Consider the following 57,671-nt stretch of genomic DNA (forward strand, 5'->3'; position numbering starts at 1 on the left):
TAAGTTGAATAATTATTTATGACCAAAAGTTAATCAACAAATTATCACAATTATTAATAATAATCCAAACCAAAAATTTTTAATTGAAGCAATTGGTTTAAGCACATTAGCGCTTTCTTTTATAGCAAAAATATTTATTACTGCTAGTAAAAAGAACATTATTACGCGAATTAATGCTCGTGATCAACAATCATCAGAACAAACAGAACAGTTATTAAAAATTCAAGCAACTTTTTTTAAACAGATAAAATCTGATTATAAAATAACCACTAACAAATCACTGCCAGAACTGTACCAAGAATTAGATAAGATAATGGAAGACATATTAGGAGATGAACAATAATGCACCGTTTTGTTGCCAATCAATTAGAAAATAATTACTTTATTTTAGCTGAAGATGATGTTAAACAAATTAAACAAGTTTTGCGTTTAAGAGACCAAACACAAATTATTTGCATTTATAATGGTGAACATTATTTAACGATATTAGAAGTACAAGCACCACAAAAGTACTTATTTAAATTAATTAAAAAATTACAGCAAAATCATGAAAGTCCAATTAAAGTACGATTAATTGCAGGTCTAATTCGGAATGCAAAATGAGATTATTTATTACAAAAAGCAACAGAATTAGGAGTTAATGAAATCATTCCCTTTCAGTTTAGTCGTTGTGTGGTACAATTAAAAGGTGAAAATAATTTTAAAAAGATTGAACGTTGAACAAAAATTTGTAAGGAAGCAGCAGAACAATCTTACCGTAATCAAGTACCGTTCGTACATGATGTTGAAAGTGATTTAAAGGTGTTACAACAATATCAAAGTGATGTTAATCTTGTTTGCTATGAAAACGTTGCAGAAACATTATCAATAAAACAGTTTTTACAACATGATTTTAAAACAATTACAGTTGTAATTGGCCCTGAAGGTGGATTTACTCAACATGAAATTGCGGTTTTATCTTCATATCAATATTACCCCATTTCATTAGGGCAACGAATTTTACGAGCTGAAACAGCACCAGTTGCACTTTTAGCAATGATTATGTATGAAAAAGAATTATAGGAGAAGGCAAAGATGATAAAAGTAGTATCGATTAAAACACTAGTTAGTGTTGCAAATATAATATTATATACAACTTTAGTACTAATTTTTCTAATTTTAGGATTACAAAAATGAGATATTGCAGCAGTAACTGGCTACAAAATTGGCTATGTTTTAATTGGTTTTGCTATTATTATTTTTATTATTTATCATTTAGTTCGTATTCATGAGTTAAAAAAGACACCATTTCAATTATTACGTAAACATATTATTTTTATGCAAATTTTTTATATTGGTCAATATTTGATTTTTGTGATTAGTTTATTTTTTTTAATTTTAGCTAATACAAAAGTTTTAAATCCAGCCCAAATTTGTATTTTTTGATATGTATGATTTCCAACAGTCTTTGTTGGTACAATTGCTTGTTCAATTTTGGAATCAATTGTTCGTGTTGAAGAACGAATTTTTATTGTTAAAAAAAATTGACAAGATTCTGAAAAATGAGCAAAAGAACAGGAAAAAAATAATACTATTTTAACAAATGATCAGCAAGCAAAAAAGAGCGAAAATCCTTTGTTTGATGATGATAAAAATAATAATTAGTTTATAATTAAAAAAAGAGAAATTAATAACGGAGGATGAAAAAATGAAAAAAATATTAAGTTTATTAGGAGCAATAATGATTGGGACTACTATTGGATCAAATGTTGTTGCATGTGTGCCTTCAAGAAATGGTGGCAACAATAATAATATTGTTGGGGACAAGTTAGACTTAAATTCATTTTCTTATGATAAAATTATTGCCAAAAAATTTAGTTTAAAAAAAGATAATGCAATCGTTAATGATAAAATTAATTTAACTTCAGCAATTACAAAAGGAATTCAAAATTTATCTCCAGTATATTTGCCTTGAGATGAAGTTAATATTACGGTTAACTTTTTAAATTATAAATTTACTTTTAATCAAGTTTATGTCAAAATGGAAGCAAAATCAGATGCAAAATCAGTAAAAGGTTCAGTAATGTGAGGAAATTTAGAAACAAAATCTTATGTTGATCTTCGTCCAGATTTAAAAAATTGATTATCATTAGCATCACCAAAATTAGAAGTTAAAGATCCAAGTGAATTAGATGATGTTGCTACTAAGACATTAGGTGGCCCAGCCTTTAACCAAAGTAATTTGGATGGTCTTGACTTACAAGGAACATATCATGAAGACCAAAAACGTTATATAGTTTCAGTTAAAAGCGGTCAAAGTAACTTTTTCCTAACAAGTGAAATTATTTTTAATGTTAATATGAAATAACTAATTTACCAACACTTAACAAAAATGAAAGGTACATAGTGAGGTGCTTTTATGTTAAAGATTGGAACCATTGGTACAGGCAATATTGTGAGTGAATTTATTGATGCTTGTCGTGATGTATAAGGAGTTAAAATTACTTCCCTTTATTCACGTAGTTTAGAAAAAGCTAAATTTTTTGCAACAACAAAAGCATGTTTTAGTTTAAAAATCGGCAACTTTTTTTGCACATGAATTAATTGAATTAAAACAAATAGCAGAAATTAATAATGTTTTTTTGATGGAAGCTTTTAAACCCTTACATTTGCCAGCTTATCAAATTTTACAAACAAATGTTAATAAAATTAAACCTTTTTTAGATTGTTTTCATTGCAACCAGTATTCAAGTCGAATGAAAGAAGTTTTATTAGACCAATATAATTCTGTTTTTGATGAGACTTTAGGAAAAGGTTCTTTATATGATATGTTAATTTATCCTGTTGAATTAGCAGTTGCTTTATTTGGACCAGTCAAAGATGTTAAAGCAATGAGTCATAAGTTAAAGAATGGTGTTGATATTAATAATACTGTTCTTTTACAACATAGTAATAATATTTTAACTAGTATTGTTTGTTCAAAAGCATCGACAGGCATTAGTCCTAGTGAAATTTTAAGTTATGATACTACAATTAATGTTACTAATCTAACAAAATTAGAAACAATTACAAAATATAATCGCCTTACAAATCAAACAACAGTTTTACCATTAGGATCAGAACATAATAATAAAATGTACTATGAATTACAGTATTTTATTAATATAATAAATAGTGAGAACTATTCGGAAATGAAGCGGTTATTAGATTACTCAATTTCGGCGATTCGTGTTTTAGAAGCAGTTCAAATTAATGAAGAACAACAGGGAGAATTATTAAATGAAATTAAATAAATATATTGATCATACTTTATTGAAACCAGATGCAACTATAGTAGAAATTAAAAAATTATGTGCTGAAGCAAAAGAATATGATTTTGCATCCGTTTGTATTAATCCAACTTATGTTCAATTAGCGCATAATTTATTACAAGATACTACAGTTAATGTTTGCGTTGTGGTTGGTTTTCCATTGGGGGCGAATGCTACCATAACAAAAGTGACAGAAATTTCAACGGCATTAGCCGATGGAGCAACAGAAATTGATATGGTAATGAATATTAGTCAGTTTAAATCAAATAATTATGATTTAGTTCGTGCCGATATGGCAGCATGTAAAAAAGCAGCTGGGCAACATATTGTAAAAGTAATATTAGAAACATGCTTATTATCTGATACAGAAATTATTAAAGCGTGTCAGTTAGCAGAAGAAGCAGGTCTTGATTTTGTTAAAACTTCAACAGGTTTTAGTAAAGCAGGTGCAACGATTGCCAATGTTAAACTAATGAAAAAAACAGTTGGAGAACGTATGCAAGTTAAGGCAGCTAGTGGAGTTCGTACTAAAGCTGGTGCTTTAGCAATGATTACAGCAGGAGCAACGCGAATTGGAACAAGTGGAGGTGTTAATATTATGGAAAATAAACCACATCGAACAGGTTATTAGTTGACATAAAGCAGCAAAGGAAAATAAAAAATAATGTATTTTTTAAAAAACAAAAATTTAGAAGCAACTCTTAGTTCTGATCCGTTTGAATTAATTTCATTAAAAAAAGCTGGAAAGGAATATATTTATCAACAAGATAGTACATGAAAAAAATCGTGACCAATTTGTTTTCCAATCACAGGAAAGTTAATTAATAATGAATATCAATTAGCAGATAAAATTTATACGATAATGGGGCACGGTTTTTTTCGTGTAATTACTGCTTGAAAAGTTCTTACTTATACAGCAGATACATTAGTGGTTGAATATAGAGCAACAAAAGAATTTTATCATCAGTATCCATTTTTGTTTAAATTGGAAGTAACATATCAATTAGAAGCAAATAAATTAATTAATAAAGTTAAGATTACTAATCTTGACTTAAAACCATTGCCATATAATTTTGGTTGACATCCAGCATTTATTTGTGATGAGCATACTGGTAAAATTATTTTTGATAATCCATAAATAATTACCCATATTCCTGATGTGACTTTTTTAGGTTCAGAAATGAAGAAAGAAACAAATTCTTAGTTTTTAATAAATCAATATGATTTTACAACTGGCTAATATTATGCGTTACTAAAACAAACAACAAACAAAGTTTTAATTGTTGATTCAACTCGAAAAATTAGTTTAACAACAAAAGATTATCCAAATGTATTAATTTGAAAATGTCAAAATAATGCAAAATATATTTGTGTTGAACCATGAGATGGCCATCAAGATGACATTAATTATCAAACAATTCCGCTTGACCAAAAACCATGAATTAATAAGTTACCATTACAACAAACAAAAATATATTGTTTAGAAGTAGAATTTAAAAAATAAAACCTCTTAACAAGTAAGAGGTTTTCATCAAAAATGAATATATTATGTAAAAAATTACAATAAGTTAGCAGAGGGATTTGCTTGGTGTCTAAAAAGGATATTAAGCTGTTCAATATAATCTTAGATTCTTATTGTAAGAGGTTTTTCATTCTTATGTATTAGTTTATAATTTCAGCAGTATTAATTTTGATAACTAAAGTACTAACCATTTTTTATTCATTTTTTAGCATCATAAAAATGAATAGGTGCCACATTATTATTTAACAAATATTTTATAGTTTTGAATAATTTAAGGTTTATATTCTGGTAACATATGGTAAACAAAAACACATTAGATTTTTGTTTTTCATAAAAAGTTATTTCATAAGTAGTTTAAATAATAATGTTGTCAACACCATTAGTATTATCCCGCAAAAACTTGACAAATGATTTTCTTTTTTATTTATTTATGTTTTATTTTGTTGTTAATATTATTAGACTAATTTTATAAAAAACTGTAGTATACCACACACATTTTGAAGATTGCAAGAAAAAATAATAAAATATATAATTTAAAATATAAAAACATCATTAAAAATGATACATATATAAATAAAAATTCTAAAATTGACACACTAAAAAATAGTTTAAATAAAACTTTATAAATTTAAAATTATTTAGTTAAATTAGTTAAAAATTCAAATGGTGTCTGAAAATTGAAAGATTTATGCACTCTTTCAAAATTATAAAAGTAATAATAATCATTTAGTTTATTTTGTAAACCAACTGCATCCAATATTTTTTCATCAAATACAAATAATTTAGTATAATTTTGATGAAATCTTTCAATTTTACCGTTTGACTGCGGAGAACGAACGTGTGTTGTTTGATGTAAAATATTTTTATCTGTTAAAAATTGAGTAAAAGTAGTTTCTTTAACGCTACTTTTTTGATTATTCCGATGACTATTAATAAATTTAGAACCGTTATCAGTTCTAATTCGTGTTATTTTAATACCAAATATTTTTTTAAAAATCACTGATTGCTCTTTTAACAGCATCAATAGCATTCTCAGTGCATAATTTATCATAAATATAACCGAATACTCCTCTCATTCTTTCATCAATAAAATCATAAACATAATACTTTTTATCAACTGGAAATTTACTTGGCATAAAATATTTAGCATCCATTTGTAATAATTCTAATTCTTTAACTTCATATCTTGGATGTTGTCTTTTAATTTCTTTAATTTTATTTTTTATTTTTAATCATCGTTTATCTTTTTTAATTCAACGAAAAAATGTTTTTAAATTTTTTGGTGCTTTATTTTTTAATTCTTCGCCATGAATTCCTTTTTTTAAATTATAAAACAATGATAAAACACCACCAGCACGTTTATCAAAATATTTAAAATATAAATCACAGATATTTTCACGAACATCATTACTATATTAATAATTAATATTATTAGGAACTGTTGATTTTAATAATAAATCTTCAAAATTATTATTTGTATATGCAAGTAAAATTTTCTTTGCTCAATAATAAAAAGTTGAAAATTTATTTTTAAAATATTTTTTAATTAAATCTTTTAATAACAACTTAGTTTCAAGAAAAAACTCCTTACATAAATTAATATATGCAAATATTTTTGTTTTTATTCTTTTATAATATTTATTTTTATAATTTTTACTTAAAAAATCTTGTGATTTTGCTTGTAAATTGCTTAAATTAGAGTTATTAATAATATATTTCATTAATTTACACCCACCTTAAGAATATATAGTATAATTATAACATTGAAGATAATTTAAAAAGAAAGGATAAAAATATGAAAAAAATAATTAGTATTTTAGGAGCAATCGGATTAACAACAACAAGTACAACATCATTAATTAGTTGTGAAAAACCAAATAACAATGAAAACGGGGGTAATAAACCAGAACCATCATATAATCCACAACAACCACCAAAAGATAGTAATTGAAAATTAAGTGCTCGTTCTAGTTTGCCAGATAATAAATGATATATTGCAATTGTTAAAAAGTAACAAACTGATGATTTTTCTATTATAAAATTTAATTTTTCAGATAAATCAGTTTGAAATGTTGGGGCACCTTATCATACAATTAATGGAGTATGATATATTGTTAATTCGTTTTATCAATGACAAGAAAATAATGAACCAGAATTACCAACCATTAACAAAAACACTGGTGAAATTACTGATTGAAAAGAACAAAAAGGAACTAAATAACAGTTCCTTTTTATATTAATCTTACAAATTTCATAAATATAATTAATAGAAATATATTTGTTATTGTATTATATAATGCTGGACTAAATTTTCATACCTCAAATGTTTGATTAAAAAAACTATATATTGTTTGAAAAATCTTACCAACGCCACTGGCTAATTCGTTTACTTGTTTTATACCGGGGATATTATTAACTATTCAAATTGCAGCATTTCTGATATGACACGCTAAATTATATCAACTACAACTTTCATACTGTGCTTGTCATCATTGCCCGTCAGGGAACAATCCACCATTATTAATTTCTTGTCAATTATAAATCCCAAAATTAAAGTCATAATATCGATACATATCATTTTCTTTTTGGGCTTGTAATTCAAAAACATTATAACCGATTTTTTGTTCTTCCATTTTCTTATATTTTAAACCATATTTGTTTTTTAAAGTTCCTTCAAAAACATAACCCTCATTTTGATTAATATTATAATTATTTGCAACTGAAAAATCATAGTTAAATACATCTCCATAATTTGTGTTATAAAACCGATTTTTATAAGCAGAATACATCTTAAAATCTAACTGATTATATTTATCAGAAAAATAAAAATATCGTGGGTAAATTTTAAAACCATTATTGGCTAATAAACCATATTTTTTGTTATATCCTTGTGTATAAGTATTATTATTTAAATCAAAAATTGTTCGTAAATAATATTTATAAAAATTTTGAGAAACCGCAAACATACTATTTAATAATTTTTCAAATTGAGTTTTATTAATATTGCTTTCCTCAATTAATACATCTGTAAAATTAACTAATTTTAAACCAAAAAAGTTAATTAAAACCGTATCATATTGTAAATTATCAATATATCCACTTTCAATAAAATTACTACGATTTTGAAATACTGGAACTAAAGCATTAGCAAAAAATGCTTTTAAAAATTTATTAATATCAATTTGACCTTTCATCTGTTCAAAAATCTCTTTACCAGTATTAGGAGTATTACCCTGATAATAATTATATGTTTCAGCACTAAAATTAAATGTATTTTTCTTATCTTTCATAAAAGAAAATAAAAAACCTAAATCATCAGTATACCGATAATTATTATAATCATATCCATTTCAATATTAGTTAAGATGTGTTAACTCTAAACTCCCAGCAATAATATTTTTTTGTTCATCAATCGTTAAAATAATTCGATAAATTGATTTTTTAGTTAAAATAGTACCAATACTAGACTTATTCAAATTATTAATAATTTCAAAATCAAAAATAATTCTTTGACTACCTAAATTTGGATCATCATAATCTAGATTACCGCCTTGTTGAACCCTAATATTTTCTTGAACAATAACATCTAAGTAATTATTTAAAAAATATTTAATTTTATTTTGACTATCAATATTTCAATCAGTAATTTCACTAGTGTTTTTGTTAATGGTTGGTAATTCTGGTTCATTATTTTCTTGTCATTGATAAAACGAATTAACAATATATCATACTCCATTAATTGTATGATAAGGTGCCCCAACATTTCAAACTGATTTATCTGAAAAATTAAATTTTATAATAGAAAAATCATCAGTTTGTTACTTTTTAACAATTGCAATATATCATTTATTATCTGGCAAACTAGAACGAGCACTTAATTTTCAATTATCTTCAATTAAATTAACCGATTGTAAATTATTTATATTTGTTTTTAATTTATTTAACATCTGTGTTAAATTATATTTAGTTTTAAAAGAATAAATAAAATTTGTTAATTCTCTTAAAAATTGCTTTTTATCAACATAATAAAATTTATTAATATTATATTGTTTAATATAAGTATCTCAATTTTTATATAAATCCATAAATTTATCACTTGGTTTATCATAAGAAACAACAGTTGAATAACTATTCTTTAAAAAATCTAAGTATCATTTATCATTATAAGTTAATGATTGTGATGTTTTTAATGTTGGGTTAATAAAATAATTTGTTTCTGACCAGTTTTCAAAAAAAGTACTGCGTAAAAACATTGTATTAATAAAATATGTTTCATTCATTCCTGTTGATTGTTGCTTAACAATATAATTTTGCTGATTTAATGGTTTAAACGCTGTTAAAGTAATAAAAGGAATTACTAAACTTAAAATGCCTAAAATAAATATTGAAAATAAAGATATTGTTTTTTTTCATATTTAACTACTCCTAACTATAGAATGTTTTTGAAACAATAAACCCAACTATATATAAACTTGATATCGTTAACATTAGTGGATGACTAAATAAAATTGCCATTTTGCCAAACAAAGAAAGTAAAAAAGTATCAGAATTATATAAATCCATAATAATATTTTTTGCTGATGTCAACTGATTAATAATAACTGTAATAAAACCAGTTCCAAATATAGCGATTGCCGCTACCAATAAAACTAACTTAATCATTGCTTATTTCACCTTTCTTTTTATTTTTGATGATATATTCTATTAAAAAATCAATAAAACTAATTAATAAAAGTGTTAAAACAAGTCAAATTAATAAATATCCTAAACACATTAAATTTCCAACAATACCAAAATTTATAAAAAACTCTCTAAATTTTTCAAAATCAGCAAAATATAATAAAGCGATACCTAAAAAATGACATAAAATAAAAATTAATGTTTTTCATCATCATTTTTTTAAAAATCTCAAAATTTTATTTTTCATATTTACAACTCCTTACTTATTTTTTTTATTCTTTTAGTGCTATGAATTCTTTTAAATCCTTGTTCTCTTGTTTTTACTTGTCTTGCTAAACTTGATAACTGTTGTTTATTGCGACTAACTTTAAATTGTTTTCGTTCTTTAATATGTTTTTGTAAACCTTGTTTAGTACTAGAAACACTCCGAATAGTAGCACCGTATAGTTTAGAACTATTAATAACACCGCTTTTAACCGTTGAACCTAAATCGTTATAATTAATTGATGTTCCGTGAATAGCATAAATTGATAACTTAATAACCATAAAAAAGATTAAAAAATAAGCAATTGTTATATTTGTCATTGGTAATTTAGTATTTCAAATCACATCAAAAACAAATAAAAAATTATCAAAAATAAAACTAAAAATCTTATTTCAATTATCGTTATTAACGCTTTCACTTAATAAATTACTCATTTTTTATTTTTCCTTTTCCTTTTTTTGCTTTTAAATTTTCTTTCAAAATATCAATATCAAACAATTCTAAGCGTTGTTTATTGTTTAATTTTGATATATCTTTTCAAAAGTATTCTTTTTTATTAATAACTTCATCATTTTTTAAATCACGGACAAAACTTAATCAATGACTATCATATTTATTAGCAAATTCAAGCGGAATAATTATCTTAAAAAACCGAATTCCTAATCAAACATCTGACTTATGTTTTGCTCTTTTACCTTCTGCTGTTCGTTCTACTGATTTTGTTTTTCAAATTTCATAATCAATAATATCTTGGAAAATACCAATTAGCATAATAAAAAAACGATTAAAAATATTACCTAATTTTGACTTAACGGGTTTTTTCAATGAAATAGGAATAATAATACCACTTGCTAAATGACGAATATTATTTCACATCATACCCTCACGCTGTACAGTAAAAATCGCTCTATTTTTAAAATGTCTTGCTAAAACAATCCACACACTTTTACCACCATGAACTTTTTTAACTTCGTGAGGACTAGTTCCATCAATATATAAAAAACTCTCATCAAATAAAATTAAACTATCATCAGGTGGGACTAATTTAGTTCTATCAGTAAAATCTAAGTTATTAAAAGTTAAAAGTTTTATTGCATCATCTTCAATTGGATAATTACTATAAATTTTCTTCGTTAAAAGTTTCATAACTTGTGATAAAAAAGTTAAAAGTAATGTTTTACCAGTTACTAATTTACCAATAATTACGGATAATGAATTATCCCAAATAAAGTAAACTAAACGAAAAACATTTAACTGATAAAAAACATTTTTTCAAACTCACCAAACAAAATATACAGACTATAAAGCAAATAATAATCAAAATACTAAACCAGTATAATTTAATGAAATTATTCAAAGCAATAAATCAATTAAACTAAACAAAACCATTGAACCATTAATATAACAAAAATTTATTAGAAAAAATACAAACTTTTTCATTATTTAAAATACCCAACTATTTTAAAAATCATTCACAATAAAAACCATGTTAAAAACAAAATTACAATTCAAACACCAACCATCAGAGTTAAATATTCATTTTGCGTTAAATTTCAAGTTGTAATATTTTCAATATTTGTTTTATCTATAAACAAAAAGACATGAATAAAAAACTTTTTTAATTTTTCTCAATTATTTTGCATATTTAAAAACTCCACATTTTTTGAATAAGTTTAAAAAACATACCAAAAAATAAAATAATAAATAATACAAACGATAAAACATATAAAAATTCAGGGGCATTTGAACCAATAATATAACTAACAAATTGAACTCAATAATTATATAAACTCATTATCTAATTCTTCCAAATCGCGAATTAATTGCTCTACTTTTTCATCATTTCAATTTATTAAATTATTATTGATATTTGTTTTTACTTTTTTAGGTTCATTTAAAAATAATTCTTTGTGCATACGCGTAAAATAGTTTTGTTTATATTGATTATATAAATTTATTAATTCTGTTCCAGTTAAATACTTTCAAGTATGTCGTTTTAAATTTTCATCATATTTTACAATAGGATAAGAATTATTATAAATTAAACCGATTGCTACTTGCTCTGAATGTTTTTCACTAGGATAAATAAATTTATTACTCAATCAAAAACCAATATGGTGATTATGATTAGGTAAATTTATAAAACTTGCTTTATCTGTTTCAAAAGGAATAAGTTCCTTGCTAATAAAATAATTTTCTATATTTTGATTTTTCTTAACAAAACTACTCAATTTTTTCAACTCCTTCATAACAATTTAAACAATAAAATTCATCAAATCGTAATCTTTTCATATCATTAAAACAAGTTTCACATTTATATTCAAAATAATTAATCATTACTTATCATCTCCTAACTAAATGTTTGTTTAATAAACAATGTTATATTTAATGTTTATATATTGTTTATTTATTGATAAAAACATTTATTATTAACAATGTTATACATAATGCTAATATATTGCTTATTTAATGTTTAATAAACAATGTTATTAACAATGTTAAATATATAAAATAGTAAAAATTGGTACACTGAAAAATACTATTAAGTTTTAAAGTAATAGTTATATAAAATAAATTAATAAAAAATAAATAAATTAGTGTGCCTTAATTTTGTTTAAAATAACTTAAAATATAGTGTTATATTCTATTAAAATCCTTTAACCATATGACGGAAAAAGTTTAATATCTTAATAATAATAAATAATCCAAATGGAATTAAAATAATTCACGCATCACCTAAAAAGGTCATTAACTGCGGTAAAATACCATATACAGCATCTTTTACTTTACCCATTGCATTACCTAACCCAGTTCAAATAGAATCCATTCCAGTCCCAAAAGTAACTGCATCTGCTAAAAAATTCATTATTTTCTATCCTCCTTGTTTTCAATTTCTTTTTTATCTTTTTTCTTACCTTGAATTTGTCTAACTTTTTGATAAATTGATAAACCAATTCACGCAAAAATACCTAACAAAATCAAAATACTAAATATTCATGTTAATCATACTGGCAAGATATAACTCCTTTCAATAAATTAAAAAATTGAAATTTGCAAACTCGCTCCGCTCGTTGTCGCTTTGCTCCACTTAAAAAACATTATTAAATAAATAATCCGCTAATAAATTACGCGGAATAATTTATTCTTTTACTTTTTAATTTCAATATCTTTTGCAATATTATTGACAATATTAATAACAATATTTTTACCATACTTTTTCACTAACGACCGCAAAATAAAATATTGCTTTGTTTGTATAATTTCAACTCCTTATTTAAAATATTAGTAAAATTTATTTCTAAAACTGTAAATACCACAAAAATACAAAATGTATGTGGTTTCTACAAATTTTATAAAAAACGTGTTGAATGTGATGAGGATGAGAAAAGGGATAAAAATATTGTAGTACCTAAGTGTTTATTTAGCTGTGATGCTTTATTTGAAAAAGGATTTATTTATGTTGACAATGATTGAATAATAAAGAAGGATTTTAATAAAAATGCTACTAGTTATACGGAATCTTTTATTAATAAAATTATTATGAAAAAATGTAATTTATAATGAATCTAATAAAAAATATTTTGAATATGTAAATTGTAAATACAAGTGCAATAAATCTATTAATTACATAATAACATATTTTATATGAAAAAAATAATTTTTTAATTTTCCAATATAAAATAATGTTGTCTTAGTTTAAAATAAGACAGAAAGATGGGTGAATTTAAAATGAAAAAAATTTTAAATTTATTAGCTGTATTAGCAATTAGTGGAGTAAGTATACCAAAAGTAACAGCTTTTAGTTCATCATCTGAACAAAAAAAGGAACAACATTCAAAACAGAAATAAAACTTTACTATAATGAAGATAATAAAAAAAATAAAATTATTTTTAATGATTGATATATAGAAAGCGATGGTTGACACCTATCTCATACATTTAATCTTGGAACAAATAATTCGATTAATTATAAAAAAATTATGTTTTTAGGTGAAAAAAGTGATTTTTTTTCAAAAATTAGCTGAGGGGAAGAAGCATATTATGGAACAAAACTATCTTACTTCAATGACAGTGAAGTAAGTAAAAAAATAATTAATGCAAAAATTATTGATCCAAATTATGATGTTCCTCATTATATTAATAATGAAAATCGTTTTATAGTGTAAAGCTTCCAATCACCAGGTTTTCCATATTTAAAAGCATTCCAAGAATTTGCTTTAACTTGATATTATGAAAATAATAATTTTTATATTCAAATTTTATCATATCATTGAATAAGTGTTACAGGTTCTTATATTTATTGCGGAGCATGACAAGGAATTGGAAAAGGAATTAAATTATATAATATATAAATTTTTTATATATAATTTTGCATAATACTTACAGACAAACATACTTTGCACTATAAAAACGATTAATTTTATGTAAAATAGTTTTGATATTAATAACTGACTTAATATAACACGTTCATCAATACTAAAATGCTTATAATTATTAAATACTTTTCTAAAGATTTTTTATTAAAAGAAAAATATAATCAATATGTAAACTGTAATATGAAGGGCAAAGAAAAAACTATAAACAATGTTTATAGTTTATCATCATAATAATTTCTATTATGATGGTTTTTGTTAATACTTATTTCTTGCAATGTTTGGTAAAATTTTGTTTTAATAATTTTATTATTACAATAATTATATAAATACATACTACCAATTAGGATTCCTAAAATAGCAAAAAAGCAATGAAAAATCATACATATCCTGGAATTCCTAAAAAAGGAGTATGGATATTTAAAAAGAAGTAGGGGTATCATCGGTTTTCAATAACCCCTGGTTCATTGCCTGGTCAAGTAAAATAGTTACCAGACAAACGACGTAATTCTCCTCTAATCATTACATAAGAGCAATATGCTAATAGGAAAAGTAAATATTTTCAAAAGTTTTTTCTAAAAAATTGTTTTAAGTTAATTTCTTGTTTATTTTCAATAAAAAATAAGATGTAAATAACAAATGCAATTGGATTTATCATATGGTCAATAACTGTTGTAATTCACCCTATCGCGCTGCCTGGTAAAGGTTGTGTTGGCAGTAATAAACAATTGTAAATAATAAAAATAATTGTAATATAACAAGCTGCTGCTAGTGCAACTGGGTATGATTGAATTTTATTTTTATTTTCTTGATGATGGCGAATTCCAATAATTAAGAATCAGAATAAGATTCTTAGGTTTGATAAGCATGTAAAAGTTGTAAAAAAATCTAATGTATATACGGTGTAATCGCCATTATAATGGTTCGTAATATCATTTTGATTTAAAATTCCATTAATGAACGCTCATCCTAAAATAGCAAGGCCAACTATTGCAAAAAATAGTTTATAAATTTGCTTTCAAGCTAATTTTATTTTTAAAATCATTGATAACTATTTCTCCTTGTTTTTTAGTTTTTTGTAGTAATTTAATATCCTGCATTACTACTATAATATTGTAGCATTGATTATTTTAAAAAATGCTTTATCAAATCAGAAAACTTTATTAAAATAATGTTTTTATTTAAAAAGGTATACATTTTTATAAAAATTGGGTAAGATAATATAAACCTAAATTTATACAAGGTTTATTAGAAGAGGTGTAATTATGTCAAAAAAAGAACTAGCAGCGCAAATTGCCGAAAAATTTACTGATGTGTTATCAAAAACACACGCAGAAGAAATTACAAATTTTGTTTTTGATCATATTAAAAATGCTTTAGTTGCTGGAAAAGAAGTTTCAATTGCAGGATTTGGGAAATTTGCTGTAACTGAAAGAGCAGCGAGAGATGGAAGAAATCCATCAACAGGAGAAACAATTAAAATCCCAGCTTCTAAATCAGCTAAATTTAAAGCAGGTAAACAATTAAAAACTGATTTAAACAATAATTAACAATTAGGAAAGATTTAATTGTTATGTTAAATAGTTTATTTAACAAAGGAAGTATTAATAAGTGACGTTTTTTGTTAAGTCATTATAAATTAATAAATTTGTCAGAAGAACAGTTAGTATTAATCATGTTGATTATGAACTGTTCTTCTTCTAATAAAAGGTTTATTACGCCATTAGAAATTGCAAATCATTCTAATTTTAGTGAAGCTCAAGCAAAAAAGATGTTAGATCATTTGAAACAAGCTGGTTTTATTGATATTAAAATGAAAAAAGGTGTTTTAGAAATGGATTTATCCCTAATTTTTAATAAGATCATTATTGCAATTGAAAACCTAGAATTAAATGTTGAAAAAAAGATTTTATTTGAACAAGTAAATCAAATTTTACAGCATCCTTTAAATGAACACGAAAAAGCAACTTTAAATACTTATTTAGAAAATAAAATTTCTGATTTTCAATTAACCATAATTATTAATAATCATCAAAATGCAAAACTAACTTTTAAAGAATTACTGAAGTTTATTGATAATTATCTTAAAAATAAACCAAAATCATTAACTAAATATAATTGATTAATTGATTAAGAATTGGTTCGAAATCAAGAAAATTAGGAAAAACTAAAAAAAGTTCATGGCCATTTTCAATAAAATATGAAAGTGGTATTTGTTTTGTTGGCATTAATTTTATTCACTCTATTAATTTTTGATATGATAAAATAAAATAACGATCATAATAATGAAAGTAAATAATAATAAAACTAATGCCATGATGATTATGAACTGATGCTAATTGTTGTAATTAATGGGTCTTAAGATTGTTTAAATTAAATTTTTGTTGAGTACTTTCTTTTGCTTCAAATTCAATATAATAACCTTGATAAAGTCCATAATAATCACATCCAGTTTTTGTTTTAAAATAACTTTTTGTGATTAAATGCTGTTGTTTTTCAAGCGGGGTAATATTTACTGGTCGTTTTAAAAAAAAGACCAGTATTATTATCAAAATATTTTTGAATAGTATAATTAAGTAAAGATTCTAAAAACATGCCACGATTATTGGGCAGATACATTTTTGTTTCCTCCTTCAATAATTAATTATCAAAAAAGGAAGTTTGTTCCTTGCAAATGAGGTGTAAAAAATGAAAACAATTAAATTACGAGCAACGGATATTATTAATAAGGAATTTCAAGTTGATTATCAAGGCTATGATCCAAATGAAGTTGATACATTCTTAGATATGGTTGCGACAGATTATCGAGTTTTTGAAGGAATTACAAATGATTTTAATAAGGAAATCAAGTACTTGCGTCAACAATTAAATGATTTGCAAGATAAAAATGATGTTTTAAAAGCTCAGCTTGATGAAACAAAAGCTCAAAAAGCCCGCTTAGAAGAAGAAGGTTTTTCAAAAGCTGATTTAATAAAACGTATTCATAACTTAGAAGGAAAAATAAATAACGATTAGATTTATTTAATTAATTTCTAAGATATAGTATAATATACATGAGTTATAACAGAACTAGTTGCTATTAACATCCTGTTAATAGAGGAAACTCCACGCTCGCACAATCTGTGATGATTGTAGTGTTTGTGCTAATTTAATTCATAAAATTAGGCATAAGGTTACTTATGACGGCTGAAAAAAATCCTACGTTATTATTAAATAATATGGAGTTTTTTCTATAAAAGTGCCACAGAAACGAGTTTTTAAAGAAATTTAAAAAATGGAACGGGTAAACCCCACAAGCGAGAAACCTAAATTTTGGTAAGGGAACTTCTTGTTTTAAAGCAGAAAAAACAAGGGGATCAATTTAATAATTGATAGATAAATAACTAGTATTTTATTTCAGAAAATAAAAAACAGAACGTGGGTTATGATGTTGTAACTTTACTAATAAAAATAGATTAATATCTATTTTTATTTTTGTTTAGGTAGTTATAATTTATTTTTATAAAACTAATAATTTAACTTGACTTTTTATAAAAATAAATTATAATTTTTATAAATAATAAAGGAAAAAAGAAATGAAAAAAAATACTAACGATGTTTTAACAGTGCAAAATGATAAGATTTGAACGCGGATTAAAAAGTCAGTTTTTCATAAGGAATTATATAATCAGAGGTCAATTACGTTTAAAATTGCTTCTTCTGCGATTTTTTTAGCGATGGCCGTTGGATTAAGTTTACTAGAGGTTTTTAGTGTTCCAACTCCTTGGGGGGCAACGCTTGGTTTACGATTTTTTGATACTTTAGTAATTATTTATTCAATTGCAATTGTTGGATTAGGATTTGCTTTATTAGAAGGAATTGCATTACCTTGAATTCATAATTTAATTGATGGGTATCATACTTGACTTGAAATGGCATTCTCTATGATTTCTAATATCTTAGTTGTGTTCGTAACTTGATTTGTTTACTATATTTTATTTAATGCTTGTCATAAAATTACTGTTCCAGAAAATGTTGATGATCATACTATTCATGAATATCATCATGTTAAAAAAGTGCATGACCATCATCATAAAATTGTTAATATTAAATGAGGGAAAAAAATCTTTTCATTTACTATTATAGTGCCAATATGTGCTTTAATTGAAGCAATTTCATTTTTAATTGTTGCAAAGATTTTAGTAAATATGGGTCATACGCATCCAGATGCTGACAATGCTCATGTTCTATACGATAGCTTGAAGATATTAGATCCGACAGGGAATATAATAAGTAATCCGATTGATTGGTTTAATCAAGTTACTGTTGCGCATGCTGGTCATGATCATTATCACGATAATACTGGGATGGCATCTATTTTTGAGTCATGACAAAATACTTTAATTTTTATCGGAATTTTCTTTGGAATTTTTACCGCTAAATATATTATAAACGATACTTTATTTTTATTATTAGAACAACGAACAAGACAATTAGTTGATCGATATGGAATATATGTATAAAAACTTTTTTAAAATTTTAAAAAAGTTTTATTTTTTTGATATAATACATTGATAAGAGAGCAAATATTAAGCTCGCATTTTTTAAGAAATGAGGTGAGGTTATGGGGAAAATTAAAGAATTAATTGATATTAATAAAATTGAAAAGAATTTAGATTACAATGAATTACATGAAAAAAATCAAGCTCGTAAACAAGAAACGCCATTAGAAATGATGAAACAAATCAAGGCACCTCGAATTGGTTTTTTTAAGTTAGTTGCAATTTATTACCGTCGTTATTTATTACGTTCATTTACAATTTTATTTGCATTAGTACTAAGTTCAACTTCAATTGTTATAATGACTTTTTTAATTAATCAATTAATGAGTGAAATTTTATTTGAATTTGGAGATGATCCAAGTTCACTCACAACAGGCTTACGATGATATATATGATTAATTATCATCGGTGTTGATTTATTAATTGCCGTAATTACAACAAATATTCGTGAACGAGTAGGTGGAATGCTAGGGCGGAATATTGAAATTGATGTTCGTAATGCGGTATTAAATAATTTAGTTAATTTAAACATTGGTTATTATTCTGATAAAAAAATTGGAGAAACAATGACTAAATTAATTAATGATACACAAGTTATTGGGGATGAATCACAATTAACCCCAGCTAACTTAATTAGTATTCCAATTATATTTATTGGTAGTGCAATTTCATTATTAAATATTGATTGAAAATTAGCATTGATTTGTTTAGGATCAACAGCATTATTTATGGTTGCTGTCGCAGTAACTTTCCGTTCACAAGCATCAGAAACAGAAAATGTTCGTGCTAAAATTACAGATGTTAATGGAGATGTGACCGATCGAATTGCATCAATTGCGCTAATTAAAGCAACAGGGACAGAAGAATATGAACGTGTTCGTTTTGAACAAATTCATAAAGAATATTACCGTGTTAATCGTCGTTTAAATCGTATTCAAGCACGAATGACAACAATTATTATTTTATGTGCATTAAGTTTAACAGTGATTGTTGTTTTAGCAAGTATTATTTTATATGGTAATAAAGGAGCAGAACATACTAATCGTATTATGAAAATTTTGCCAGCCTTTATTACAGGGGTTAATACTTTGGCATTTCCAATTTGAACTTTAACTGGATTAGTTCCAGGATTAGCACGTGCAACAGCTTCAACAAAACGAATTATTCAATTAATTCGTGTTGATACAACCATTGATCCAAACCGTAATGCGCCTGAGATACAAGAAGTTAAAGGTGATATTATTTTAAAAGATATTGTTTTTGAATACCCTGAAAAACCAGGTGTTATTATTTTACCTAAAACAACAGTTACATTTGAAAAAGGAAAAAGTTATGCTTTTGTTGGAGAAACTGGAAGTGGTAAATCAACAATTTCAAAATTATTATTACGTTTCTATGATCCAACAAGTGGAGAAGTTATTGTTAATAACACTAATCTAAAAAAATTAAATTTAGAAAGTTATTTAACACATGTTGGTTATGTTGAACAAGAACCAAAAATTTTATTTGGAGATGTAATTTATAATGTTAAATACGGAATGTTTAATGCAACAGATGAAAAAGTAGTTGAAGCTTGTAAAAAAGCCAACTTGCATGATTTAGTAATGAGTTGAAAAGACGGTTATAATACTATTTTAGGAGAACGAGGGTTTATGTTATCAGGTGGACAAAAGCAACGCCTAGTTATTGCCCGAATGATTTTAAAGAACCCACAAATTTTAATCTTAGATGAAGCAACAAGTGCTTTAGATAATATTGTGGAAAAAGAAATTCAAGCTGAATTAGAAAAAATTATGGTTGGTAAAACAACAATTTCAATTGCGCACCGATTAAGTACAATTAAAAATGTTGATCAAATTTTTGTCTTAGGAAAAGGGCAAGGAATTATTCAAAATGGTAAGTATGATGAGTTAATTGCAGTTGATGGTCCATTCCGTGACCTTCATCGTGCTGGTAATCAAGGCAAATAAAAAAGTGTTTAAAATAAACACTTTTTTATTTGCAAATCATAAATTTATTTATAATAGATTAGCTAATATTTTTAGAGTGAGGATTGAGTTATTCAAATGTTTATAGAAATTTATTGTATAATTTACTTATACATTAATTAGGAAGGATAATATTGTAAGAGTAAAAAACTATTTTTATGTTAAATTGAAAGGATGATGAAAATGAAATTTAGAGAATGGAAACATACCTTACGGGATGGTGTTGAATTACATATGTATGAATGGAAACCTGATAATGATAAAAACATTAAGGGGATTGTTCAACTAGTTCATGGTAGTGCAGAGCATGCTTTTCGTTATGATGATTTTGCTAAATTTTTAGTAGCAAATGATTATGTTGTCATTGCTGAAGATCATCGTGGGCATGGAAAAACAGCTCAGTCTTCCGAAGATCTTGGTTTCTTTGCCGAAGAAGAAGGGTGAGAAAAAATTATTGATGACTTATATGAAGTAACAACTTATATTAAAAAAAGTTATCCAAACCAACCAATTGTAATGTTTGGTCATTCAATGGGTTCTTTTATGTTACGTCATTATGTAATAAAATATGGCACAAATATTGCGGCATTAGTTATTTGTGGGACAGCACATTACTCAAAACGATTGTTAAAATTTTCAGTTAAAATGGCTAAAATTGGGCAAAAAATGAAAGGACCAAAATCAAAGGATAATTTTATTTATAAATTTTCTTATGCGCCATTAAATGCTCGTTATAAAAAAGAAGGCAATTTAGGAACTGAATGATTATCAACAGATAAAACAGTTCAAGAAGCTTTTGCAAACGACCCATTAACAGGACAAGTTTTTTCAACAAGTGCTTTTAAAGATATGTTTACAGGATTGTTGTTTATTACAAATAAGAAAAATATTAAAAATACACCAGATAACTTGCCATTACTATTTATTGCAGGTGCTGATGATCCAGTTGGAAAATATGGAAAGATGGTTATGAAGACTGTTGATTTATATAAAAAGGCAGGAAAAAAAGTTAAAGTTAAATTATATCCAAATGCTCGTCATGAGATTTTGAATGAGCCAATTAAAAAGGAGATTTATCAAGATATTTTAAATTTTTATAATAAGAGTCTTTTTGTTTAAATAAAAGCACCTTATTTTTTTAAAAACAAGAGTTAGTATCTTGTTTTTTCTATTTTTTTGCTTTAATATGGTTAGTAAGCAATATCGGATTATATTGAAATTTGTGAGGAGAGAAAAATGAATTTATTACATGAATGATCAAGTTTTAATATCCTAAATTCAATTTCATTTTTCTTTAATCCGTTATTGGAACGTATTGCAATAGTTTTTCTTACTAATTTTCTTTTATTCTATCTTGTTTTAAAGATTGTAAAATATTTTTTTACTATTCGCGCTAGAAAAAATGAAGCAAAATCTTTAGTAGCAAAATATTTCTTTAATGCAACTTTTGCTATTAGTGAATTTATTGTGCTTTTAATTTTACAAATCATTCTTTTACAAATTTATGCAAGTAAAACAGATACTAATATTTATCTTAGCACTATTTTAGTTATACAATTTTTTATTGCAATTATTATCTTAATAAATAAACAATTTTTAAACTATACTTTAAAATTAGTTATGTTTGTTTTGTTCTCATTGTTGTTTTCATTTTTAATAACAAAGCAATTGTGAAATTGTTTTTATCATATTAATAGTAATCATATTTTAGCATTATGATTAATAAAAAATATTTCAATTGTTTTTATTATTACATTTTTTTATTTATTTGATTTAAAAACAACATTTTTACATGATTTTGCTTTCCGAATTTTAACTTTCTTAATTTTAATTAGTAATTTTGAAAATGGCTCAGCAGACTTAAAAATTTTAGATCGTTCATTGTTTTTTAAAATTATTTTAAAAATAATTAAAGTTTTATGTTTATTAGATTTATTTTTCTTAATAAAAACTACCAAGAAAACAATGAAAAATTTATGACAAATTAATGATGATAATTCAATTCAACTTGTTGCACTTTTATTATTGTTAAATAATATTCGTTTTTTTAATATTAGTGAAAAAAATGGTTTAGAAAATTTACCAAATAAATTCTTAAAAAATGAAATTAATGGTTGAAGAAGGATCCTTCAAGAATAAAATAAGAATTAATTTATTTTACTAATTCAATGATTTAGTTATTTATTAATTATAAAAAGAAAAGAGGGAATAATAATGCGAAAGTTACTTAATATTTTAGCAGCAGCAACGTTAGTAATAACGTCAGCTCTTACTGCTAGTTGTAAAACTAAGACAAAAGCAGTAGAAGACAAATATAAAGATTCATCAGTTGAAAATTTACCTAATGGACCATTAAAATCAAAAATTTTACAAACAACATTATTTACAAAACTAACAATTGCGAATCGACATGAAAATTTAAATACATATACACCTTCAATGTTACAAATGTTAATGCGATTACCTGATTCATATAAAGATAAGGATGGTAATATTGTTGATATTGATTACTATCGAGGTAAATATTTAAATAAAAATGATGGGATGCCGTTAACAACTTTATCATCAAATTATGATTATATGAATTTATTAGATAATGAATTATATAATACAGAAAAACAAACTAAGAAAAAAATTCCTGATTATTCTGATAAAGACCCGTTACCAACAATTCCTAATTTAGCAGAAAATAGTAATATGTTAAATTATTGATTTGATGGCGGACCAATGTCAAGTTATTCAACTTCAAAGGAAATTTTACCAACTAAATGTGATAATAACAGAATTAATCAAAACATTATTGATGCATGTAATAAAGCAATGTTTGAGATGCCACGCGCAACTTATTTTTATAATTTAAATATGGATTATAATCCAGTGGCAATAAAAGATATTAAATTTGATACGAGTACAAATCAGAACTTCCTTATTAATAATCAAAAATTTGCGACAGGAGGCCCATTTAAAACAGCCCAAAAATCAGAAGAACAAGATAAATTAGCAATAATTTTACAGTTAATTTCAATGACGGATATGTTTACAGACCGTTCACAATCAAAAGCATATATTAATCAATTGAACAAATTTTTAGCTTTATCAAAAGATAGTGATGGAACATTTATGGGAAGTATTTTAGGAGCTATTTATTATCAGATTTTTGCTTCTCCTAAATTACCTAATGACCCAACAAAAGAAAATGCAAATTATATTTTTGCAAAATTTGGGGTAACAAAAGCGTTGCAACTTTTAGGTAAAGATAATACTGAAAGACAAGCAATTCAACAAAAAATTGATGATTTTTTCACTAAACAATCACAAGTTTTTAGTGATTTATTAGCAGTAAAACCAATGAAACCGGAACTAAACTTAACTAATCCAGAAGATCAATATAAAAATCGTTATGCAATGTGAAATGGTAAAACACCAAACTTAAAATTAGCTGATTTATTGTTTAAAAAAGATGATTCAACAAAATCTTTGGCTGAATTATTTACTGATTTTGGAGAATATCTTGATGATTTATATACTAAAGCAAATTTAGAACGCCAAGAAGAAGCAAATAATTCAATTAGTAGTTTTTTAACACTTGCTGCTAATAAAGTTACTCCTGGATTTAAAGTAGTATTACAGTCAATGTCAAAAATGATGTTATCAAAATCAGAAGGTGGTTTAGGAACCTTAAGTGTTAATGATATTAATCGTTTTGTTGTTGCTTTATCAAAAGGAATCTTACAAAGTGCTAATGCGTTAACAGAAGTTAGCAAGTTGCCATGATCAGAAGCAAGTGACCAAGAACAAAATCAAACAAAAATTGCACAATTATTAACAGGCAGTGATGACCCATCGACACCAGCAAAGGGTTCATTTATGGATTTAGCATTTACATGGTTTAATGATAGTGCGCAACCAGTAAGGGTATTATTAAACAAATTATATTTTGATCCAAATTCAGAAACACGAAAAGATTTATTAGCAATTAATAATGTTTTATATGACTATTCAAATACTTTATTATTAGGAGCAAATTGAAATATTAGCAATGGTAAATTAGAAGAAAATAAATTATCGTATGATATTGAATATCAAGGAACAGGTGATGCTGATGTTGCTGCTAATTTAGATTTACATCAAAAATGATATGTTTCAAAAGCAGACATTAAGACTTATCAAGATTTAAATGCAGCTTATTTAAATGCATTAGGTAATCATGATTTGGATTGATTTATGAAATATGATGGTCTAGGAAATAATTACCAAAAAGTGCATTATAAATATAAAGTAACTTGAATGAATATTAATCCTGGTGATGATAGTCATCAATATTGAGTAATTTCTAATATTCAATGATTTGCAAAAGATAGTAGCGGGCAATGAAAAGGTTATTATGATGCAATTGAAAATGATTAAAAGTGGAATATAAGGGCTAAACATGAAAAAAATATTGTTAATGAAGCAAGGGATTTTAGGAATAATTAAAGCAAAAGGGCAATTCATTTCTTTGCTTCTTTTGATTTTTATTTGTTCAATTATTACTTCTTGTCTATTTACAACGGTCACTAGTTTACAATCAGCAAATCGACAAATGGGTTATGGTAGTTTTGATTATAATTATTCATTTCATTATTCAGCAATGGATTTTGAAAATTCAAATATGCAAACAATTACTCCAAGTTTTGCTTTTGATACAGAATATGTTTTAGTAGAAAACAATGATAATAAATTAACATATCCAAAAATTACAATTGGTGCAGCAGCGACAGATGTTTTTACTGCATTAAAACCATCTGATATTAATTTTAAATTAACAAATGATAAAATTAGTAATTTAACATTAAATTTAACATTACGAACAACTGCGCCAAATTATCAAAACTCATTAATAGCAAAATTACGAGCAATGGGTTATAATGTTTTAGCTGACCAATATTTTAAACTATTTTATACAACGCAAATATATAAGAACTTTTTAGGAATTATTACGGACTATATTAATACTAGTTTTTTAAAAAAGCAAAGTAATGCAACGAATGAAGAAATTAAAGTAAGTATCGCTAATTTTATTAATGGAAAAGCAACTTCCGAACAGCGAGCAATTGAACGATGAGATTATAATTTAAAAACAGTTGATAATGATTTTACTAAATTTGATATTCCTGATATTACTTTAACATTAGGGAAACAAGATAATAAAACAGTGGTAACTAATATTTCAGAAAATACTTTATTTGAAAAAGGACTTCGTGGTAGTTTTGGCGTTGCTACTCGTTTTAATGTAATTGATACAAGTGGAAACAAGGAAACACGAATTCAGTATTTAGCACAATCATCGTGGCAATATATTGATAAATTAAATCAAACAGGAATTAATGAAGCCCGAATGGTTATTGGTGATTTATTTAATAAAGTTACTTTTTTTGGTAATTATAGTGAACGAAGTTCTTTTCTTAATTTTGTACATACTTATTACACAATGTTGGGCATTGTTAGCAATTTTGATATTGCAATTCGACAAGAAGTTACAACTTGGGATATTGCTAATAATTTAAAATATAAAGTAATTGGTTGACATGATTTATTAAAAGAAGAACAATTAAAGCTTTTTGATAAAGTTAATGAGTGGTCAGGACCATCATTAAATGAATCGACAATTAGCAATTATTATGCTGTTGTTAGTCCTAATTATCTAAAAGTACATCATAAAAATTTGCGTGATAATATCCAAATTGGCGAACGAACATTTACAATTGGGGCAAGTGGTGGTGATACTTTAAATATTTATCCAACTATTTATGAAACTGATTTTATTTCTGATTTTAAAATGGATGTTGTCATTTATCTATCGTCTTATGGAATGTCTTTATTAGCAGAAGATAATAATAAAGGTTTAATTAGTTTAAAGGATAATTCGCGAGTATTCTTAAAAAGTTTAACAAATAGACCAACCGAGAATTTAGCAATTTTTAAAAAATATTATGCAAATAATTCTAATCAATTAGATTTTTATGATCAAATGCTAACCAAAAATTCAACACCACTGGGCAATGATCCTTCAATTGGTGCTTTTGAACCAAAAGAAGTAACAAGTTCATTAACACGACGCTATGATTTATTAGCAAAAACAATTAATGTTTACATTTATATTGGCTTATTCTTCATTATTATTTTTGCCATAACATTATTTGCTGTTTCATATATTATTATTAAAGAAATGATTAAACGTGAGTCACCACAAATTGGAATGTTAAAAGCTGCTGGCTATTATTTACGTGAAATTGCACTTTCCTATTGAAGCATTTTAATGGTTAGTATTTTAATTGCAGTACCAACCGGTTGATTAGTTGGAATTACCGTCCAATTATTCGTTGTAAAATTATTTAATATGTTTTTTATAATCAATTGAAGTTTTACTTGAAACTGAATGATTTTGCTCTTCCTAATTGGGTTCTTTGTTATTTTCTTATCATTAATTACTTTTATTACTTGTTATTTTTCAATTAATAAAACAGAAGTTTTAAGTTTAATTCATCCAATGCGTGAGTTAAAAGTTAATAATAGTTTAGCTCGTACTGTACGTAGTTCCCATTTTAAAACTTTTGTGGGTCGTTTCCGGATGGTTATTTTATCAACTTCACTAAAACAAGCATTTACTTATTTAGGAATTTTTGCCTTAGTAACATTTACTTTGACTGTCTCATTATTAGCACCAGTCTATGCAAAAAATTTTAATACAAATTATTATAAAAACATTAAATATGGTAGTGAAGTTAAATACAATAATGTCATAAGTAATAATCCTTTTTCTTATTATAAAACTTATGCATGAAATGGAATTGATAATGTTCCTAAGTCAACTGATCTAATTGAACAAGATTTATATCCCATTGGTGGGATAACACCACTAGCAAATTACTATAGTATTGATGGAGAAGCGATAATTAAACCATTAAAAGCGGTGAAACAAGAGCCAACTGTAGCTGGGATTTTAAAAGATATGTTATCTTATAATTTTGTTACTTTATCAGGAACTAATTTATCATTAGGAATTTTTAATTATTTAAATAACTTAGTAAAAAATTCTTCAGCTGGTGATAGTGTTCGAACTTTAGTATCAGAAATTTTATGTACCGTATTACCAAAAACATTAGGCATTGGGGCAATTCCATACCCACCATTTACTGATAAGGAAGATTATCCTGTGTTATGAAGAACATGTTTTAGTAAAGCAACAAATGGGATTATCCCAGCTGCAGTTAAAGAAGATTGAAATAAAAATCCGGATCGAGCAAATCATTTTGCATTAGGAATTGGAACAATGAGTTATAATCCAGCAACTGATGATGTTTTTACTAGTTTTGATGGAACATATAATGATAAACAATTTCCTATTTATGGAATTAATCCAAATACAAAAATGTTAAAATTATCATCCACTGAGCGTGCTATTTTAGCAAATAATAATGGTACCGTAATTAATGCAATTGCTAATGTTACTGCATTACATCGTTTAAATCTTAATGTTGGAGAGGAAATTGAATTAACTCCCGAAGTAACAACATTGCAATATAATACTGGTTACCATGAATGAACAGAATTTACTAACAATAATACAGATTTAAAATATCAAAACTGAAAATATAATTTAAGTGGTAATGCTGTTGGATGAAATGTAAATAATTATCAAAGTTTGTATTCATTAGATAAAAGTTATTTTACTTATAATACAAATTCACAAACGAAGTATTATGTTACTGCTGATCGGAAGAGTGAATATCATAATTTAAATAATGTTGAATTATGAATTCCAACGAATTCGACTATGGAAGCAATTTGAAGTAAAAAAATAATTACATTGAGTAATGATCTTCAACGGATTTTATTAAAAGAATTAACAGTTGACGGAAATAAAATTATTCGAAAAGAACGAGTTGATAATAAAGAGTATTGAGTTATTAAACCATATAATTTTAGTTTTGGTGGAACATATAGTGGCGATTTTATTGATGGAATTCCAACAACATGATACCAAGCTGCTGTTGATAATAATTTTATTAAAGCAGCACCATCTTTAACACAAAAGCCAGTTAAAGTTAAAATTGTTAAAAGCATTGCAACTTATGATACACCACGCTTGTTTATTAGTATCAATGATGCTAATCAAATTAATTCATTTCCAATAAATAAAATTGATAATAATTTAAATATAATGCAATGATACAATGGAAAATATACAACCGAATTACAACCATCTGATCAAATTAATCGTTATGCGTTATCATCAACAAATGGTGATTTATCATTAAATAATTTCACGACTTCTTATAACTCATCTGTTTTGACAGCTGATTATGTTGGTATTAAAGCTAAAATTATGAGTCGGGTTATTATTGTTGCCTTATCAGTTGCTTTAATTTTTATTGTCATTATCATTATAGTTTCTGTTATTACAATATATTTTGCAATTGATCTCTTTATTAAAAAGTTTATTAAAATTATTGCAACAATGAAAGTACAAGGTTATAGTCGTTGAGAAATTAATAATTTAACATTAGGAATTTTTATTTCCTTTGCTGTTGTTGGTTGATTACTGGGATATTTTATCACTTGAGGTTTAGCATGGACAATTACCCAGCGGATTTTAATGTTCTTTAATTTCTATGTTCCAATTGGAACAGGACTAATTACATTACCAATTATCTTAGGAGGAATTATTATTTTATATGTTATCTCGTACTTTATTTCAATGAAAAAAATTAATCAATTAAATATTCAAGAAATTGTTATGATGGAAAGTTAACAGGATTTAATAAAACTATGGTTCTAAACCATAGTTTTATTTTAATTCATTAATAGGTTTTAAAAACAGTAAAAATAGCGTATAGTTAATATTAAGGATTTATTTTAAATAAGATAATTTATTTTTAATGAGGGTTTGAAATATTTAACTTTACAACAAAACAAAAGTTAGTAATTAATGGTAGTTTATTAGGAATGACTTTATTAGATTTAATTGGGTTATTATGTTATTTTTTAAAATTGTTAATTCCAGCGATTGTTTTATTATCAATTGCTGGTCTTGGTTTTTTTGCGATAATGATTATGTGACTCGTTATGGAACGGCATAATAAGAAAAAGTAAGGAGTTGATGTAATATGACTGAAAATGAAATTATTCGTAAAATTAAAGATATTATTATAGATACTGATCACCGGTTTTCTTTTATCGCAAAATATATTTTACAAAATTTAATGATTGTTCCTGAAATTACGATTAAGGAAATGGCTGAATATACTTATACATCAATTGCTACTATTAATCGCTTACCAAATATTTAAATTTAGATGGATATAAAGAATTAATTCATATTATTAAATATTTTAACCATAACCTGGCTGGTGAAGAAAGCATTATGATTGGTGAAACTAATAATAGTTTAATGTTTAATACGTATAATAATATTATTCGTAGTTTACATGATACATTCCGATTAACATTAAATCAAAAGGGTATTATTAATAATGTTATTAAACATTTTAAAGAAGCACGTCGGATTGTTGTTTTTGCAATTGGCGGAACATACAATGTTACAAAGGATTTTCAAAAAAAAAAAAAAAAATTATTACGGATTGGTTTTAATATTATTGCAATTAATGATTTTCATAATGGATATTTTTTAGCACAGCAATTAAATGAAAATGATTTAGCATTTTTTGTTTCATACTCAGGTGAAACATTAGATTTAATTAAATTAGCAAGAATTTGTCAATAAAATCATACTCCAATTGCAATCGTTTGTCGACAATCAAATAATACTTTATCTAATTTAGCAGATTATGAAATTACAATTAGTAGCAATGAATCAATTGAACGTTTAATTTCAACAACTAGTCGCTTTGCATTATTATTTGCAATAGATATGATTTATTTTTTCTTTGTTAGCAACTGATTTAGAATATTATCGCGTTATGTTAGAAAAAACATTAGTACCAAAATTTTAAAATTTCCAAATTTTGAGATTAAATTACAGATTAAGAATTACGCCTTGTAATTATTACACTTTCTTTTATCATATACATAGGTAGCAAAAAAATAGATATATGTTTATTAAAAGTGAGGAAAATGAAATGGCAAAAGATCCGAAACAGACAGCAAAAGATATTGTTGATATTGTCAAAGCGGATAATGTTGTCTCATATACCAATTGTTTAACGAGACTGCGTCTTAATTTGAAACCAACAGCAGAGATTGATCTAGATAAATTAAAAGCAACACCAAATGTAATGGGTGTTTTGAAACCATCACCAACAGAATTACAGATTGTCTTGGGGCCAGGTTTTGTTGCAAATGTTACACAAGCTTTTGGGAAATTAGTTAATGCTAATAAAAATGCTTATAACGAAAATGATGGTACGGATGAATTTGTTAGTGCTGCACAAGCAGCGAAGGCTGTAAAAGGCGAAATGAAAGAAAAATAAAATAAAGTACAAACTTTTTTTACTAAATTTTCAAAAATCTTTTCACCAATGATTATCGGTTTTATTAGGGCAGGGATTTTATCGGGAATTGCTGGAATTATGCAATCTGCATATGGTGGCACAATGGATACTAGTCATGCCACAGCAGCTGCCTTATCTTGATTTAAGGCATTAAACTTAATTCTAGACATTTGAAAAAATGCTTTTATAATTATTGTTGGATGACGAACTTGTGAAGTTTGAGAAGGCAGTGGTGTCTTAGGAGCAATGACTGCTGCAATTTATTCGCCAGTTTTTGTAAGTAGTGTAATTCCAATGCTAGTCGTTGGTGATGCTAATCATGTTAATTATTTAGGGATTAGTATTACTAATCCACCAACAAATTGATTAACAGTTGGCTTTCGTCCAAGCATAGATGCTAATGATAATTTAGTGTTTGGATATCCGTCAGGAAATATTTTAGGGGCCTTATTAACAGCAACAGCGGCTTTATGAATGGAGCTCGGTGTTCGTAAATTTATGTCAGGAGTCTTAGACACAATTGGGACCCCAACATTAGTATTATTTGGCCTATTATTATTAAATATCTTTTTACTAATCCCTATTTCAGGTTATTTATACCAAGCAGTAGCATGATTATTTGCACATTTATACACCAATCCTTTTGGTGCCTTTGTTTTAGTCGCAATTTTCTTACTTGCAGTTGCTTTTGGAATTCACCAAGGATTTGTTCCAATTTACGGAATTTTAATTGAACAAACAGGAGTTAATGTTTTATTTTCAATTTTAGGAATAGCAGGAATGGCACAAGTTGGTACTGGGATTGCCCTATGAATTATGGCAGCAAAAGGGAGTTTATTGCGTCGTCAAATTCAAGGAGCCTTGATTCCAACAATTTTTGGAATTGGAGAACCAATGATTTATGGAGTAACTTTACCACGAATTCGTTCATTCGTTACAAGTTCAATTGGAGCAGGTTTTGGTGGCTTCTTTATTGGTGCAGTGTATATGTGAGGACATATTACTTTTGGTTTAAATGCAATGTTTGGCCCTTCAGGAATTTTAGCAACCTTTATAATGACTACTGATACTGGTAATGTTCCATTAGCAGTGGGGATTTATCTTATTGGCTGTGCCATTGCAATTTTAGCAGGATGGCTTATTACAATGTTTGGATACTCGCGAATTGTTAAAGCGGGTGGAAACGATATGAAAGAGTTATATTAAAAACACGGTAAATATAAACTATATCAAAAAATCTTATGAATATTAGCATTTATTACAATCATTGGTATTTTTTTTTTTTTTTTGAATAGTTGCATATTATAAATTGCCAAAAGCAGAACGACAAAAAATTGATCATGTTAAAGTTGAATAAAATTATTAAAAGAAAGAAGGATGTTATGAATAAAATTAATTTGTCAAAAATAGACACAGAACAACGTAATACAAATAGTACTCATATTGATCAAACAAATACAAAAGGTATTTTAACAATTATTAATAATGAAGATGCAAAAATTACCCAAGCAGTGCAAGCAAAAATACCAGTTATTACTAAAGTAATTGATTTAATTTTTTCCCGTTTTAACCAAGGAGGTTGATTAATTTATATGGGAGCAGGTTCATCAGGGCGAATTGGAATTCTTGATGTATCAGAGATGTTACCAACTTATGGACTTGATAATGACCGTATTATTGGGATTATTGCCGGTGGCGATAGTGCTATTCACATACCAGTTGAAGGAGCAGAAGATGACCATGATTTAGCGGTAAATGACTTAAAGAAATTAAATTTACAATCGTTAGATACTGTAATTGGGATTGGTGCTTCTGGACGAACACCATATGTTTTAGCAGAGTTAAAATATGCTAAAACCACTGGTGCATTAGCAATTGGTTTATGTATGACAAAAAAATTCGGAAATGTTAGCAATTGCTGATGAAGTAATTGCAATTGAAACAGGACCAGAAGTTATTACTGGTAGTACTAGAATGAAAGCGGGAACAGCAACAAAATTAGTGTGCAATATGATTTCGACAACATTAGTGGTTAAATTAGGAAAAGTATATCAAAATTTAATGGTTGATTTAATTGCAACTAATGAAAAATTAAAAGTACGAACAGCAGAAATTGTTAAAGCTGTTACAAATGCTAGTGATGAGGTTATTGCACAAGCATTAACAGCTGCAAATTATGCTTGTAAAAACGCCATTATAATGATTTTAAAAAATGTTTCTTATTCTGAAAGTCAAGCATTATTAAATAAATATGATAATTTAATTAATAAGATAATTAATGAATAATAAAAGTTATTAAATAATTTTTAAAATAACTGTCAAATAAAATATTTATTTGAAGTTTTTTTGTTTTTGTTTACAATTTACAAATCAAATTATTTGTAAACTATTTTCAGTAATTTACAAATAATTTGATAAAATCACTTCTTTTATTTTTTGCTTTTAAAATAATTTAAATATTTTATACTCAAATTATGAGATATTACGTTAATTAAGTAAAAAATTTTGATTAAAATTTTAATATAAAAAAGGAGAAAAAATATGAAAAAATTATTTAGTTTATTAACTGTATTAACAATTAGTGGTATAAGTTTTCCAAATGTCCTTGCTGTTAATCCATATCAATCACAAAAAACAAAAAATTTAAGTGATTTAATCAAAGTTATTGATTTAGGTAATATTATTAGTAGTGATGAAGATGATATTTTGTATGCAATTGTTGCTTTAAATCCTGGATTAAGAGTCAATGAACTAAGAGTTGCACAAGTCTATAATAATAGATGAGCTCGAATTATTTTTGCAGATGTTCCCGATAATACTACTAATAATAATTATGTTGTTGTAAGTTTTAATATTTCTTCAGAAGGAAGAATTGGTAATTCAATTTTTTATAATTCTCATACAAGATTAGAACCTCATCGACCTGCTCCACCAATTCCAACTACAGAAATTACATCAAATGAAATTCATGGTGGAGAAATTACATCAAATGAGATTCCAAATCCAATAATAAGATCAAATAATGAAAAAGAAAATAGTAAAAACCAATCTAAAGAACCAATTTATGCAACAGTTTTACCTAAAAGTGAAAGAACAAAACAAAATAAACTTTTATCCCCAGTTTCAAAACCACGAAATTTAAATAATTTTTTGGTACAGACAGCTTTAGGAGAATTACCGGATAATTTACCAACAACAATTTCAAATCATTTACGTGAATTAAATCCAACATTAGATTTGAATCAAATTTCTATTAGAGATATAACGTTAACTTCAGCAATGATAACATCTAATGAAAATTCAAGATATATTAGGAGTTTACAAGTAACATTTACTTTAAATGCTAAAAACAAACAAAATTCTAATAAGACTGATGAAAATGAACCAGATAATGATTCCAATGCAAATGCTAATCGTAAAGCTAAAGATATGATTAACAAGTTTAATAATCTTTCAAAACAATCTAAGCAAAATAAGTTAGATGAGATAAATGATTATTATCAAACATTATGTGAAAATGATAAAGCCAATTTTAAAAATAAATTAAAAAATATTGGATTAGGTCTTACTTCTAGTGGAATATCTGGTGCTGGAATGTTAGGGATTTCAAAAATGGCTGGAGTATCACCAATGAATGCTTTGGGAAGTGCTATTAAAAATATTCAATCTTTTCTTACCAATGGTTTTAGTAATATTTTTTCAAGACAAATTAGTACTATAACTGAAACTGCTGATTCAATGGAGTTAACATCATTATTGTTATCATCAACAGGTGAATTAATAGCTGTTGAAACTTTAACAGCAGAAATAGAAACCGAGGGAATAGCAACTGCGCTTGGTGAAGGGACTATGCTTGGAGCAGAAGCGGCAGCAACTGCGCTTGGAGAGGGAATAATACTGGGGACATAAGCAGCAGTTAGTGCTAGTTTAGCACCAGAAACATTAGGACTTTCAATTGTTATTGGTGACTTAATAATGGCTGGAACATCATTTTTAGTTTGATAATTAAGTCCTAATAACACAGTACCAACTAAACATGAATCACATAATCAATATAATGAAATTGAAAAATACTATAAATTTTTAGCACATGATCAATTAAAATTAGACATTAGTTATTATAAATGAAATAAAATTAAACAAATTTATAAAGCAAATTCAAATAACTATAAAGAATTTCAAAGACAAGTAAAAATTAAAATTGCTAATTTTCATAAAGAAGACCATAGTGGTTGAAGGGGAGCAATTACAAATGAAGATATTAATGTATTAATTAAAACTGTCTTTAATAATTTTTGAAGTATAAATAGTTATTTTGAAGATAATTTTAGTCATGGGTGAACAATCATAACAAATACAATTGGTAGTTATTTTGCAATTGGAAAACAATAAATTTTCGCTAATAATTACTTGCTAGATATTGGCGAATCATTCATTAGTGTAATATTTTATTGTAGATTATCAAAAATACATGCTATGTTTTTTTATCAAAGATAGTGATGCATAACATAAGTTAACAAAATGTGCTAATTATGCAAATATGTAAACTTGATGGTAATTGATGGTAATCATAGTAGAAAAAATAGTTATATTAACAAATATAAAAACCTAGATTAATATTCTAGGTTTTTATATTTGTTTATGAGGAAATTATAAGTATGCTTAAAATGTATGAAAAAATAAAGTGAGTTTTAAAATTTTTTGGTTGATTATTACTTAAATATTTTTTACAATTTTAAAAACTATGTTATAATAGCGTTGGTCCATTTGATACTTTTAAAAAATAATCTTTAATGGAAAATAAAAAAAATAAAGATTAGGTTTAAATAAAATATCAAAATATCAATCTGTATTAAAAATATTTTTATTGTAATATCAACGTATTAAAATTTAAAGTTAAATAATGTCAATTAAATAATTAATAATTATATGAAAGGATATATTAATTAATGAAGAGATTCTTACGGATTATTTGCAATCAAAGGATAAAATTGAAACATGAACTAAAACTTTTATGTATTCTACTTGAAATTTTTTAAATAAATTAATTACTTATTTAGTATTTCAACAATTATTAAAGAATATTCCTAATTTAATGAAACATTATCCTGATTTTTCGCTTTCAGCATCTCTTTTATATTAGAGGATTCAATGAATATTAAAAAAGCTATTAGAAGTGAACAAAATATAATATTTAATTATGATGTGAGTTATAATTTGCAACAATTACAATATATTCCATTTCAGGATTTATTTGATAACAATAATTTGCTTCCTTATGATAGGGGAGGAATGATTAGTTTTTATGGTAGAAGAATGTTTGGCCAATATAAAATTTTGGTAAACAATAGTCAAAATCAATTGTCATTTAATCTGTAAATTGTAAATGCAAATGTAGCACTTTATTGAAAAAGAATAAAGTGCTTTTTATTTTGTAAAAAATACTTATATTTATTGGATTAATCGTTAGATAGTATCTTTTACACTTAATAAAATATGTTTTTTCAGAAAAATCCATCCTTTCTTTTCTTAAAAAATTTTGAATAATTGTTTTATTTAGTTGTTAGTTAATTGTTAAATATAATTACTAAAAAATATATTTAATAAACAAAGAATTAAAAAAGATAATGAGATAAAAAAATAAAGATACTATCTAACGATTAATCCAAAATTCAATCTTTAAAACTTAATATTTTTTGATGCTTAAAGATGGATAACTCATCTATGGCACGAAGTCTTAAAGAAAATGTGAAAGCGATTGGATTTACTACTCCTATTTATTTCTTTTAATTCTCGGCAAGATTAATCACTTGCGAAATGTCAGAGCATGTGTTTTTTGGCTTGTTTTCATAAAAAGAGTGCTGTTAAACCGAAAAAAACAATATCGGACACTAAAAAACAAGAGGGAGGAGCTCCAAAAGGTTATTTTCTTTATATAAAGTTGTGTAGGGATGGATGAAGCGTAATTAATAACTGGGTATTTTTTTTTGTTTATTTCCGTATGGGGGTAAACTTTATCAAAATATCCTATCCGCCCCCGCTCATCTTTAAAGTGAAGCGGGCGGCGAAGTAATTAAATACTAAAATAAATTATTTACTAAATATCAAAATATTAACTAATAAGGGAATATTATGTTTTTTTTACAGAAAGGAAAATATTTGATGAAAAAATGAAATAAAAAAATTAAAAATAAATTACAAGAATTAATGATATTAGCTTATCCAGTAACAGTAAATGATATTAATGATGAAATTTGATCAACAAATAAAAAAATTAAGGAGTATATATAATGACAGAATATAAAAGTTTGTATATTAATAAAACTTGAAATGAAATAACAACATCTTTTGATTGAGTTAATTGTCAACCTATTAATTGTCGTATTTCACATCATAAAAAGCATTATGATTTGCAATGTTTAGAATGAGCAAAAATGTACTTAATTTTATTTGAAAACAAGTGAGATATTATTGCTTCTTATATGCAACATTACAAAATTAACGATATTTTAGATTTAGCATCAGATGGATGAAAAATATTACAAATTGACAAAAAAATAAACCAGATAAATTAAAATATATTATTGCAATTGACCCTGCTGGAATTGGTCAAACTGGTATTATTATTTATAATGTTTTACAAAATAAAATAATTAATAATATTACTTTTAATTCCAAAAATGAAGAAGAAGCAATAAATAATATGTATTTAATATTAAATGAGTTTAAAAATAAAATTTGTTCTTATTTAAATAAAGTTATTGTAATAATTGAAAATTTTCAACTTCACAAAGGTTTAAAAATAAAAAATCCATTATCTACTCCTAAATTCATTGGTGGTTTAAAAGTTTTATGCAAATATCTATTTAATTTAAATTATGTTTTACAATCACCAGTTGTTAATAAAAATTATATTTATAAAGGAAATATTAAAATGACAGAGCACAAATTAGATGCTTGAAAACATTTACAATATTTTTTAAAAAAGGAAGTGATAAATAATGACAATAACAGAATCAATTAAATTTAACAAACTTAAAGAAGAAAATGAAACACTTAAAAAAGAACTTGCTGAAAAAGAGCAAGAAACAAATAGTTTTAAACAACAAATAGATATGGCACATAATTTTAATCAAAATTTAGGTACTGAAATTGAAGAATTAAAACAACAACAATTATATAAAGAAGATTTTTACAAAAATCCATATTCAACAGGTTCTATCGATTGAATATTAGTTGACAGTTAAAAATATGACAAATTATCTAATAAGGATGTTAAATAATGTCTCAAACAAAAAGTAATTTACCTAAAAAATCAATAACTAATAAACCTAAAATAAAAAATAAAAAAGTTAATAAGTTAGAATTAACTGTTAGATTACATGAAAATCCTATTAAAACAAAAATTAAGGCACTGGTTGCTGGTGGTGTTGAAGTTGATGCTTGTTCGGCTAAATGTCAGTGAGAAGGATTAAATTACTCAACATTATCAATATATAACCCATCTGTTTTAACTGAGTTTTTTAAATTAAAAAAAGATGATGAGATAAAAATTAAAGGCTCAGTATTTAATCAGTTAAATATAAAAACTAAACGCTATTTTTTTGTCTTTTAGAGTAGATAGTTTTGAAATTATACAAAAAGCGATTAGAAAAAGAACAAATACAAATATTAAAAAATAGGAGGAAAAACAATGGCATTAAAAAATGTAAAATATGTTCTTATAAATGAAAATAATGAACCTATTAAAAATGAAGATGGTAGTTTAGATATTAAAACTGCTGAAATTATTTTAGAAAATACTGCTGAAGTTAAAGAATTTAATTCAAGTAATTTAGAAAATAATAATCAGCAAATCAACGAACTACAAGCAAAAAATACTGAGTTAACTTCACAAATTGAACAACAAACAATTCAACTAAAACAAATTGAAGTAATTGATTTTATTAATTCTTTAACTGATAATGAAGATTTTAAAAATGTTTTATTAAAATCTTATGATATTACTGATGATATTGAAATCATTAAAACACAATTGCAAAGTGTTTATGATGAATTAATTAAGGTACAAACAGTTAATAATGGGGGCGTACCAAAAGTAGAAAACAAAGAAAACAATATTTTAGATACAGACAATGTATTTAATAAATAGAAAGAAGGAATAAAAATATGGATCCAAAAATAATTTTTGGCGATATTGTTAACCAAGCAACAGTTAATGATAGAGAAACGTTTGAAACTTGATATTTACAAACTTATCAACAAAAATTAAGTTGAGAAGCTTTATTTGCGTGAAAAGAAGCAAATAAATTTGGTTTAACATATAAAAGAAAGAAAAATATTAAATATAATGAAGATTTGGGAAAAGATGGACAAGTATTTAATACCGATGATAATCTTCTAAAATATTCAACAATAGAATTTGAAGATGGAGTTGTTGAATTAGATACAATTTTAACTTTTGCTCGTAAATTAGATCCTGTAGAAAATGATTTTAATCCTAATCTTTGGGCTGCCGATATTGAACAAGCAATGGATACTGAGGTTGCTTATAAACGCAATAAAATTTTAGAAATTATTAATAAAGGAACAGTTACAACTATTCAAGGCAAAAAAAGCAGATGATACAAATGCTTTACAAATTCATGATGAAATTATGGATAAAATATATGAAAACGGCTTTACTTCATCAGAAACAATTGTTTTAGGTTCGGCTGATTTTATTACAACTTTGAGCAAACGACCAAATAAATAGTGTAATCACAACAAGTGGAGCAATGAAAACTGTTGAAGGAACAACATACTATATGGTTCCTAAAAAATTACCAATTATTAATAAAGATGGTTCAGAAGGAACAATTGAATTATTACCAGATGGTGTTAATGCAATTGTCTTTAAGTTTAGCAAAAAATATGACCCTCTTATTTTCCGCAAAAAAAATCATACTCCGTTAAGAGTTGGTGCTGCTGCGTTAGGTACTGGAATGGGTAATACTTTGATTATGGAAAGAGTTTTATATTTAGGTGGAGCAGTGGTTGAACCAAAAGGAATTATTAAACATATTGTTTCAAAAATTGAAAAAGCAGTAAAAGCAGTAAATAGTTCTTTAACTGAAAGTGATTTTGATTACTTTATTGAAAGTGCTGGTGTTGATTGATCAATAAATATTACAAATGATACCAAGGTTTTTGTCCAAATTGAAGGTAAAAACAACGCTACTGGTCAAACAAATCCGATTGATGTTAAAATTAAAAATTCTTAATAGTACTAAAAAATAGTAATTTTTCGTTTGATAAATGATATGCCAATTGGAACATCTAAAACAGCCCTTATTTATGCTGTTAAAAAAATCCAACTAGATTGTCAATCCAACAACAAGAAAAAAGTTTTGGTTTACAGTTATTAGAATTTTTAGGAATTCAAGTTTTAGCTCTTGGTTTATCATTTTTAACTGGTAGTATTGCTTTGGCTGTTGGTCTTGGTGCGGGATTATCTAATTTTGCCGCAGCATTTATCTCGTTTGGAGTAGAAACAGCAACTGATTTTGCCGTAAATCAAATATATGATAAATTAAAATCAGAAGTAACAGCAAAAAGTACCGCCTTAAATTTGTTACCAGCAATTGGTGGAATTGGTAAATTAACGCGTGCTGTTCGAACAACTAGAATTTTAAAATTAGCAAAAGAAACTAAACTACTTGAAAAATTAGGTGTAATAACTGCTAATAATTTAGAAGATGTTGTAAGGCAAGTTACAGGTAAAAATATTTTATCTGATAAATTAATATTTGATTTTACAAAGCAGACTAATAATGAAACTTTATTATATACAATTGGAAAATTAGCCCAAAATGATTTTTATAAAGGTTTTAAGTTTCTAATTTAGAAACAATTAATAATTTTTTAAAAATTGAGAAAAATATTCAAAAAATAAGTCCTAAATTAGTTCAAAAAATACCACGCGTGAATGAAAAAAATGCTAATAAATGATTGTCTGAATATGGATTAAATATTGATAAAATAAGTAAAATTAATACTAATGAGTGATATAACATTATGACTAATCTTCATAAAAAAGGTGTTGGTAAAAATCTACTATTAAATGCTAATTTAATGCGTGGTAGCGAAGTATACAATAATAAATTATTAAATATCTTGCACCAAACACCAATTAAATTAAATAAAATTTTAAATCATTTAAACCCAAATTTTTATATTCAAAAATTAACTAAAAAATTATTAGCCCCAATTGAAAAACAAATAATTACTATTAAACAAAAAGTAATTAATAAAATTACTGATAAAACTAAAAAAATATTGTCTAAATTTGAAACTAAGACTATTAAAAAAAGCCAATTATTACCTTTTGCTTATGGTTCTGATGTTTTTTTAGCAGTAAAAATTGTTCCTTTATCAGTTGCGGGTGAAGTTGCTTTAACAATATATTATAAAAATCCTAAATATGCCCCCATTGTAGTTATGACAACTTTAATCAAAGCAGAACAGTTTGTTTTGGCCCCTGAACCGTTTAAATTCTATATGAACAGTGAGTGGTTTATTGGTTGGGGATTTAAAAAAACAAGTTTGTTTAATTTAGTTTCTTTTGCCCCGCTTGCTTATCAGCAATTAATAAAAGATAGTTTTAAAATATATCGGACAATTGCTAAGATATTAAAAATGCAAGAACAATTTAAAAATAACTTTAATAAAGATAAATTGTTAAATACGCTAGAAGATAGTGCGGTTACCAATTTATTGGGTAATGGACTAGTATTTCAAGCATATAAACAACTCAGAACAAAACAAGATTTAAACAAAACAATTAAAACAAAAACACTATTAAAAATAGTAAAAAGTTTATTTTAAATAAAATATATTCTAAAAAAAATAAATGATAAGGAGATGATTAAATGTTAAATGAATTATGACAAAATGTTACTTTGGAAAATTATAATAATTTTATTCCAATGACAGGTAAAATTACACAAGTTCCAGTTCGTTATAATAAGTTCTTTAAAGGTGATGTAGAATTATAATTTAAAACATTTGCTTTAAGAGCCCAAAATATGATTAATTATTACTTAAACTATCCATTTTCAAAACTAAAGTTTGAAACACTTAAAGATCCATTATTAAAGAAAATTTGTATTAATATGGTGTTTATTACGATTGAGCATTAAACATTTAACCGCATTCCAATTGAATTTTTTACTTCGGCAAATATGAGTGTTGGTGATATTAATTATTCATCGCAAAATTACCCTATGATTACTTGACAAGGTCTATGCCTACCTATGCAAAATCATTGGCTAATTTAACAACTTTAAAGAAAATTTTTCGTACTTTTCAAGAAGAAGGTATTGATTTAACTATGATAGATTTAGAAGCATATTATACACAATTAGAAGTTGATGCTTTATTAGAAAAAGAAAAAACTGAAAGAATAGAAAATGATGATAAATTAGATAAAAAACAAGATAAATTAACAAAAAATTCTAATATAGAAATTGATTATATAGCTTGTAAAAGATATGTTAGTTCTAAAAATATATACATATATGGTGATTTAAGTTTTCATAATGACCAAAAACCCGAAGATATACCAAGATTTACAAAAATAGTCAGAGAAGTACAAAATAATATTCAAGTACCAATAACAAAAATCATTAATGATAAGTCAACAGATGAAGAAGTACCAACATCAAAAGCAGTCTACAATTCCATTACATATGATAATAATCATTTATGGAAAAAAATTATTAATCATACTACGGAATTAATTAATGATAAATTTTATGTAATAGTATTAAAAGGATTAAATTGAATTAAATTTTCTGGTTTATTTCAGAAAAATTCAAAATTTTGAATATCATATTTATCTTGTAAAACACAACCATTTAGCGAATTAATGTTTGGTATCACTCCTAATTCTTTATATTTTAAATTTAGTAATGATAATGGCAAAACTTGAAATGATTTATCTGGTTTTGACCCTAGCATTTATGAATATCAGGGTGAAGGGACACCTATATAGAAAAGAGATGTTATTATGTCAAAATTAGAAGTTAAAGATGTAATTATGTTTTTGAAAATCTTTGGAGTTTCATCATTGTTTTTTATCGCAGGAATTATTATTTGTTTTATAGGACCTACTAAATTAGGAATTGGTTGACCTGCATATGTAATTATTGGTTCAATGCTTAATGGTTTTGGAGTTATTGTTTTAATTATTGAAACAATTAGATTTATCAAAACACATAAAAAACAACAAAAACAAGATAGTATTGAAGATGTTATTAAAAAAGAAGATACAAAATAAAGAGGTGTTATAAATGGTGTATAAACCACATACATTTTGTATTTTTGTGGTATTTACATTTTTTACAAAATAAATTTTATTAATATTTTAAATAAGGAGTTGAAATTATGCAAACAAAGCAATATTTTATTTTGCGGTCGTTAGTGAAAAAGTATGGTAAAGATATTGTTATTAATATTGTCAATAAGATTGCAAAAGATATTGAAATTAAAAAGTAAAAGAATAAATTATTTCGCGTAATTTATTAGCGGATAATTTATTTAATAATGTTTTTAAGTGGAGCAAAGCAACAACGAGTGGAGCGAGTTTGCAAATTTCAATTTTTTAATTTATTGAAAGGAGTTATATCGTGTCAGTTATTTTGATTTTGTTAGGTATTTTTGCGTGAATTGGTTTATCAATTTATCAAAAAGTTAGACAAATTCAAGGTAAGAAAAAAGAAAAAAAAGAACTTGAAAAAAGGAGGATAGAAAATAATGAATTTTTTAGCAGATGCAGTTACTTTTGGGACTGGAATGGATTATATTTGAACTGGGTTAGGTAATGCAAAATGCAATGGGTAAAGTAAAACTGTATATGGTATTTTACCACAGTTAATGACCTTTTTAGGTGATGCGTGAATTATTTTAATTCCATTTGGATTATTTATTATTATTAAGATATTAAACTTTTTCCGTCATATGGTTAAAGGATTTTAATAGAATATAACACTATATTTTAAGTTATTTTAAACAAAATTAAGGCACACTAGTTTATTTTTTGGTCGTATAAAGAAAATTGGGGTTTTTTATAAAAACAAGAAAAAAATGTCTTTATTTTACTATTACTTTAAAACTTAATAGTATTTTTCAGTGTGCCAATTTTTACTATTTTATATATTTAACATTGTTAATAACATTGTTTATTAAACATTAAATAAGCAATATATTAGCATTATGTATAACATTGTTAATAATCAATGTTTTTATCAATAAATAAACAATATATAAACATTAAATATAACATTGTTTATTAAACAAACATTTAGTTAGGAGATGATAAGTAATGATTAATTATTTTGAATATAAATGTGAAACTTGTTTTAATGATATGAAAAGATTACGATTTGATGAATTTTATTGTTTAAATTGTTATGAAGGAGTTGAAAAAATTGAGTAGTTTTGTTAAGAAAAATCAAAATATAGAAAATTATTTTATTAGCAAGTAACTTATTCCTTTTGAAACAGATAAAGCAAGTTTTATAAATTTACCTAATCATAATCACCATATTGGTTTTTGATTGAGTAATAAATTTATTTATCCTAGTGAAAAACATTCAGAGCAAGTAGCAATTGGTTTAATTTATAATAATTCTTATCCTATTGTAAAATATGATGAAAATTTAAAACGACATACTTGAAAGTATTTAACTGGAACAGAATTAATAAATTTATATAATCAATATAAACAAAACTATTTTACGCGTATGCACAAAGCATTATTTTTAAATGAACCTAAAAAAGTAAAAACAAATATCAATAATAATTTAATAAATTGAAATGACGAAAAAGTAGAGCAATTAATTCGCGATTTGGAAGAATTAGATAATGAGTTTATATAATTATTGAGTTCAATTTGTTAGTTATATTATTGGTTCAAATGCCCCTGAATTTTTATATGTTTTATCGTTTGTATTATTTATTATTTTATTTTTTGGTATGTTTTTTAAACTTATTCAAAAAATGTGGAGTTTTTAAATATGCAAAATAATTGAGAAAAATTAAAAGAGTTTTTTATTCATGTCTTTTTGTTTATAGATAAAACAAATATTGAAAATATTACAACTTGAAATTTAACACAAAATGAATATTTAACTCTGATGGTTGGTATATGAATTGTAATTTTGTTTTTAACTTGGTTTTTATTGTGAATGATTTTTAAAATAGTTGGGTATTTTAAATAATGAAAAAGTTTGTATTTTTTCTAATAAATTTTTGTTATATTAATGGTTCAATGGTTTTGTTTAGTTTAATTGATTTATTGCTTTGAATAATTTCATTAAATTATACTGGTTTAGTATTTTGATTATTATTTGCTTTATAGTCTGTATATTTTGTTTGGTGAGTTTGAAAAAATGTTTTTTATCAGTTAAATGTTTTTCGTTTAGTTTACTTTATTTGAGATAATCCATTATCCGTAATTATTGGTAAATTAGGAACTGGTAAAACATTACTTTTAACTTTTTTATCACAAGTTATGAAACTTTTAACGAAGAAAATTTATAGTAATTATCCAATTGAAGATGATGCAATAAAACTTTTAACTTTTAATAACTTAGATTTTACTGATAGAACTAAATTAGTCCCACCTGATGATAGTTTAATTTTATTTGATGAGAGTTTTTTATATATTGATGGAATTAGTCCTCACGAAGTTAAAAAAGTTCATGGTGGTAAAAGTGTGTGGATTGTTTTAGCAAGACATTTTAAAAATAGAGCGATTTTTACCGTACAGCGTGAGGGTATGATGTGAAATAATATTCGTCATTTAGCAAGCGGTATTATTATTCCGATTTCATTGAAAAAACCCGTTAAATCTAAATTAGGTAATATTTTTAATCGTTTTTTTATTATGCGAATTGGTATTTTTCAAGATATTACAGATTATGAAATTTGAAAAACAAAATCAGTAGAACGAACAGCAGAAGGTAAAAGAGCAAAACATAAGTCGGATGTTGGATTAGGAATTCGGTTTTTTAAGATAATTATTCCCCTTGAATTTGCTAATAAATATGATAGTCATTGATTAAGTTTTGTCCGTTATTTAAAAAATGATGAAGTTGTTAATAAAAAAGAATATTTTTAAAAAGATATATCAAAATTAAATAATAAACAACGCTTAGAATTGTTTGATATTGATATTTTGAAAGAAAATTTAAAAGCAAAAAAAGTGAAAGGAAAGAAAAAAGATGAGTAATTTATTAAGTGAAAGCATTAATAATGATAATTGAAATAAGATTTTTAGTTTTATTTTTGATACTTTTTTATTTGTTTTTGATGTGATTTGAAATACTAAATTACCAATGACAAATATAACAATTGCTTATTTTTTAATCTTTTTTATGGTTATTAAATTATCAATTTATGCAATTTACGGAACATCAACTAATTATAACGATTTAGGTTCAACAGTTAAAAGTGGTGTTATTAATAGTTCTAAACTATACGGTGTTACTGTTCGGGGTGTTTTTAGTACTAAACAAGGTTTACAAAAACATATTAAAGAACGAAAACAATTTAAAGTTAGTCGCAATAAACAACAGTTATCAAGTTTAGCAAGCAAGCAAAAACAAGAGAACAAGGGTTTAAAAGAATTCATAGCACTAAAAGAATAAAAAAAAGTAAGGAGTTGTAAATATGAAAAATAAAATTTTGAGATTTTTAAAAAAATGATGATGAAAAACATTAATTTTTATTTTATGTCATTTTTTAGGTATCGCTTTATTATATTTTGCTGATTTTGAAAAATTTAGAGAGTTTTTTATAAATTTTGGTATTGTTGGAAATTTAATGTGTTTAGGATATTTATTAATTTGACTTGTTTTAACACTTTTATTAATTAGTTTTATTGATTTTTTAATAGAATATATCATCAAAAATAAAAAGAAAGGTGAAATAAGCAATGATTAAGTTAGTTTTATTGGTAGCGGCAATCGCTATATTTGGAACTGGTTTTATTACAGTTATTATTAATCAGTTGACATCAGCAAAAAATATTATTATGGATTTATATAATTCTGATACTTTTTTACTTTCTTTGTTTGGCAAAATGGCAATTTTATTTAGTCATCCACTAATGTTAACGATATCAAGTTTATATATAGTTAGGTTTATTGTTTCAAAAACATTCTATAGTTAGGAGTAGTTAAATATGAAAAAAACAATATCTTTATTTTCAATATTTATTTTAGGCATTTTAAGTTTAGTAATTCCTTTTATTACTTTAACAGCGTTTAAACCATTAAATCAGCAAAATTATATTGTTAAGCAACAATCAACAGGAATGAATGAAACAGATTTTATTAATACAATGTTTTTACGCAGTACTTTTTTTGAAAACTGGTCAGAAACAAATTATTTTATTAACCCAACATTAAAAACATCACAATCATTAACTTATAATGATAAATGATACTTAGATTTTTTAAAGGATAGTTATTCAACTGGTGTTTCTTATGATAAACCAAGTGATAAATTTATGGATTTATATAAAAATTGAGATAATTATGCTATACAATATAATATTAATAAATTTTATTATGTTGATAAAAAGCAATTTTTAAGAGAATTAACAAATTTTATTTATTCTTTTACAACTAAATATAATTTAACACAGATGTTAAATAAATTAAAAACAAATATAAATAATTTACAATCAGTTAATTTAATTGAAGATAATTGAAAATTAAGCGCTCGTTCTAGTTTGCCAGATAATAAATGATATATTGCAATTGTTAAAAAGCAACAAACTGATGATTTTTCTATTATAAAATTTAATTTTTCAGATAAATCAGTTTGAAATGTTGGGGCACCTTATCATACAATTAATGGAGTATGATATATTGTTAATTCGTTTTATCAATGACAAGAAAATAATGAACCAGAATTACCAACCATTAACAAAAACACTGGTGAAATTACTGATTGAAATATTGATAGTCAAAATAAAATTAAATATTTTTTTTTAAATAATTACTTAGATGTTATTGTTCAAGAAAATATTAGGGTTCAACAAGGCGGTAATCTAGATTATGATGATCCAAATTTAGGTAGTCAAAGAATTATTTTTGATTTTGAAATTATTAATAATTTGAATAAGTCTAGTATTGGTACTATTTTAACTAAAAAATCAATTTATCGAATGATTTTAACGATTGATGAACGAAAAAATATTATTGCTGGGAGTTTAGAGTTAACACATCTTAACTAATATTGAAATGGATATGATTATAATAATTATCGGTATACTGATGATTTAGGTTTTTTATTTTCTTTTATGAAAGATAAGGAAAATATATTTAATTTTAGTGCTGAAATATATAATTATTATCAGGGTAATACTCCTAATACTGGTAAAGAGATTTTTGAACAGATGAAAGGTCAAATTGATATTAATAAATTTTTAAAAGCATTTTTTGCTCATGCTTTAGTTCCAGTATTTCAAAATCGTAGTAATTTTATTGAAAGTGGATATATTGATAATTTACAATATGATACGGTTTTAATTAACTTTTTTGGTTTAAAATTAGTTAATTTTACAGATGTATTAATTAAGGAAAGCAATATTAATAAAACTAAATTTGAAAAATTATTAAATAGTATGTTTACGGTTTCTCAAAATTTTTATAAAGATTATTTACGAACAATTTTTGATTTAAATAATAATACTTATACACAAGGATATAACAAAAAATATGGTTTATTAGCCAATAATGGTTTTAAAATTTACCCACGATATTTTTATTTTTCTGATAAATATAAATTATTAGATTTTAAGATGTATTCTGCTTATAAAAATCGGTTTTATAACACAAATTATGGAGATGTATTTAACTATGATTTTTCAGTTGCAAATAATTATAATATTAATCAAAATGAGGGTTATGTTTTTGAAGGAACTTTAAAAAACAAATATGGTTTAAAATATAGGAAAATGGAAGAACAAAAAATCGGATATAATGTCTTTGAATTACAAGCCCAAAAAGAAAATGATATGTATCGATATTATGACTTTAATTTTCGAATTTATAACTGACAAGAAATTAATAATGGTGGATTGTTCTCTGACGGGCAATGATGACAAGCACAGTATGAAAGTTGTAGTTGATATAATTTAGCGTGTCATATCAGAAATGCTGCAATTTGAATCGTTAATAATATCCCTGGTATAAAACAAGTAAACGAATTAGCCAGTGGCGTTGGTAAGATTTTTCAAACAATATATAGTTTTTTTAATCAAACATTTGAGGTATGAAAATTTAGTTCAGCATTATATAATACAATAACAAATATATTTCTATTAATTATATTTATGAAATTTGTAAGATTAATATAAAAAGGAACTGTTATTTAGTTCCTTTTTGTTCTTTTCAATCAGTAATTTCACCAGTGTTTTTGTTAATGGTTGGTAATTCTGGTTCATTATTTTCTTGTCATTGATAAAACGAATTAACAATATATTATACTCCATTAATTGTATGATAAGGTGCCCCAACATTTCAAACTGATTTATCTGAAAAATTAAATTTTATAATAGAAAAATCATCAGTTTGTTGCTTTTTAACAATTCCAATATAAGTTTTATCTTCTCATTTATATTTGTCTACATTTTCAATAGTAGTAATTAATTTTCAATTACTATTTTCTGGTGGTTGTTGTGGATTATATCATGGCTCGGGTTTATTACCCCCGTTTTCATTATTATTTGGTTTTTCACAACTAATTAATGATGTTGTACTTGTTGTTGTTAATCCGATTGCTCCTAAAATACTAATTATTTTTTTCATATTTTTATCCTTTCTTTTTAAATTATCTTCAATGTTATAATTATACTATATATTCTTAAGGTGGGTGTAAATTAATGAAATATATTATTAATAACTCTAATTTAAGCGATTTACAAGCAAAATCACAAGATTTTTTAAGTAAAAATTATAAAAATAAATATTATAAAAGAATAAAAACAAAAATATTTGCATATATTAATTTATGTAAGGAGTTTTTTCTTGAAACTAAGTTGTTATTAAAAGACTTGATTAAAAAATATTTTAAAAATAAATTTTCAACTTTTTATTACTGAGCAAATAAAATTTTACTTGCATATGCAAATAATAATTTTGAAGATTTATTATTAAAATCAACAGTTCCTAATAATATTAATTATCAATATAGTAATGATGTTCGCGAGAATATTTGTGATTTATATTTTGAATATTGTGATAAACACGCTGGGGGTGTTTTATCATTGTTTTATAATTTAAAAAAAGGAATTCATGGTGAAGAATTAAAAAATAAAGTACCAAAAAATTTAAAAACATTTTTTCGTTGACTTAAAAAAGATAAACGATGATTAAAAATAAAAAATAAAATTAAAGAAATTAAAAGAAAACATCCAAGATATGAAGTTAAAGAATTAGGATTATTACAAATGGATGCTAAATATTTTATGCCAAGTAAATTTCCAGTTGATAAAAAGTATTATGTTTATGATTTTATTGATGAAAGAATTAGAGGAGTATTCGGTTATATTTATGATAAATTATGCACTGAGAATGCTATTGATGCTGTTAAAAGAGCAATCAGTGATTTTAAAAAAAATATTTGGTATTAAAATAACACGAATTAGAACTGATAACGGTTCTGAATTTATTAATAGTCATCGGAATAATCAAAAAAGTAGCGTTAAAGAAACTACTTTTACTCAATTTTTAACAGATAAAAATATTTTACATCAAACAACACCCGTTCGTTCTCCGCAGTCAAACGGTAAAATTGAAAGATTTCATCAAAATTATAATAAGTTATTTGTATTTGATGAAAAAATATTGGATGCAGTTGGTTTACAAAATAAACTAAATGATTATTATTACTTTTATAATTTTAAAAGAGTGCATAAATCTTTGAATTTTCAGACACCATTTGAATTTTTAACTAATTTAACTAAATAATTTTAAATTTATAAAGTTTTATTTAAACTATTTTTTAGTGTGTCAATTTTAGAATTTTTATTTATATATGTATCATTTTTAATGATGTTTTTATATTTTAAATTATATATTTTATTATTTTTTCTTGCAATCTTCAAAATGTGTGTGGTATACTACATTTTTTTTACTTTTTGAGATTTTTTATTAGCAACTACTTTATCAGTATGTTTTTTTACCACAAATTGTTTCATTGAAATTGTTTCACCAGTACGTTTTTTATCTACAACTTGTCAGAAACCATACATAAAGGCAGTAATTAAAGCCCCAATAATCATAAATAAGAATGCTAGTAATGTCCATCCTCAAGCACTAGCTCATCCATAAACTCCACCATCACCATTACCACAACCTAACGCTGATAGGAATCCAACAATTGGTCCACCATGACCAGCCAAATCAGCAATTCCTACAGCACCAGCTAAAGCACCCGCAATTGCTGAACCAACAATGTTACTTGGAATAACACGTTTTGGATCATTAACTGCAAATGGAATTGCTCCTTCTGAGATTCCAATACACCCCATAAATAATGCTGTTGAACCCATTGTTCGTTGTTCTTCATTATAGAATGGTTTAAAAATTCATGTTGCAATTCCCATTCCCATTGGCGCAACTGGAATTGCAACTGCCATTGCCCCCATTGGTGTATAAATTTTTGAACCAATTAAACCTGTACATGCCAAGAATGCAACTTTATTAATTGGTCCACCCATATCAAAACCAGCCATTGCTCCGATCAATAGTCCAAAGCCTAATCCAATTGCTACATTAGCAGCATTTGAAGTATTACCTCATGTTCGTGAAATTCAATCTTGGAATTTACCCATTACTCAACCAACAGTTGAGCCAATCACAAACATCATAATCATTCCATAGATAAAGCCGACAACAATTGGAATAAAGAAGATTGGCATTACTGGTTTTAATCCTTTTGGAACATTTCAAGTATTAATTCATTTAACAGTATATCCAACCGCTAATCCGGCTGCAATTGCTCCAACGAATCCAGTTGGAGTATTAACTGCTTCAATTCCTGGTAAAGGATAAAAGTTAACAGCATTATTTCCAATAAATGAAACAATTAAAGCTGGAGCAATTGCTGAACGACCAGCAATTGAATTAGCAATAAATGCTCCCAAAATTGGAATCATTAATGTAAAAGCTGATACCCCTATAACATTAAGATAATAGAAAAAGTTTTTTGGGTCAATTAATGGGTCAGTATAAAATATTTCTCCTCAATGTGCTGTTTTTCTGCCAGCATCAGGAATTCAACCCATTCCTTTTAATGAACCATGAAAATTCTCATAGTTAGGACCATAAATTGCTTTTGCTAATCCTAATGAAATAGCAATAAAAATTCCTCCTAAAATAACAATTGGAACCATATATGAAACCCCAGCCATTAAGTGCTTCATTATTCCAACTTTTTGGTTGCTATCATTAGCACCCCTAGTAATAAATTCTCCAGTTGGTTGCACTTTTCCTTCTTTTAGAGCGGCATTAATAACCCCCTCTGGATCTTTAATTGCTTTTGCAACTGGACAGTTATAAACTTTTTTTCCACTAAATCTTTTTATATCAAGCCCAATATCCGTTGCAACAATAATTACTTTGGCTTCTTTAATTTCTCTCTCTGTAAAATCATTGCGAACACCTTCAGCTCCATGTGTTTCAACTTTAATGTCGTATCCCATTTTAAGAGCAGTTTGGTTTAACTTATCCGCAGCTAAAAAAGTATGTGCTACTCCTGTTGCACAAGCTGTCATTGCTAAAAGCAACGGCTTTTGACCAGTTGGAGTAGTTTTGGTTGGAACCTCTTCTTTTCCAATCCCAGTTAATAATGCTGCTAAAATTTTTGCTTTGTCTGTTTCAACTTTCATTGCTTTTTTAAAATCTTCATCAATTAATTTTCGTGCTACTTCACTTAAAATTCCTAAATGAATTTCTCCTGATTTAGCTTCAGGAATAATTAAAGCAATTGCAACTTTCGTTGGTTTTCCATCCATTGCATTTCAATCAACATCATTTTTGAAACGAATAAATAAAACCGCTGCATTTGTAATAGCACTAATTCGTGCATGAGGAATTGCAAAACCATCTTCAAAACCTGTTGAAGATTCTTTTTCTCGGGCCTCAAAACCTTTAACAAGTTCATTGCGGTCAGAAACATATCCAAGATTTTCAGATAATTGAGCAAGTTCTAAAAAAGCTTCTTCTTTAGTTTTAGCTGTTGAATCTAAAATAATATGTTTTTCATTAAAAATGTTATTATACATATAGTTTTTTCTCCTTCAATTTATAGTATACTATTTTAAAATTAAAACTCAATAATTTCTTTAATTTTGTCGAAAACTCTTGATGAAATAAAAAAATCATCAATATGACAATTTGAAAACTAATTTTGTGTAAGATTATGATTTTGCTTTAAATTTTTTAAACGTTAAAATATAATACCATTGATTGTTGTTTTGGTGTTAAACCTTTATGTTGGTATTTTCATTTTCATAGATTTAAATAATTTTGAATATTAGTGAAACCCAAACCATGATAATGAATTAAGGCTTCTTTAAGACTGGTGATGTGAAACCCCATTTCGGAAACTTTATTAAATAATAACTTTATATTGTTAATCGTTTAAGATTATATCAATTAAAATATAAATTTGTTTGGTATTTAAACTCATCAAAAGTATATTCCAGTTTATCTAATGCTTCTTTTTTAAAAATATTTCATAAAGATTCAATATGAGGATTATTTTTTGATAATTGTATGATAAGGTGCCCCAACATTTCAAACTGATTTATCTGAAAAATTAAATTTTATAATAGAAAAATCATCAGTTTGTTGCTTTTTAACAATTGCAATATATCATTTATTATCTGGCAAACTAGAACGAGCACTTAATTTTCAATTACTATCTTTTGGTGGTTGTTGTGGATTATATACAATATCACCATTAATAAAATTGATTTCTCCATTATTTTATGATGATAAAATTATTTATAATAATCACCCTATTTTTAAATGAAATTTAGATAACACAAAACTTATAACAGATAGTAAAGAAAATGTTATGCCAATTAAAAAAAGTTCACGCAAAAGAATTGATGGTTTTATGGCACTATTATTTGCTTATAAAATGTATATAAATAATGAACAACATTTTAAAATTTATCAAACAGATATCGGGAAAAATTTTAATGATTAATTAATTTTAAAGTACAAATTCTTATAAAAACTTGTACTTTTTTAAATAATGATGGTATCATCGTGACGACTTAAATTAATTTATTTAAGTAAGGAGGGTAATAAAATTGCTCTGTGATTTAAGAAAAAACAAAAAACAATAAATAATAATTTATCAAAAAAACAAAATTTTATGTATATTAATCATGACTTTAAAACTTTTTTATCAAATTTTACTAATAATTATGAAATTGATGTTGTTAAAAGTACAATTAATCGAATAGCGAGTGATATTGCCCAGTTAAAAGCAATACCACAATGTGTCGAAAAAGAAAATATTAAAACTACAAATAAATATAATTTAAAATATTTATTAAATGTTAGACCAAATTTAGGTATGAGTGCTTATGATTTTTATTATAAAATAACAACTAATTTGTTTTTACAAGGAAATACTTTTATTTATATTCAATGAGAAAATGAAAAAATTAATTCTTTAATTCCTATTGAGTATGATTTTTTAGAAATTTTATTCGATAAAAATAATCAATATTTTATAAAGTTTTATTTAAATAACACAAATTTAGTATTACCATATGATGATTTAATACATTTACGAAAATTTTATAATAAAGGATTATTCGGAGAAATTCCAAATAAATCATTAGAATATTCAACAAAATTACTAGAAGAGATGATTAATTCCTCAATTAATAATTTAAAACAATCAGGTAATTTAAAAGGTATATTAAAAGTTAATAATATAGTTGCCCCAGAACAATTACAAGAAAAATTAAAAGAATTTGTAGATAATAATTTACAAAATAAATATCGCGGTTTTGCCATTTTAGATAATGGTCTAGATTTTCAAGAAGTAGATTGTAATATTTCTAACTTAAATAAAGAACAAATGGAGCAATATCGAAATAATATTTATAACTTTTATAATGTTGCTTCTGAAATTGTTAATGGAAAATATAGTCCAGAGCAATATCAAGGTTATGTTAGTTCTGTTATCCAACCATTATTAACACAATGAGAACAAGAATTTAGTTTTAAAATTTTCAGCAAAAAAGAATTAGAATTAGGAAACTATATATCATTTTCAGCAAAACGAGTATTACTGGGAAATTTACAAGATAAAACAGCATATTACGCAAAAATGTTAGAACATAGTGTTTTATCACCGAATGAAGTTAGAAATCAAGAGGGATATGAAAGTGTTGAGGGATTAGATATTTATGGAATGACAAAAAATTCTGATTGGCAAGAAAGAGAACAACTTAAAAATAAAAATATAGGAGATAAAAGTGAACAAAACAATTAATAACGAGATTAATAAAAAAATTAATTTTAAAGTAAAAAATATTATACAAACAAATGATGATGGCATTAAAGAAATAATCGGAATTGCTAATAAATATAATGTTATTGATTATCACGGTGACATTACTGATGAAAATAGTTTTATTGAAACTATTAAAAACACACCAGCAGTTCCATTATTATGAGGTCATGAACATAAAAATCCAATTGGAATAGCATACTTAGAAAGTAAAAAAGATGGATTATGAGCTAAAATGCAAATTAATACAAATATTACGGTTGGAAAATAAGCATATGAAATTTCAAAACAAATGCAAAAAAGCAATCGACCGATGCAATTAAGCATAGGTTATACAACAATAGAAACAGAAGATAAAGAAATTAAAGGAAATATTGTTAGATACTTAAAACAAGTTGAAGTAAACGAAGTTTCATTAGTTCCATTGGGTGCAAATCCCAAAAGTGAAGTGCAAGAAATTAAAAGTAAAAATACTAATAATTTTAATATTTTACAAAAAGAAATGTTAAATCTAGAAATAGAAGAAATTTTACAAGGAGATAAAAGCAAAAAAATGACAAAAAATTTAAATGATAAATTAAAAGAATTGAGAAATCAAAAAATAACAAAAAAAGAAGAATTAAACCTTTTAAAAAAAGGTATTGAAACAAAAGCGGATATATCTGATGAAGATGTAAAAAAATTTAAAGAACTTGTTAAAGAAATTAATGAAATTACATCAGAATTCAATCGTTTAGAAATGATTAAAAATGAAATTGAACAAGAAGTTATTGAAGATAATCAAACAGAACAACCAGAAAAATCTCGTATTATTGAAAACCTTTATAATTACAATAATTATGAAAATAAAAATATTTTACAAAATACTGATGATATTTTAAAATCAAAAGAATATAAAAATGCTTGATTAAAAAAATTGCAACACAAAAAATTAACAAATCAAGAAATTAAGTTTTTACAAATTGGCACAAATTCAAGCGGAAACCAAGATGCTTCACCATTAGTACCAACAACAATATGAGAAAATATTATTGCAAAATTACAAGGTACATCTGATTTAATTAAAAATGTATCAGTTTCAAATATTGATGGTTTTTTAAAATTTGCTATTAAAAAAGATGAAAATGTTGGCGTAAAATGAAGCAAAGAAGGCGAAAAATTAACTGGAAAAATTGATTTTGAATCAGTCCAATTAAATGGATATAGATGAGGAACAATGATAACTATTTCAGAAAGTGCAGAAGCAATGACAATAGATAATTTTAAAAAGTTTATTATTGATAGTTTAGCAATAGAAGTACAAAATGCCATTGAATACGCTATTGCAAAAGGACAAGGATCTGCAAAACTTGAACCACAAGGAATAATTACTAATAATAATATTCTTAAACATAAATTAGCACAAACTGAAAAAAATATTTCTTATGATACAATTCAAAAAATTATTTCTTTACTTCCAACTGGTTATCATAATAATGTTAAGTTTATTATGAATAAATCTACTTTCTTTACACAAATTCAAGCAATTAAAGATAAAAATGATAGACCAATTTGAAACCACACAAAAAGTGATGAAACATTAAAATACAATATTTTTGGTTATGATGTTATTTTATGCGATGAATATCCAGAATATTCAGAAACAGAAAAATCAACATTTATAACATTTGGGGATTTAAGTCAATATAAATGAAACTTTCAAAAACAATTAAACATTACTAAATCAACAGACTTCTTATTTGATCAAGATTTAATCGCATACAAAGCAACATTCATTGCCGATGGAAATACTGTCGCAAAATGAGCATTTGTTAATGTGGTAAGAGAGTAAAAAGGAGATAAATTATTATGCCAGTAGAAACAACAACAGAATTTTTAAATTATATTAAATTATTGTTGAGATTAGAAGAAAATGATAAAAG

64 protein-coding genes, 1 other RNA gene and 7 pseudogenes (2 of these 72 cut by a window edge) are annotated in these 57,671 nt (G+C 25.2%); 55 read left to right on the plus strand and 17 right to left on the minus strand.

The features are described from left to right. The 7 genes from coaE to ABNT63_RS01830 form a co-directional block, all read left to right on the plus strand. On the plus strand, positions 1-343 hold the 3' portion of the coding sequence (coaE, locus tag ABNT63_RS01800) for a dephospho-CoA kinase (RefSeq protein ID WP_348736165.1). It extends 233 nt beyond the left edge of the window; only the last 343 of its 576 coding nucleotides appear in the window; its start codon lies off the left edge, out of view; the stop codon is at positions 341-343. Further along, a complete protein-coding gene (locus ABNT63_RS01805) occupies positions 343-1,062 on the plus strand; it encodes an RsmE family RNA methyltransferase (protein ID WP_348736166.1) in 720 nt (239 codons plus the stop codon). Before coaE ends, ABNT63_RS01805 begins: the two co-directional genes overlap by 1 nt. Positions 1,063-1,074: 12 nt before the next feature. After that, the gene (locus ABNT63_RS01810) at positions 1,075-1,644 is read left to right on the plus strand and encodes a hypothetical protein (RefSeq protein WP_348736167.1); all 570 of its coding nucleotides are present in this window, start codon (positions 1,075-1,077) and stop codon (positions 1,642-1,644) included. 43 nt (positions 1,645-1,687) lie between these two features. Then, the gene (locus ABNT63_RS01815; RefSeq protein ID WP_348736168.1) at positions 1,688-2,347 is read left to right on the plus strand and encodes a lipoprotein; all 660 of its coding nucleotides are present in this window, start codon (positions 1,688-1,690) and stop codon (positions 2,345-2,347) included. A 277-nt stretch (positions 2,348-2,624) separates the two neighbouring features. Next, complete coding sequence (locus ABNT63_RS01820; RefSeq protein WP_348736169.1) at positions 2,625-3,272, plus strand: Gfo/Idh/MocA family protein; 648 nt, start codon at positions 2,625-2,627, stop codon at positions 3,270-3,272. Beyond that, positions 3,259-3,921: a deoxyribose-phosphate aldolase gene (deoC, locus tag ABNT63_RS01825; RefSeq protein WP_348736170.1), complete on the plus strand. Its 663-nt coding sequence runs from the start codon at positions 3,259-3,261 to the stop codon at positions 3,919-3,921. The genes ABNT63_RS01820 and deoC overlap by 14 nt, the downstream gene beginning before the upstream one ends. Positions 3,922-3,954: 33 nt before the next feature. Further along, a complete protein-coding gene (locus ABNT63_RS01830; RefSeq protein ID WP_348736171.1) occupies positions 3,955-4,428 on the plus strand; it encodes a hypothetical protein in 474 nt (157 codons plus the stop codon). A 1,018-nt stretch (positions 4,429-5,446) separates the two neighbouring features. Here ABNT63_RS01830 and ABNT63_RS01835 read toward each other — a convergent pair. The 3 genes from ABNT63_RS01835 to ABNT63_RS01845 form a co-directional block, all read right to left on the minus strand. Further along, positions 5,447-5,833, minus strand: coding sequence for an integrase core domain-containing protein (locus ABNT63_RS01835; RefSeq protein WP_348737124.1), 387 nt, complete (start codon positions 5,831-5,833; stop codon positions 5,447-5,449). After that, positions 5,802-6,149, minus strand: coding sequence for a hypothetical protein (locus ABNT63_RS01840; protein ID WP_348736172.1), 348 nt, complete (start codon positions 6,147-6,149; stop codon positions 5,802-5,804). Before ABNT63_RS01840 ends, ABNT63_RS01835 begins: the two co-directional genes overlap by 32 nt. Before the next feature lie 78 nt (positions 6,150-6,227). Beyond that, positions 6,228-6,533 (minus strand): hypothetical protein, encoded by a 306-nt coding sequence (locus ABNT63_RS01845; protein WP_348736173.1) that lies wholly within the window; start codon positions 6,531-6,533, stop codon positions 6,228-6,230. A 74-nt stretch (positions 6,534-6,607) separates the two neighbouring features. Between ABNT63_RS01845 and ABNT63_RS01850 the strand changes: the two genes are divergently transcribed. Further along, entirely contained in the window at positions 6,608-6,826 is a 219-nt protein-coding gene (locus tag ABNT63_RS01850) for a lipoprotein (RefSeq protein ID WP_348736174.1), read from the plus strand. Positions 6,827-7,043: 217 nt separating this feature from the next. Here ABNT63_RS01850 and ABNT63_RS01855 read toward each other — a convergent pair. From ABNT63_RS01855 to ABNT63_RS01895, 9 genes and pseudogenes are all read right to left on the minus strand, one after another. Further along, positions 7,044-9,227, minus strand: a pseudogene (locus ABNT63_RS01855) (spiroplasma phage ORF1-like family protein). Between the two features lie 10 nt (positions 9,228-9,237). After that, positions 9,238-9,474, minus strand: coding sequence for a hypothetical protein (locus ABNT63_RS01860; RefSeq protein ID WP_348736175.1), 237 nt, complete (start codon positions 9,472-9,474; stop codon positions 9,238-9,240). Continuing rightward, a complete protein-coding gene (locus tag ABNT63_RS01865; protein WP_348736176.1) occupies positions 9,467-9,739 on the minus strand; it encodes a hypothetical protein in 273 nt (90 codons plus the stop codon). The genes ABNT63_RS01860 and ABNT63_RS01865 overlap by 8 nt, the downstream gene beginning before the upstream one ends. 2 nt (positions 9,740-9,741) lie before the next feature. Next, positions 9,742-10,191 carry a hypothetical protein gene (locus tag ABNT63_RS01870; protein WP_348736177.1) on the minus strand — a complete coding sequence of 150 codons (450 nt, stop codon included), beginning with the start codon at positions 10,189-10,191 and terminating at the stop codon, positions 9,742-9,744. Further along, positions 10,184-11,197: pseudogene (locus ABNT63_RS01875) on the minus strand (hypothetical protein). The gene ABNT63_RS01870 and the pseudogene ABNT63_RS01875 overlap by 8 nt, the downstream one beginning before the upstream one ends. Beyond that, positions 11,197-11,400, minus strand: a complete 204-nt coding sequence (locus tag ABNT63_RS01880) for a DUF2649 family protein (protein ID WP_348736178.1) — start codon at positions 11,398-11,400, stop codon at positions 11,197-11,199. Before ABNT63_RS01880 ends, ABNT63_RS01875 begins: the two are co-directional and overlap by 1 nt. 138 nt (positions 11,401-11,538) lie before the next feature. Further along, positions 11,539-11,988, minus strand: coding sequence for a DUF3627 domain-containing protein (locus ABNT63_RS01885; RefSeq protein WP_348736179.1), 450 nt, complete (start codon positions 11,986-11,988; stop codon positions 11,539-11,541). Between the two features lie 416 nt (positions 11,989-12,404). Then, on the minus strand, positions 12,405-12,623 hold the full coding sequence (locus ABNT63_RS01890) for a hypothetical protein (protein WP_004028164.1): 219 nt from the start codon (positions 12,621-12,623) through the stop codon (positions 12,405-12,407). Continuing rightward, entirely contained in the window at positions 12,623-12,772 is a 150-nt protein-coding gene (locus tag ABNT63_RS01895; protein ID WP_348735535.1) for a hypothetical protein, read from the minus strand. Before ABNT63_RS01895 ends, ABNT63_RS01890 begins: the two co-directional genes overlap by 1 nt. Before the next feature lie 965 nt (positions 12,773-13,737). Here ABNT63_RS01895 and ABNT63_RS01900 point away from each other — a divergent pair. Next, positions 13,738-13,923, plus strand: coding sequence for a hypothetical protein (locus tag ABNT63_RS01900; RefSeq protein WP_348736180.1), 186 nt, complete (start codon positions 13,738-13,740; stop codon positions 13,921-13,923). A gap of 559 nt (positions 13,924-14,482) precedes the next feature. On the opposite strand, the gene ABNT63_RS01905 is transcribed toward ABNT63_RS01900, so the two are convergent. Next, positions 14,483-15,175 carry a Pr6Pr family membrane protein gene (locus ABNT63_RS01905; RefSeq protein ID WP_348736181.1) on the minus strand — a complete coding sequence of 231 codons (693 nt, stop codon included), beginning with the start codon at positions 15,173-15,175 and terminating at the stop codon, positions 14,483-14,485. 220 nt (positions 15,176-15,395) lie between these two features. Here ABNT63_RS01905 and ABNT63_RS01910 point away from each other — a divergent pair, with 220 nt between their 5' ends. Both ABNT63_RS01910 and ABNT63_RS01915 read left to right on the plus strand, forming a co-directional pair. Continuing rightward, positions 15,396-15,680: an HU family DNA-binding protein gene (locus ABNT63_RS01910; protein WP_114565281.1), complete on the plus strand. Its 285-nt coding sequence runs from the start codon at positions 15,396-15,398 to the stop codon at positions 15,678-15,680. 23 nt (positions 15,681-15,703) lie between these two features. Beyond that, positions 15,704-16,264 (plus strand): DnaD family protein, encoded by a 561-nt coding sequence (locus ABNT63_RS01915; RefSeq protein ID WP_348736182.1) that lies wholly within the window; start codon positions 15,704-15,706, stop codon positions 16,262-16,264. On the opposite strand, the pseudogene ABNT63_RS01920 reads toward ABNT63_RS01915, so the two are convergent. Then, positions 16,239-16,682, minus strand: a pseudogene (locus ABNT63_RS01920) (Holliday junction resolvase RecU). The gene ABNT63_RS01915 and the pseudogene ABNT63_RS01920 overlap by 26 nt on opposite strands. A 136-nt stretch (positions 16,683-16,818) precedes the next feature. On the opposite strand from ABNT63_RS01920, the gene ABNT63_RS01925 reads away from it, so the two are divergent. The 37 genes and pseudogenes from ABNT63_RS01925 to ABNT63_RS02105 all read left to right on the plus strand — a co-directional run bounded on the left by ABNT63_RS01925 (position 16,819) and on the right by ABNT63_RS02105 (position 49,564). After that, positions 16,819-17,145 (plus strand): DivIVA domain-containing protein, encoded by a 327-nt coding sequence (locus tag ABNT63_RS01925; RefSeq protein ID WP_348736183.1) that lies wholly within the window; start codon positions 16,819-16,821, stop codon positions 17,143-17,145. A gap of 46 nt (positions 17,146-17,191) precedes the next feature. Further along, positions 17,192-17,560, plus strand: an RNA gene (rnpB, locus tag ABNT63_RS01930) — RNase P RNA component class B. A 145-nt stretch (positions 17,561-17,705) separates the two neighbouring features. After that, positions 17,706-18,632 (plus strand): hypothetical protein, encoded by a 927-nt coding sequence (locus tag ABNT63_RS01935; protein WP_348736184.1) that lies wholly within the window; start codon positions 17,706-17,708, stop codon positions 18,630-18,632. A 101-nt stretch (positions 18,633-18,733) separates the two neighbouring features. Further along, positions 18,734-20,641 carry an ABC transporter ATP-binding protein gene (locus tag ABNT63_RS01940; protein WP_348736185.1) on the plus strand — a complete coding sequence of 636 codons (1,908 nt, stop codon included), beginning with the start codon at positions 18,734-18,736 and terminating at the stop codon, positions 20,639-20,641. Between the two features lie 201 nt (positions 20,642-20,842). Then, a complete protein-coding gene (locus tag ABNT63_RS01945) occupies positions 20,843-21,778 on the plus strand; it encodes an alpha/beta fold hydrolase (protein WP_348736186.1) in 936 nt (311 codons plus the stop codon). Positions 21,779-21,895: 117 nt separating this feature from the next. Then, on the plus strand, positions 21,896-22,798 hold the full coding sequence (locus ABNT63_RS01950) for a hypothetical protein (protein WP_348736187.1): 903 nt from the start codon (positions 21,896-21,898) through the stop codon (positions 22,796-22,798). Positions 22,799-22,873: 75 nt separating this feature from the next. Then, a complete protein-coding gene (locus ABNT63_RS01955) occupies positions 22,874-25,066 on the plus strand; it encodes a hypothetical protein (RefSeq protein ID WP_348736188.1) in 2,193 nt (730 codons plus the stop codon). A 22-nt stretch (positions 25,067-25,088) separates the two neighbouring features. After that, a complete protein-coding gene (locus ABNT63_RS01960) occupies positions 25,089-29,453 on the plus strand; it encodes an ABC transporter permease (protein WP_348736189.1) in 4,365 nt (1,454 codons plus the stop codon). A 194-nt stretch (positions 29,454-29,647) separates the two neighbouring features. Beyond that, positions 29,648-29,794 (plus strand): hypothetical protein, encoded by a 147-nt coding sequence (locus ABNT63_RS01965; RefSeq protein WP_348736190.1) that lies wholly within the window; start codon positions 29,648-29,650, stop codon positions 29,792-29,794. 14 nt (positions 29,795-29,808) lie between these two features. Then, a complete protein-coding gene (locus ABNT63_RS01970) occupies positions 29,809-29,991 on the plus strand; it encodes a hypothetical protein (protein ID WP_348736191.1) in 183 nt (60 codons plus the stop codon). Positions 29,992-30,065: 74 nt separating this feature from the next. Then, positions 30,066-30,425 (plus strand): SIS domain-containing protein, encoded by a 360-nt coding sequence (locus tag ABNT63_RS01975; RefSeq protein WP_348736192.1) that lies wholly within the window; start codon positions 30,066-30,068, stop codon positions 30,423-30,425. A gap of 355 nt (positions 30,426-30,780) precedes the next feature. Continuing rightward, positions 30,781-31,131, plus strand: coding sequence for a PTS transporter subunit EIIB (locus ABNT63_RS01980; protein ID WP_348736193.1), 351 nt, complete (start codon positions 30,781-30,783; stop codon positions 31,129-31,131). Positions 31,132-31,179: 48 nt separating this feature from the next. Next, entirely contained in the window at positions 31,180-32,358 is a 1,179-nt protein-coding gene (locus ABNT63_RS01985; protein WP_348736194.1) for a PTS transporter subunit EIIC, read from the plus strand. A gap of 176 nt (positions 32,359-32,534) precedes the next feature. Beyond that, a pseudogene (gene murQ / locus ABNT63_RS01990) lies at positions 32,535-33,438 on the plus strand (N-acetylmuramic acid 6-phosphate etherase). A gap of 255 nt (positions 33,439-33,693) precedes the next feature. Beyond that, positions 33,694-35,061 carry a hypothetical protein gene (locus ABNT63_RS01995; RefSeq protein ID WP_348736195.1) on the plus strand — a complete coding sequence of 456 codons (1,368 nt, stop codon included), beginning with the start codon at positions 33,694-33,696 and terminating at the stop codon, positions 35,059-35,061. Positions 35,062-36,303: 1,242 nt separating this feature from the next. Continuing rightward, on the plus strand, positions 36,304-36,531 hold the full coding sequence (locus tag ABNT63_RS02000; RefSeq protein ID WP_348736196.1) for a hypothetical protein: 228 nt from the start codon (positions 36,304-36,306) through the stop codon (positions 36,529-36,531). 783 nt (positions 36,532-37,314) lie between these two features. Further along, positions 37,315-37,443 carry a hypothetical protein gene (locus ABNT63_RS02005; protein ID WP_348736197.1) on the plus strand — a complete coding sequence of 43 codons (129 nt, stop codon included), beginning with the start codon at positions 37,315-37,317 and terminating at the stop codon, positions 37,441-37,443. Continuing rightward, complete coding sequence (locus tag ABNT63_RS02010; RefSeq protein ID WP_348735927.1) at positions 37,443-37,727, plus strand: hypothetical protein; 285 nt, start codon at positions 37,443-37,445, stop codon at positions 37,725-37,727. The genes ABNT63_RS02005 and ABNT63_RS02010 overlap by 1 nt, the downstream gene beginning before the upstream one ends. Next, positions 37,682-38,176: a hypothetical protein gene (locus tag ABNT63_RS02015; RefSeq protein WP_348736198.1), complete on the plus strand. Its 495-nt coding sequence runs from the start codon at positions 37,682-37,684 to the stop codon at positions 38,174-38,176. The genes ABNT63_RS02010 and ABNT63_RS02015 overlap by 46 nt, the downstream gene beginning before the upstream one ends. Continuing rightward, positions 38,154-38,399 carry a hypothetical protein gene (locus ABNT63_RS02020; RefSeq protein ID WP_348736199.1) on the plus strand — a complete coding sequence of 82 codons (246 nt, stop codon included), beginning with the start codon at positions 38,154-38,156 and terminating at the stop codon, positions 38,397-38,399. The genes ABNT63_RS02015 and ABNT63_RS02020 overlap by 23 nt, the downstream gene beginning before the upstream one ends. Positions 38,400-38,434: 35 nt before the next feature. Then, a complete protein-coding gene (locus tag ABNT63_RS02025; protein WP_348736200.1) occupies positions 38,435-38,767 on the plus strand; it encodes a hypothetical protein in 333 nt (110 codons plus the stop codon). A 78-nt stretch (positions 38,768-38,845) separates the two neighbouring features. Next, entirely contained in the window at positions 38,846-39,304 is a 459-nt protein-coding gene (locus tag ABNT63_RS02030) for a hypothetical protein (protein WP_348736201.1), read from the plus strand. Positions 39,305-39,321: 17 nt separating this feature from the next. Then, positions 39,322-39,816 (plus strand): hypothetical protein, encoded by a 495-nt coding sequence (locus ABNT63_RS02035; RefSeq protein WP_348736202.1) that lies wholly within the window; start codon positions 39,322-39,324, stop codon positions 39,814-39,816. Positions 39,817-39,929: 113 nt separating this feature from the next. After that, positions 39,930-40,415 carry a hypothetical protein gene (locus ABNT63_RS02040; protein WP_348736203.1) on the plus strand — a complete coding sequence of 162 codons (486 nt, stop codon included), beginning with the start codon at positions 39,930-39,932 and terminating at the stop codon, positions 40,413-40,415. Between the two features lie 98 nt (positions 40,416-40,513). Next, positions 40,514-41,038: a hypothetical protein gene (locus ABNT63_RS02045; protein WP_348736204.1), complete on the plus strand. Its 525-nt coding sequence runs from the start codon at positions 40,514-40,516 to the stop codon at positions 41,036-41,038. Between the two features lie 77 nt (positions 41,039-41,115). Further along, positions 41,116-42,018: a hypothetical protein gene (locus ABNT63_RS02050; protein WP_348736205.1), complete on the plus strand. Its 903-nt coding sequence runs from the start codon at positions 41,116-41,118 to the stop codon at positions 42,016-42,018. A gap of 44 nt (positions 42,019-42,062) precedes the next feature. Then, the gene (locus tag ABNT63_RS02055) at positions 42,063-42,188 is read left to right on the plus strand and encodes a hypothetical protein (RefSeq protein WP_348736206.1); all 126 of its coding nucleotides are present in this window, start codon (positions 42,063-42,065) and stop codon (positions 42,186-42,188) included. A 269-nt stretch (positions 42,189-42,457) separates the two neighbouring features. Continuing rightward, on the plus strand, positions 42,458-43,186 hold the full coding sequence (locus ABNT63_RS02060; RefSeq protein ID WP_348736207.1) for a hypothetical protein: 729 nt from the start codon (positions 42,458-42,460) through the stop codon (positions 43,184-43,186). 15 nt (positions 43,187-43,201) lie between these two features. Beyond that, positions 43,202-43,471 carry a hypothetical protein gene (locus tag ABNT63_RS02065; protein WP_348736208.1) on the plus strand — a complete coding sequence of 90 codons (270 nt, stop codon included), beginning with the start codon at positions 43,202-43,204 and terminating at the stop codon, positions 43,469-43,471. 349 nt (positions 43,472-43,820) lie between these two features. Then, a complete protein-coding gene (locus tag ABNT63_RS02070) occupies positions 43,821-44,015 on the plus strand; it encodes a hypothetical protein (RefSeq protein WP_348736209.1) in 195 nt (64 codons plus the stop codon). A 666-nt stretch (positions 44,016-44,681) separates the two neighbouring features. After that, positions 44,682-45,071, plus strand: coding sequence for a DUF3627 domain-containing protein (locus ABNT63_RS02075; protein ID WP_348737126.1), 390 nt, complete (start codon positions 44,682-44,684; stop codon positions 45,069-45,071). Between the two features lie 138 nt (positions 45,072-45,209). Continuing rightward, on the plus strand, positions 45,210-45,413 hold the full coding sequence (locus tag ABNT63_RS02080; RefSeq protein WP_348736210.1) for a DUF2649 family protein: 204 nt from the start codon (positions 45,210-45,212) through the stop codon (positions 45,411-45,413). Further along, a pseudogene (locus ABNT63_RS02085) lies at positions 45,413-46,426 on the plus strand (hypothetical protein). Before ABNT63_RS02080 ends, ABNT63_RS02085 begins: the two are co-directional and overlap by 1 nt. Then, positions 46,419-46,864, plus strand: a pseudogene (locus ABNT63_RS02090) (hypothetical protein). Before ABNT63_RS02085 ends, ABNT63_RS02090 begins: the two co-directional pseudogenes overlap by 8 nt. A 2-nt stretch (positions 46,865-46,866) precedes the next feature. Next, positions 46,867-47,139 carry a hypothetical protein gene (locus ABNT63_RS02095; RefSeq protein WP_348736176.1) on the plus strand — a complete coding sequence of 91 codons (273 nt, stop codon included), beginning with the start codon at positions 46,867-46,869 and terminating at the stop codon, positions 47,137-47,139. Continuing rightward, positions 47,132-47,368 carry a hypothetical protein gene (locus ABNT63_RS02100; protein WP_348736211.1) on the plus strand — a complete coding sequence of 79 codons (237 nt, stop codon included), beginning with the start codon at positions 47,132-47,134 and terminating at the stop codon, positions 47,366-47,368. The genes ABNT63_RS02095 and ABNT63_RS02100 overlap by 8 nt, the downstream gene beginning before the upstream one ends. Positions 47,369-47,380: 12 nt before the next feature. Then, positions 47,381-49,564, plus strand: a pseudogene (locus tag ABNT63_RS02105) (spiroplasma phage ORF1-like family protein). Positions 49,565-49,688: 124 nt separating this feature from the next. On the opposite strand, the gene ABNT63_RS02110 reads toward ABNT63_RS02105, so the two are convergent. After that, entirely contained in the window at positions 49,689-50,015 is a 327-nt protein-coding gene (locus tag ABNT63_RS02110; RefSeq protein WP_348736212.1) for a lipoprotein, read from the minus strand. Positions 50,016-50,089: 74 nt separating this feature from the next. Here ABNT63_RS02110 and ABNT63_RS02115 point away from each other — a divergent pair, with 74 nt between their 5' ends. Together ABNT63_RS02115 and ABNT63_RS02120 are read left to right on the plus strand one after the other, a co-directional pair. After that, positions 50,090-50,839, plus strand: coding sequence for a hypothetical protein (locus tag ABNT63_RS02115; protein ID WP_348736213.1), 750 nt, complete (start codon positions 50,090-50,092; stop codon positions 50,837-50,839). After that, positions 50,811-51,176 carry an integrase core domain-containing protein gene (locus ABNT63_RS02120; RefSeq protein WP_348735505.1) on the plus strand — a complete coding sequence of 122 codons (366 nt, stop codon included), beginning with the start codon at positions 50,811-50,813 and terminating at the stop codon, positions 51,174-51,176. Before ABNT63_RS02115 ends, ABNT63_RS02120 begins: the two co-directional genes overlap by 29 nt. Positions 51,177-51,328: 152 nt before the next feature. Here the strand turns inward: ABNT63_RS02120 and ABNT63_RS02125 are convergent, their stop codons facing one another. Together ABNT63_RS02125 and ABNT63_RS02130 are read right to left on the minus strand one after the other, a co-directional pair. Next, a complete protein-coding gene (locus ABNT63_RS02125) occupies positions 51,329-53,494 on the minus strand; it encodes a PTS fructose transporter subunit IIABC (RefSeq protein WP_348736214.1) in 2,166 nt (721 codons plus the stop codon). Positions 53,495-53,969: 475 nt separating this feature from the next. Then, complete coding sequence (locus ABNT63_RS02130) at positions 53,970-54,104, minus strand: hypothetical protein (RefSeq protein ID WP_348736215.1); 135 nt, start codon at positions 54,102-54,104, stop codon at positions 53,970-53,972. Positions 54,105-54,183: 79 nt separating this feature from the next. Here ABNT63_RS02130 and ABNT63_RS02135 point away from each other — a divergent pair, with 79 nt between their 5' ends. The 5 genes in view from ABNT63_RS02135 to ABNT63_RS02155 are tightly spaced (at most 48 nt apart) and all read left to right on the plus strand, a layout consistent with a single transcriptional unit that may run on beyond the window. Next, positions 54,184-54,426 carry a terminase TerL endonuclease subunit gene (locus ABNT63_RS02135; RefSeq protein WP_348736216.1) on the plus strand — a complete coding sequence of 81 codons (243 nt, stop codon included), beginning with the start codon at positions 54,184-54,186 and terminating at the stop codon, positions 54,424-54,426. 48 nt (positions 54,427-54,474) lie between these two features. Continuing rightward, positions 54,475-55,731: a phage portal protein gene (locus tag ABNT63_RS02140; RefSeq protein ID WP_348736217.1), complete on the plus strand. Its 1,257-nt coding sequence runs from the start codon at positions 54,475-54,477 to the stop codon at positions 55,729-55,731. After that, positions 55,715-56,020, plus strand: a complete 306-nt coding sequence (locus ABNT63_RS02145) for an HK97 family phage prohead protease (RefSeq protein WP_348736218.1) — start codon at positions 55,715-55,717, stop codon at positions 56,018-56,020. Before ABNT63_RS02140 ends, ABNT63_RS02145 begins: the two co-directional genes overlap by 17 nt. A 21-nt stretch (positions 56,021-56,041) precedes the next feature. Continuing rightward, positions 56,042-57,580, plus strand: a complete 1,539-nt coding sequence (locus ABNT63_RS02150) for a phage major capsid protein (RefSeq protein ID WP_348736219.1) — start codon at positions 56,042-56,044, stop codon at positions 57,578-57,580. 17 nt (positions 57,581-57,597) lie between these two features. Next, positions 57,598-57,671, plus strand: partial view of a phage head-tail connector protein gene (locus ABNT63_RS02155; protein ID WP_126821068.1) — the 5' end (the start) only. Its footprint extends 244 nt past the window's final position; 74 of the gene's 318 nt are visible here — the first part of the coding sequence; the start codon lies at positions 57,598-57,600; its stop codon lies beyond the right edge, outside the window.

Source organism: Spiroplasma endosymbiont of Ammophila pubescens, from assembly GCF_964020965.1.
Classification (GTDB): Bacteria; Bacillota_I; Bacilli_A; order Mycoplasmatales; family Mycoplasmataceae; genus Spiroplasma.